Origin of the sequence: Rhodohalobacter sp. SW132 (assembly GCF_003390325.1) — a bacterium.
Classification (GTDB): Bacteria; Bacteroidota; Rhodothermia; order Balneolales; family Balneolaceae; genus SW132.
In genome coordinates this window covers 57672-115342 of sequence record NZ_QUOK01000013.1, presented here as the reverse complement: position 1 = coordinate 115342, position 57671 = coordinate 57672, and the positions used below count along the sequence as shown (strand labels likewise).

Below are 57671 nucleotides of genomic sequence, written 5' to 3'. Positions count from 1 at the left end.
CCTGATCCTTGAGCCGGAGGCGTTCTATATTTTCGCCTCCCGTGAACGCTGCCGGATACCAAAACACCTGGCTGCCGAAATGATCGCTTATGATACTGGTTCCGGAGAACTCCGGACGCACTATGCCGGATTTTTTGACAGCGGATTTGGCGGAGCGGTTTCTGATAAGGGAGCCCGGGCGGTACTGGAAGTTCGCTCACACGACGTTCCGTTCCTGATTGAGGATGGTCAGACCTTTTGCAGTATGCGGTTCGAGCCGAACATGGAAAATCCCGATTTTGTATATGGATCGTCGATCAAAAGCAATTACCAGGGGCAGGGCTTGAAACTTGGAAAACATTTCAAGCAACCCTCATAAAATGGGAAAGGTCAACCGGTGTATTTGCAGTAATATTCGGTTTGAAGAGGTTCTGGCAGATGCGCGGCGTCTGTCAATCAAAACCGTAGAAGAACTCCGTGACCGGGAAATTTGCGCTGTTAATTGCCGTTTGTGTGAACCTTATCTTGAGCGAATGCTAAAGACAGGTGAAACGGAATTTGATCCCGGCTCCCTGTTTTCATCCGCAGAATAAAAACACATTCAATGAATCAGTTCTACGCATCTCCTGATCAGATTAACGGCAACCGAATTGAGTTAACGGGCCAGGAGGCATCTCACGTATCAAAAGTACTGCATAAAGGAACGGGAGAAAAGATTGTGGTGACTGACGGTATCGGGTCTCGTTACACCGGCATAATCAAAAAGAGTGACAAACGGAGTGTTACCATTGAGACAGAGGATAAAGAGACGTTTGATCGACCGAATCCGGAGATTGCGCTGGCGCTTGGACTGATCAAAAAAAGAGATCGGCTTGAGTTTGCAGTTGAGAAAGCGGTGGAGCTGGGTGTATCTGAGATTTTGTTGTTCAGGGGAGATCACTCTGAGAAATTTAACGTGCGGTCGGACAGGGTAGAGGCAACAGTTCAAAGCGCTATGAAACAGTCGCTTCGGGTTTTTCTTCCTGCGATAATGATTGTGAATTCACTTCCTGACTTGTTATCAGGTGAAGATCATTCGACTCAAATCATTCACGCAGACCAATATGGATCTGATGATTCCCCGGTGATTTCAAAAGAGATGCAGCGTTTATTACTGGTTGTAGGACCGGAAGGAGGGTTGTCGGAAAATGAAAAAGCTAAACTGGCAGATAGAGACGCATACAGGCTTAAACTGGGAGAATACAGGCTGAGAGCCGAAACTGCTGCCATGGTTATGGCTTCAAGATTTGGACATCAATCAGAGTTCCGGAATGAGATCTGATACCGCATTCCGGAACGGATTGTGAAGCCTGTCAGGGCGTGGAACTTGCGTAGTCTGAAGTAATTTTATCCACTTCATCCCATAGTTTCATTGCCTGGGTGAGAGTTTCGTTAAAATAGTCGTTGGTAATGGGATAGAACTTTTCATTACCCCATACCTGACGAGCCATTTCAGCTTTCATTCTTCCGAGATTTATCCAGAGAAGCTCCTCATATTTAGCCTCGGAGATATAGAGTTTTTCATCTTCAATATTTGGACTATCGAGAGAGTTATCGAATTCCATTCCATGTTCTTTCATCATGGAAAGCAACAGGTCTTTATCATCCTGGCTCCATTCGAAATCCGTTCTGTATCGTTCAAAATCATCTTCCCATTCTGCGCGGAACTCATCGCCGCGTTCATCCAGGTAGTCGCGTACAAAGTTAAATTCGATACGGTTGGCAAGCAGGAAATTGAAAACTTCGCCGGAGATGGTGGTATCTTCCTGAACTATATAATCGGGTACAATGCCGCCGCCACCGAAGACCGTACGCCCAGATCGCGTAGAAAACCGTAGTGAATCGGGCACGTCATCCTTAAACGTAGTCGCATCTACCGAAGCATCGGTTGTGCGGTGGTAAATTTCGTATGCATAATCTTCGTTACCGTTATCGAACGGTTTTTGAATCAATCGTCCGGAAGGGGTGAGATATCTTGAGATGGTTACACGGATATTGCTGTTATCCACCAGCTCATACTGCTGCTGTACCAGACCTTTTCCAAAAGTTCGTCGTCCCACGACAAGTCCTCTGTCGTGATCCTGCAGTGCCCCGCTAACGATTTCACTCGCCGATGCGGACCCCTGATTTACAAGAGCAATCACAGGCATATCTTTCAGCAGACCGTCCCGTCTTGAATCAACTTCAGAGTTGAATCGCGAATGCCGGCTTTCCGTGGATACCAGCCTCGTACCACTTGGGAAAAACTCCTCCGAAATTGCAATCGCCTGGCTGAGATAGCCTCCCGGGTTATTGCGCATATCGAGCACAAGTTTTTCCATTCCTTTGCTGTTCAGGTCGTTTACGGCAGACAGAAACTCTTCGTGTGTGGTCGCGGCAAACCGGTTAATTTTAATGTACCCGGTGTTATCATCGAGCATGTAGTACGTATCGAGGGTCGTTATGGGGATATCATCACGTACGATGCGATAGGTGATTGGCGTGCTGCTGCGAGGCCGGAGAACTTCAATTTTAACTTCGGTTCCTTTTTCACCGCGAAGGCTTCTCATCACGTCTTCGTTGTTAAAACCGATTGCGCTGCTATCAGCAATTTTAATAATTCTGTCACCCGACATAATTCCAAGCTGATCGCTGGGGCCGCCCGAAATGGGTGAAATAACCGTAATCGTATCCTGGATGATGTTAAACTGGATACCGATCCCCTGAAATTTACCCGCAAAACTCTCCTGAATGCGATCACTGTCTTCCGGTTCGATGTATACGGAGTGCGGATCAAGCTCTTTTAGCATTTCACGGATTGCCCGTTCGGTGAGCTTATCCATGTTTTTATCAGGATAATTATTCGCGATATATAAATATGCGTCTTCAAAACGATTGTATGAGTCGCGAAGATTGCGGATTTCCAAATCCATAAACGTTGTATCGATCGGTGTATTTTCGAGGGCAAGCGAAGAATCTTCCATGGCATATACCAGCCCGAGAATACTTCGCTCAAAGAGCCGGTCGAGATGCGTTTCGCCAAAATAGTTATCCATTACCCGTCTCTGAACCTGCATGTATTTGTGCAGATTTTTTTGATCCGTATCATTTGATATAACTATGTTATCCGCTCCTGCAAGCCATATACCGGATAACAGAAGTAGAATGATGAGCTGTGGAGCAATAAATTTTTTCAGAGACATAAATGATATTTTGAATTCATGGAACTAACGGTGCCGAGGGATCGATCATTGTGTATATTAACCAACGTGAGATAAAAACGTTTCCATGTTAATTTATTTTACAAAATAAAATGGCTCAAATCTTTGTCTTTCACAAGTCCCGAAAGCTGTTTGTTGACATACGATTTATCGATGTCGATCGTACCGCTGCCAATATCGTCCGGTACGGCAAACAGAAGTTCTTCGAGCAGTGAAGAAAGGATGGTGTGAAGCCGGCGTGCACCGATATTTTCCACTTGCTGATTTACTTCAGCAGCAATATGGGCGATTTCACGAATCGATTCTTCGTCAAAATTAACCGTAACTCCTTCCGTTTTAAGCATCGCCTGGTACTGCTTGGTTAATGCATTCTTAGGGACCGTTAGAATCTTGTAGAAATCCTCTTCGGTGAGAGAACTGAGTTCCACACGAATCGGGAAACGCCCCTGGAGTTCTGGGATCAGATCTGATGGTTTCGATACATGAAAAGCTCCTGAACCGATGAACAGAATGTGGTCGGTTTTGACGATTCCGTGTTTGGTAGAGACGGTGCTGCCCTCCACAATGGGAAGAAGATCTCGCTGAACTCCCTGTCGGCTTACATCCGGGCCGCCGCTTTTCCCGCTGCTGCTGGAGCTTTCGGCTACTTTATCAATTTCATCAATAAAAACGATTCCCTGGTTTTGAACACGTTCCAGCGCTTCCTGCACGGCAGCTTCGTGATCAACCAGTTTTTCAGCTTCCTGGTCGAGCATAATTTCCCGTGCTTCACTGATTGGCATGGTGCGTTTCGATTTTTTATTGCCTTTGGCCATATTGCCAAGCATATCCTGCAGGTTGAATCCCATCTCTTCCATGCCTTGCGGGCCAAATACCTGCATCATGGGTGTTTTTTTGGAAGCTACTTCAATTTCGATATTCCTGTCTTCCAGTTCGCCATTTTTCAGCTTCTCCCGGAACCGTTCGCGGGTTCGTTCATTCAGTTCTTCATCTGAGGCTTTATCGGGATTAAATCCAACTTCACCAGCCGTTGAGTTGCTGGGTGATTTCCTGTTTTTTACAGGCGGGATCAGGATATCAAGAATTTTGTCTTCTACGATTTTTTTGGCTTTCTCTTTAACGCGCTCCTGCATCTCCAGTTTTACCATGTTTACGGCAATATCTGTAAGATCGCGGATCATAGATTCCACATCGCGGCCTACGTAACCCACTTCGGTAAATTTTGATGCTTCCACTTTCACAAATGGCGCGCCAGAAAGCTTAGCCAGCCTTCTCGCAATCTCCGTTTTACCGACACCGGTTGGGCCGATCATCAGAATATTATTTGGAATGATCTCCTCCCGGATTTCGGGTTCGGAATTTAAACGACGCCAGCGGTTTCGAAGTGCAATAGAAACCGAACGTTTAGCCTCTTTCTGCCCGATAATATATTTATCGAGTTCGGCTACAATTTGTCGTGGTGTTAAACCTTGTTGTGTTATCAGTTCCATAGGTACTACTCGAGTTCTAAAATGGTCAGATTATGATTCGTATAGATGCAAATGTCGGCAGCTATATTCAGTGATTTCTCAACAATTTCTTTGGCGCTGAGGTTTGGTGCATTTTTTTTCAAAGCACGAGCAGCGGCAAGTGCAAAAGATCCGCCGCTTCCAATAGCAAGTATCTGGTCATCCGGTTCTATGACATCGCCCTGGCCGGATATCAGCAGATAGGTATCTTTATCCATAACAACCAGGAGCGCCTCCAGTTTTTGCAGATATTTATCCTTTCTCCACTCCTTGGCGAGTTCAACAGCTGCTCGCTGCAGCTGTCCATTGTAACTGCCGAGTTTCTCTTCAAACCGTTCAAAGAGTGTAAAGGCATCGGCTGTTGAACCGGCAAAACCTGCAAGTATTTTACCATCCTGCAGTTTTCTAACTTTTCGGACAGTTGATTTCATTACTGTTTTGTCGAGAGTTGCCTGGCCGTCTCCGCCAATGGCAACTTCTCCATTATGTGCTACACCCAACACAGTAGTTGCGTGTAGTTTCGATAGGTCAGTCATTATAAAAAATGCTTAAATCTGGTTATAAATATTCAATTAATTCTGCCGGCTGGGTCGCGGTCGTTTTTGCCGTGATGATCGGTTTCCACCGCCCTTACCATTCCCGTTTTTATCGTCTTTGGAATAGTAATCCAGGCTCTCTTTTCGCTTCTCTTCCTGGCTAATATCATCGAGTTTTACCTCATGAGCTTCCAGAATTTTATCAATCGGTTCATCTCTTAGTACTGCATCGGTGATGTCGAGTTCCGAACCGGCAAGTGTAGCTTTAAATTCGTTGAGTGAGATGTTCTCATCGGGAACCAGAACAATTCTCATCTTATATTTCATCATCCATTTCACGCGCTGGTTCATCAGCCCTTTTGTGAGGAAGGAGTTGAGGAACGGGTTGATGTAAATCTCGACCGCACGATATTTTGTGCTGTATTTCAGCTTGCTGATCCAGCTCTCGATGTCTGTAACGATCGTATCCTGGCTGACAACAGAGCCGGTTCCGCCACACATAGGGCAAACTTTGGATACGGAATTCACCACACTTGGCCGGATGCGCTGGCGTGTAATTTGGACCAGGCCAAAATCACTCATCCCGAGGATATTGGTTTTTGCCTGATCTTTTTTGAACTCTTTTTTGAGCTCGTCATAAATTTTCTTTCGGTTTTTATCGCTTCTCAAATCAATAAAATCAACAACAATAATGCCGCCAATATCTCTCAGGCGTAGTTGTTTGGCGATTTCACGGGCAGCTTCAAGATTGGTTTTCAGGGAGTTATCCTCCTGGTTCTGCTTGGCTGCATAGGGCCCGGAGTTTACATCCACAACATACATTGCTTCGGTCTGCTCAAAAATCAGGTATCCGCCGGATGGCATCCGCACACGCGGACTAAAAATAGAGTTCACATCATTTCCGATTCCCACACTATCGAAAATATGATCGCGACCTTTGTAAAGTTCTACATTCGGCAGCATTTTCGGGGCAATCTGCGACACAAAGCTCTTAATCTCTTTGTAAAGCTGTGTGTCATCAATCAGAACACGGTCGTAATGTTTTGCAAAAAGATCGCGAATCAGACTTTCCGTGATATCCAGATCTTTATAGAGACGCGTAGGAGGGGAGGACTCCTCAAGTTTATTGAGCATCTTATCCCACTTCGTCAGAACAGCGCGCATATCTTCTTCGATGACTTCCTTGGTCTGACCCTGCGCTACTGTTCGAACAATCACTCCAAACCCTTCAGGGAGCATCGATCCCACGATGCCTTTCAGGCGGCGGCGTTCTTTATTGTTATTGATTTTTTTGGATAAAGCGATATACTCGCCCATTGGAATCAAAACCAGGAAACGTCCGGCTATGGTAATATCTGTAGAGACTCGCGGCCCTTTCGACCCGATCGGTTCTTTTACAATTTGAACGAGCAGATTCTGGCCGCTGCGAAGCATCTTACCGGCGAGCATCTGCTTATCATAGTTGGAAAGCTTATCAAATTTTTCGAGCTCTTTGCTGGCGTTTCGGGGGATGCTGTTCTCCCCGTTCATCATTTTTATGTAGGAACCGAGGTGGTCGCCGGCATCAGAAAAGTGAAGAAATGCATCTTTTTCCATGCCCACATCAATAAATGCGGCACGAATTCCACTCATTACTTTGTGAACGCGGGCGTGATAGATGTCACCTACGGTTCGCTGGTTATCTTCTGATTCTATAAATATTTGCGCTAATTCTCCGTTCTCTAAAAGCGCTACCCGGGTTTGTTTGCCCGATGAGTGGATAATAATTTGGTTTTTCATGTGCTAAAAAAGGTTTCGCCAGCAGCTTCTCGCAATCTTTCAAATCAGGCGAACAAAGGTGGCACACGCTCTCAGCTGTTGTAGTGTGGCGTGCGATCAAACTTTCTCCTGTCAACAGAGAAGCTGTAACGTAGTTATAATTTCTACTTGAAAAGGAAACTGATGATTCTGAAGAAATGCCTGGATTACAAACAGATGAGCCTGATGAGCGGCAGACCGCTGCATGCAGGTAAATCAAGGGTTGAAATAGTAAACTTAAAGTGCTGTAAAACAATGACTTATATTCTAAAGTGTAAAACTTATTGAAGAATCATGCAATTAAGGTAATATAACCTAATTGTAGTAATATTTAAACGTTGATCTTTTATTTCCTCTATTTGCTGATTTCAATGCAACATCAAACGGTTAAAAGATGCACGAGTGTGAAATGATTAGTCATCTGCACGGGTAACGGAAGCGCCGAGACCGCTAAGTTTCTGCTCAAGGTCTTCGTACCCTCTGTCGAGGTGATAAATGCGCAATACCTCAGACTGGCCATTTGCGACCATAGCAGCCAGCACCAGGCTGACACTCGCCCTCAGGTCTGTACTCATAACCGACGTGCCGGAGAGTTTCTTGCCACCATTGATCGTAGCCCGATTTTTTTCAAGTGAGATGCTCGCACCCAGCCGCTTCAACTCCGGAACATAACTGAAACGGTCGAAATAGATTGTTTCGGTAACTGTGCTTTCGCCATCAGCCTGTGTCATCAGGGTAGCCCACTGAGCCTGGAGGTCGGTGGGGAAACCCGGGTAGATTTTGGTTGTGACAGAAACCGGTTTGATGGTATCCGGAGCTTTCACTTTAATTTCCGACCCATTAATTTGTACAGAAGCGCCGGTTTTTGAGAGCGTTTTTGGGAACGAGCCGAGGTCTTCCGGTTTGCAGCCGGTTAAAGTAATCTCAGAATCCGGGTGCATGGCTGCTGCAATCATAAACGTGCCGGTTTCAATGCGGTCCGGGTCGTTTGAAAATTCAACGCCTTTCAAGGCATCGGCTTTTTTGATTGTGATGGTTCCGGTGCCGGCACCCTCAATATTAGCCCCCATTTTTGTAAGCATGGAACAGAGCAGAACCACATCCGGTTCTTTTGCTGCGTTGTGAATTACAAATTTATCGGCACGGCGTACGGCAGCAAGGATTAAATTTACAGTAGCACCAACACTGCTCGGCTCGAGAGTATATTCGCCACCGGGTACTGAATCTCCCGGAAATGAACCAAAGACATACCCTTTTTCGAGGGTGATTTCAGCACCCATCGCTTCCATTCCCTTTAGGTGAAGGTCAACAGGCCTCGGCCCCCACGCGCATCCGCCCGGCAGAGATACTTTTGCATCACCCGTACGGCCCATCAGCGCACCAAGCATGTAGAATGATGCCCGCATTTTCCGGACCAGGTCGTATGGGGCTTCCGGGAAGCCAAGATTGGATGGGTCGATTGTCAGTCTGTTTTCATCCTCATTGAAATCAACCGCTGTGCCGGTTACCCGAATCACATTATTGAATGTGTAAATGTCTTTGAGTTTGGGAACAAGGGAGATGCTGCTCGGGGAATCGCCTAAAATTGCCGCAGCCATCAGGGGAAGTGCCGCATTTTTTGATCCGCTGATTGGAATACTACCCTGCAACGGAGCAGGGCCTTCAATAATAAATTTATCCACGGGGTTTTATTTCAATCAAAAGTTGGTTTTTTTCTACGTTTGTACCAGTTGTAACAGAAATTTCTGCGATTGTTCCTGCACAGGGAGCCTTCAGCTCATTCTCCATTTTCATCGCTTCCAGTATTGCCACGGGGTCTCCAAGCTCAACCTCGGCACCCTCTTCAACCAGCAGTTCGAGAATCTTACCCGGCATCGGTGCCTCCAGCGAGCCGACCGACTTTTCAGCGTTGGTTTTAAATCCAAGCCGTTCCAATAGCAGCTGTTGCTCATTTTTGATTTGGGCTGTGATCCACTTTCCGTCGACGGTGCACTCAATTGTGCCGTTATCAACTGAAATATTGCTGATGGTATGTAACTGGTGACCGGTTCTGAAAATAATCTGCAGCTCATTCTGTTCCACAATTTCAAAATCGATCTGCTGATCATTGATTTCAGCTTCTGACTCTTTCAGGTTCAGAAGCACATCAAAAATGGATTCACCGATAGTTGTTTCAAACTGCATAGTTCTGGATCGTTTTAAGCCCCGATTTAGTGGCCTGAAATTGAAATTGCTGGATATTGTCAGAATCGTAAAACGGAGATACCGAATGCGAGCCATCCTCTGAATACACATCAATATATCCGCGATTTATCAAATTGATCAACTCATCACGAAGAGTTCCGTATGTGTAGCCGGTTTCTTCGAGCAGATGCGAGAATGATTCTATGAAAATTAATTCTCTGAGAATCGTTTTTTCGGTATTTGAAATCTTTTTTGGAGCCATGGGTCAGAAGATAGCGGGTGATACGTTGAATGACAACGTGGATTTTAACCTCAGAGTGTTATCAATAAGAATTCCGGAGGTCAGCGCTTTGAACGCTCCAAAAGCTGAATGGCGTTAAAGGCTGATTGGATAACCAGCGGAATTCCTCCGCCGGGATGGGTGCTGCCCCCCACAAGATAGAGATTGTCGATCTCTTTGAGGCTGTTTCGCGGACGAAGGAATGCTGCTAACCGGCTGTTTGAGGATGTTCCGTAAATACTTCCGCGATTTGAACGATATTTTTCATAGAAATCGTCAGGGCCTATTACTTCTGAATAGTCAATAGAACCGCTCAGATTTTCTAATCCCCGCTTTTCCAGTTCTTCAATGATGAACGTCCGGTACTCTTTTTTGATTTGACTCCAATCCTGCTTTCCATTCATAAATGGCGCATTTACCAGGATGAAAAGGTTTGAAGATCCGGGCGGGGCGTGATCTGTGTCTGTATATGAAGTATTGGCAACATAAATGGTTGGATCATCCGGCATCTTCTGATTTTCAAAAATATCCGTAAACTCCTGCCTGTAATTTCCGGAAAAAAAGATGTTGTGGTGCACCAATTGTTCCCAGATACGGTTGCAGCCCAGCGTCAGGACAAATCCGGAACAAGAGGGCTCAATTCGCGACTGCTTTTCCCGCTTGCGAACAGGCAGTGATGATTGCGGCAGCAGATTGCAGATAGTATCTGTCGCATCGGAGTTTGAAAAAAGAATATCACACGCTTCAAATTGGCCTTGCGATGTTTTTATCCCCTGAATGGACCTGTTTTTTACAGCAATAGAATCAACCTGTGTATTGAATCGGAATGTGACGCCAAGCTCTTCACATAGTTTCTGCAGTGCGCGTGCGATGGAATAAAGCCCGCCATCGACGTAATATCCGCCCTGGTTCAGTTCAACGTGTGGAATCACATTGAGAGTGGCCGGCGCCTGGAAGGGTGATGAACCGTTGTAAGTTGTAAATCGCTTAAAAAACTGACGCAGATAGGGCGATGAAAACGTTTGATCGATTCGCTCCGATACCGTGGAGAAGGCATCAATTTTTAAAAAATCAGTAAAATTCAACGATTTAAGATCAGACAGATCGTACAGGGGGTTGAAAAGAAATGCATCTGCTGTACGGGAGTAGAGATCCTCAGAGTAGTTAAGAAATGAGTTGTAGGCAACTGCATCTTCCGGGGCGAACTGCTCAATCTCCCGTGCTGTTTTGAGGCGATCAGAATAGTTGTTGAACACCACGCCATCTTTATAGAAATATTTACAAAGAGGGGAGAGCTCTTGCCATTGCAGATAATCCCGAACATTTTTCCCGCACTGTTCAAAGAGATTTTCAAGGATAAACGGCATTGTGAAGAGGCTTGGGCCAGTATCAAACCGATAGCCTTTTGACTCCACCTGCTGCATTTTACCACCAGCCGAAGCGTTCTTTTCAAAAACAATCGTTTGGAAACCTTTTGATGCCAGTAGTGCCGCACCGGCGAGTCCGCCAATTCCCGCCCCTATAACAATGGCTCTTCTCATGTAGTGAATGTGGAAATTGAGTATGTCAGTTGTATATGCAAATTATGATGAGGGTATGTCCTCAAAGCCGGTGCCCGGGGAATCATCCTTCGGTACGAGGTTATTTAAACCGATAAACCGTTCCGGGCGTTGCGTGATTTTCGATATGAACTAAATAATCTAAATCCGCAAAAATGAAGAATCTTCTATTTTTTTGTCAGTCTCGTTACAGCTTCAATGTGGTAGGTTTGTGGAAACATATCCACCGGCTGAACGCTTTCCACGTTGTAATACTCTTTCATCGTTTTTAAATCACGCGCCATCGTGGACGGGTTGCAGCTAACGTATACCATTCGGTCCACATCCAGTTTACAAAGTTGATCAACCACATCCGGGTGCATTCCGGAACGGGGGGGATCGGTGATGATGCAGTCCGGCCGGCCGTTCTTTTCAAGGAAGTCATCATTAAACGTATCTTTCATATCTCCCAGGACAAACTCGGCATTCTTAACGCCGTTTTCGCTGGCATTGAATCGTGCATTTTCTACAGCCACATCAACAATTTCAATTCCGGTTACTTTATCTGCTTTATCCGCCATATAAAGAGACAATGTGCCGACCCCGCAATAGAGATCAAAAAGATGACCTCCGTTGTTTAAACCCGCATAATCGCGCGCCACGGAGTAGAGTTTTTCGGCTTGAAGTGTGTTGGTCTGGAAAAAAGCATTCGCGTGGATTTTAAACGAATGGCTGCCAATATGATCAACAATATATCCGGGGCCGTGAATTACATGTTCAAATCGGCCCACGGCTGTTGGGTTGGGCTGATCATTTACGTTATTGACAATTGTTGTAATCTGTGGAAATTTTTTTAACAGCAAGTCTGCGAGCCGTTCCACAACGTCCGGTTCATCGCGATATGTTACCAGGTTCACCATCAGGTCATCCGTATGGCCGGAAGTTCTGACCACCAGATGGCGCATATATCCTTCATTTTTATGTGTGTTGAACGCTTCAATTCCATTTTCGATGCAGAAGCCTCTCACCGTATCCAGCAGCTGAAATGAAACTTTCTCCTGTAGGTGGCATTCGTTTAAATTCAGAATTTTGTCGTATCGCCCCGGTGCGTGCATACCTGCGGCAAAGGCGCTGTCATCTACATATTCATCTATGTTTATTTCTGCTTCGGTCAGCCAGCGGCGTGTGCCAAAACTATACTCCATTTTATTGCGGTAGTAAAAAGGCTGATCACACCCGATGATGGGCTGAACGATACTTTCGTCCAGACCGGCGATCCTGGTGATGTGATCCCGAACATGCTGCTCTTTGAATTCGATCTGTTTCTCATAGGGGATATGCTGCCAGGTACACCCGCCACAGGTATTTGCGTGAGAACAAAGCGGATCAATTCTTAAAGGGGATGGTTCCAGGATTTCAAGAATTTTCGCTTCCCGGAAACTTTTCTTTTTCCGGGTGATCATCGCTTTGATTTTATCCCCCGGAGCCGTTCCCGGCACAAAAACGGCCAGCCCGTCGACTTTGGCAATTCCTTTCCCTTTAAAAGCGGTTGATTCGATGTCGAGTTCTGTTACCGTTCCTTTTTTTAAAGCCATAGATTCTGTTATTCTTCAGTAGGATTAGATTCAGTTTCATTTCTGGAACGCGCATAATATGTTTCAAACTGAATGGAAAAAACATGTTGGGTGCTTGTAACCGATTCCAGTTCCCGAACAGTGCGTTCAAGCTGCTGCATGGCGATGGTGCTCAGTTTTTCGAGAAATTTTACCGCAATTCCTGGATTTCGTTTTTTTAAAGTTTCAAAATCGGGATTGAAAAAGCCGAGCAGGGTACAGTCAGTCAGACATTTCGCTGATGAAAGCCTGCGCAGATCGTACCCGATAGAGAGTGCGCCAAAACTATCTGGTGGTTCGAGTTTAAATGAGATAGAATCAGTATTTGTATCATCCTGGCTGTTCGATACGATTAAATCCACGGATCCATCCTCAATAAAATACATTCCCGTACCGGGGTCATTTTGATAGTAGATGAATTCTCCTTTATTATATTTTCTGCGATGGCAGAGCTGCAAGAACTCGTACCTTTCTGTGGATGAAAGATCTTTCAGAAATGTGGACTGAAAGATCATTTGTGTCTGATTTTTTAGTTTATTGAACTGGTTTTTATTAAACATAAACTGTTGATTTAAAATGAGTGACCAATACCGAAACTGAAATATCCTCTCCGGTTCTCAAACCATCCCCTGTCGAGATCGTGAACTCTGAATGTGAAGTCGAAACGGGCAACAATGAATTCCCAGTCTAACCGCAGGCCAAAACCTGAGCCTACAGCAATTTGATTATAAAAGCGGTCAATATAAAATCTGCCATCATTCAGGAGTTCATTGCCATCATCATCCAGCAGTGAGCTTCGCGGACCATACCACACATTTCCTGCATCGGTGTGCCATGCCACATGCCATTGTGCATTTAAGACATCACGCATAAAAATTTGGCGTAATTCTTTATAGGCTGCCAGTTTTACCTCGCCACCGGGTACCCGAACTTCATCCGGACTAATTGAGCCGGGCCCGAGTCTGAATGGGTTCCATCCGCGAATATCGTTGCTGCCACCGGCAAAAAAGCGTCGGTTCAGCGGTATGCTTTCACTGTCAAAAATTGGCTGTGCAAAACCAGCAAAACCACGCAGTGCAAATACGGTATTGTCGGTCAGATCAAAATAACGTCTGTAATCTGCTGAAAACTTCAGAAAACGACTGTACGATAGTGCATTTGAAGATATGCCAAAAGGGGATGGCAGCGTTTGCTTAATTTCACCCGGACTGAATACAAATCGGTCGAGCAGATAGGGCACATTTCCGCCAATTGCGGCTGAAAACTCGCTTGAATAACCAAAATTTCTTTTGATCAGATTTGTATTTCGGTTTCTGAGCGTGTAGCGGATGATGGATGAAAACTGTGGCCGAAAATCTTCATTAATTCGTGCCAGAACAATAGATTGCTCGCCAAACTGGTTTTCGAGGTTTTGCAAAAATTGTGAGGATGGATCTGTATCAATAATATCCATCTCAATTAAGTCAAAGAGACTGGTGAACCTGTCGGAATGTGTTATTTCGTACCGGGTGTTAAAACGAATATCGGAGTTTATATCAAAAAAGAGCTGGTTGCTCTGGCTGTAGGATAGTGCATAACGGGTACGTGCGCTGCGCACCCAGGAACGATCCCGAAAAACCTGGAATGGAAAATTCAGGCGCGGAACGGTATATTCTGCCCTCACCTCGTAGCTCTGAAAAATTGTAGATCCCGTCTGTGAACGTTCGCCGGTTTCTTCATCGATGGGAGAAATTTCACTGAGCGTATTGGATGTCACGTATTCGAGACTGGTATTTATCCCCAGGGTGAGATTATCCGCCCGGCCTCTCAGATTGTTGTTATTGTAATTCAACCCAACACCTGTACCAAAACCGTAACGGCGCATCCCAAAAAATTCTGCCCGAATGGAGTGTTTAGGAATGGTTTGCAGATCAAAGTAGGTGGGGATATCTGACCGGGAGTAATCGGGGGCACTTCCTTCCTCACTTAAAGCAAAGCGGTTGGTCAGGAGCATTCCAAGGTTTTGAAATGAATTGACGCTTCTAAGGTACGCTGACTGATCAAACATCTCTCCGGGTGTATACCGAATTTGTTCATTTAGCAAGCTGAACCGGGTCTGCGCGCTACTTTCTTTGCTTATATAAATCGTATGGCCTGAAGTTGTGTAGGGTTCACCGCTAAATTCTTCCGACTGATCGAAGTTCCCCTCGCCTTCGGGGCCGCTCAATGTAATATGTACATCTCCAAATGTATAAAAGGAACCAGGGCGAATCGAAAATAAAATATCATAGGCGTTGGGATCGTCGTCAACTGGTTTTGCCAGCGCCCTCACCGAGTCCCGCTGAACGGCAGCATATCCATGATTTTTTAAAAAATTGACGATACGTGTCTGTTCCCGTCGCAGTTTCTGCACTTCATAGGGTTCATTTACTGCAAAAGTGGAGTCGTTCAGAAAATCACCTGCAAACTCGCTGTCGCCAAGAAACCCCGGAATCCTGTCGGGGTTATCAAACTCCGGCAACCCGGTGTAGGATACGGTATTGATTTCGGAACGTGGCCCCTCATCAATAATAAATGATACTTCGACCCGGTTTTCTCTGTATTCGATTATAGAGGTATCGACAGAAGCTTCGAAATACCCCAGATTTTCATAATAGACTTCGATACGTTCAATATCATTGCCCACCATTTCCCGATCGAGATAAGCCGGAGATTCACCCACTCTGAAGACGCGCCACAGATAATACCAGGGAGTGAAACGGGGAATTCCCAGGAATTCCCGGTTATTATCGGTACGCACCAGTGTTCGCAGTGTGCCGTTCCGCACATCCCGGTTGCCCGAAAAACGGATCACGCGAACTACTTTTTCGCTCTCCGTATTATCCTGGTCCAAAGAACTGGTGTTCTGAGCGGATACATTATCGGGGGTAATCTGAAATGCAAAAAATAGAAGAACTGGAAGACCCAAGCTTATAAAAAAATGTCTCATATGTAACAATGTGGACAAAATTCAAGCCCGGGAATTTAAAAAGTAAGTTGTGATGAAGATGAAACAATGGGGTTAAACATCGTCGTAATCGAAGCCTTCATCCTCTTCTCCATGGAAAAAGTCTTCTTTACGGATATAGTCGGGCCAGATATCTTCTATGCCTTCGTAGATCGTATCCTCGCCTTCCGCGATTTCATCCAGTTCGTATAGATTGTCAATAGCCTGTTGCGGCAATCCGGTTCGTTCAGCCCATTCAATTAACTCTTCCCGAGTGGCTGGGAATGGGGCTTCATCTAATACGGCTGCCAATTCTACTGTCCAAATCATAATTTTCTAATCTCTTTAACGGTTTATGGTAAAACTTATTTCGACTGTTATAAACTGTTTGTTGATGACAAATGCAAATAAAAAAGGATCACAAAGGTACACTTTTTTTTGCCAGGTGTTCAAAAGGTCTATGAAATATTTTTTATCTTAACAGAACTAAATATTAAAAAATACATAAATGCAGATAATTATGGGTATGCCCGGTGGTTTTGAGATTGTAATTATTGTTATGATAATACTCCTTCTGTTCGGAGCTAAACGAATTCCGGAGCTGGCCCGAGGTATTGGTCAGGGTATCCAGGAGTTTCGAAAGGCTTCGGATGATATCAAAAAGGAGATAGATAAAGGTGCTGATGATATTAAAAATTCAGCCTCAGCGCGACCTTCTAAGGAAACTGAATCAGAATCTAACTCAGATAAATAAACCGACGGTTATTACATGAAGAATTTGCTCACGACTCAGGATGAGCTTTCAGCAGGAAAAACCACCCTGCAGGAAATAGTTGAACAATACATTGAATCGATTGATTCAAATAACAGTTCGGTAAATGCGATCGTATCTTTGGATAAAGAAGATGCTCTTGAACAGGCCGGCAGAATTCAGGAGAAAATAAAAGAGGGAAGTGCCGGCAAGCTGGCCGGTTCTGTTGTGGCCGTAAAGGACCTGATCTGTGAAAAAGGGAAGAAAACTACCTGCTCAAGCAATATCCTCAGAAATTTTGAGAGTGTATATAATGCTACTGTGATTGATAAACTCGCGGCAGAAGATGCACTTTTCCTGGGCAGAGCCAACATGGATGAATTCGCGATGGGATCATCTACTGAAAACTCTATTCACGGACCGGCAAGGAATCCACACAACACAGATCATGTAACCGGCGGATCCAGTGGCGGCAGTGCAGCGGCTGTAGCTGCAGGGATGAGCAGCATGTCACTCGGGTCGGATACGGGCGGATCCATTCGTCAGCCTGCGTCGTATTGCGGCGTTGTAGGGCTGAAGCCAACCTATGGACGGGTATCGCGATATGGACTCGTGGCTTATGCATCTTCCTTTGATTGCATCGGGCCGTTTACAAATAGTGTTATGGACGCAGCTCTGATGCTTGAACAACTTGCGGGAAGTGATCCGATGGATCAATCCACAGCCGATGAACCGGTAGAGGAGTATAGCAAGGCGCTCGAGAACACTGAGAAATTAACGATAGGTGTGCCGGATGAGTATTTTGGAGATGGACTTGATTCTGAAGTCCGGTCAGTCGTGGAAGATCATCTGAAAAGTCTGGAAGCTGAAGGACATTCACTGGTTCCAATCAATTTACCGCATACGGAATACGCTATCGCGACCTATTACATCCTGGCGACAGCGGAAGCATCCAGTAATCTTGCGCGCTATGACGGAATTCGATACGGCCACCGCGCAGATTTTGACCAGGTGGAAGAAGAGCTGAAAAAAGAGCAGATTGCGTTGGAAAAACGTCTTGAAGTAGCCACCGGCAAAGAGCACGAAGAGCTGCTTGAATCGATTGCAAAAGCAGATTCTCCGCTTATCCGACTCTATAAAAACTCCAGAACCGAGGGTTTCGGTACCGAAGTGAAACGCCGAATTCTGCTCGGAACCTATGTTCTGAGTGCGGGATATTACGACGCCTATTTTGGAAAGGCACAACGAGTGCGGCGCCTCATCAAGCAAGATTTTCAGGAAGCGTTTGAAAAAGTTGATGTGATCGTTTCTCCCACCGCACCAACCACCGCTTTTAAACTGGGTGAAAATCAGGATGATCCTGTTCAGATGTATCTGAACGACATTTATACGATTTCGGCGAATCTTTCCGGGATCTGCGGAATCAGCGTACCAGCCGGAACACATTCCAACGGGCTGCCGGTGGGAATCCAGTTTATGGCCGACAGTTTTAAAGAACAAAATATTTTGCGGGCCGGCCGGGCTGTTGAATTGCTGCACGGATAACCAGAATATGAATGAATCCAACCGGTTAAAAGGCAAATGGGCAGTGATTACCGGGGCAACTTCCGGAATTGGAAAATCTGCAGCCAAACTTTTTGCCGAAGCGGGGTGTAACCTGATATTAACCGGACGGAGGGAAGAGAGACTTTCTGATTTTGCCAAAGAACTGAAAAGCAACTTTCAGGTTCAGTGTGATACTTCCGTTTTTGATGTGCGGGATCGCACGGCTTGCAGCGATTTCGTCGATTCCATTTCTCATCCTGTGGATATTCTCATCAACAACGCGGGACTGGCCGTCGGGACTGATCCCGTTGATGCCGGCGATTTCGATGACTGGGACCGAATGATTGATACCAATGTCAAAGGCCTGCTCAATATTACGCGCTTGATGACTCCATCCATGAAAAAACACGGAAGCGGTCATATCATCAACATCGGGTCGATTGCCGGACACGAAGCCTACCCTGGCGGGGTGGTTTACTGTGCCACTAAGCATGCGGTTCATGCCATAACTCAATCTATGAAAAAAGATCTTCATGGAACTAATAACCGGGTGAGTGAGGTTTCCCCCGGCCTTGTAGAAACAGAGTTCAGCAATGTGCGATTTAAGGGTGATGATAACCGCGCTGATGATGTTTACAAAGGCATGAAACCATTAACCGCGCTGGATATTGCTGAAATTGTTCAATTTATAGCGAACCGGCCGGATCACGTAAATATTATGGATGTTGTGGTTTTCCCCGTTCAGCAATCCTCTGCAACTATGATCGATCGAAACTCCTGAATGATGAAAATTTCCCCCCCGGTATTAGTTCTGAGTTCTGTACTGATTGTTCTGCTTTTTGTGTCGTGCGGAGAGGAGGGAGCCGGACTCGAATTTGAACAGCAGGATCGGGCAGTTCCTGAATTTAACGCAGATAATGCCTATCAATTTATTGAAGACCAGGTGAATTTCGGGCCGCGGGTTCCCAATTCAAGTGCCCATGTTCAGACAAAAGATTATATCAGAGATCAGCTTGCAGCAGTAGCCGGTGACCGCAATGTGTTTGTTCAGGAGTTTCAGCAGGAGGTCTACGGTGAGGAGCTGACGATGTTTAACATCCTGGCGTCTTTTGGAGTGCATCACGAAGACAGAATTGTGCTGGCCGCGCATTGGGATACGAGACCACGGGCCGAAGAAGATCCCGTTGATCCGGAAAGCCCGATACTGGGAGCGGATGATGGCGGCAGCGGAGTTGGGGTGCTGCTTGAAATGGCCCGGATTTTTTCAGAAAACGAACCGCCGATCGGCGTGGATATTGTCTTTTTTGATGGTGAGGATTACGGGGAAGTTTCTGATCTCGATAACTATTTTTTAGGGGCAAGACAGTGGGGAAATCACCCGCCGGTTCCGGGGTATAGTCCGCGGTTTGGGATTTTGCTCGATATGGTTGGAGGTGAAAACGCCATCTTTTCCAAAGAAGGATATTCCATGAGGTTTGCCCCGAACCTGGTAAATGAAATCTGGAGAATTGGGGATGAACTTGGTTACGGGCACTTTTTTGTGGATCAGCGGGGTGGAAATGTTGCCGATGATCATATCATTGTTCAGCAGCTCACAGGCATTCCTATGATTAACATCATCCATCATACACCGGCAGATGGCGGCGGTGTTCAATTTCCTCCCTACTGGCATACCCACAACGATACGATGGAAATCATCGACCGGGAAACGTTGCAGGCTGTTGGTGATGTAGTACTGGAACTGATTTATAACCGGATACCGACATGAATTATTTAAAGCTGATTATAGAATTATCAGAACATTACCAGGAGCATGTCATCGCTGAGCTGATGGATATGGATTTCTACGGATTTGAACAACAGAAGAACCGGCTGATTGCTTATGTAGAAAAACCGCGGTTTAATGACAGTCACCGGGAAGAAATTGAGCAGTTAATTGCCGCATTGCCGGACGCTTCATTTGTTGAGTTGAGTGATCTGGAAGAGGAGAACTGGAACGCCACTTGGGAAGAGAGCATTCAGCCGCAGGTTATCGGGTCGTTTTATGTGCGGCCAACCTGGTCAACAGCTGAACCACCGGAGGATAAAGTCGTGCTGGAAATAGATCCCAAAATGTCGTTTGGGACAGGCTATCACGCAACCACACGGTTGATGCTTCGACAGATTGACCGGCTTGATTGCAGCAATAAAAGAGTTCTTGATGCGGGAACAGGAACCGGTATTCTTGCCATTGCATCCTGCAAAAAAGGTGCAAAACATGCCATCGGATTCGATTTTGATCCGTGGTGCAAACGGAATGCTGATGAAAACGTGCTGATCAACCAGGTACAATCCCGCGTTGAAATACGGCTTGGAGGTTTTGAGCAGGTGGAAGATGAAAAACCGTTCGATCTTATCTTTGCCAATATCAATCGAAACGTGATACTTGAGTTTTTGAACCAGATGATTGATCTGCTTGCTGATGACGGTATACTTTCACTCTCGGGATTACTGGACTCGGATGAAAGCCGAATCCGCGAGGAGCTTGAGAAATATCCTGTATCTGTTACACACCTTGAGAGAGAAGAGGAGTGGATCATGCTTCAGGTGGAGAAAGAGAATTAGCAATGATCAGGGCTTCCATAGACATTGGTACAAATTCGGTACTTTTACTGGTCGCAGAGTTGAAAAACGGTGAAGTAACGGTTATTCGGGAAGAGCAGCGAATTCCACGGCTCGGCAAGGGAGTAGATTTAAATGGAAATCTATCATTATCCGCTCAGGAACGCGTACTTGCCAACCTGGAAGAGTATCGCCAAATACTGGAACATCACTATCCCGAAACTTCAGAACAGGTAATTGTAACGGCAACTAGTGCTGTACGGGATGCATCAAACCGAAAAGAATTTATGGATGCGATTCGGAAGCAGACGGGATGGGAAACCGTACTTCTTTCAGGGGACGATGAAGCTCGTACAACCTACAGCGGCGCGCTGGCAGTATTGCCCGGTGATGAATCAGGTATTCCGTGTACCGTTCTCGATATTGGCGGAGGCAGCACGGAGTTTGCATCAGGTATAGGAACGGCACTTTATGATTGGAAATCACTGGATATGGGGAGTGTTCGTTTCACAGAGCGGTTCTTGAAAAGTAACCCACCCTCAAAAGCTGAGGTTGAACGCGCAAGTGAAGCAGCAGGAAAAATGCTTGAAACCTGGCAGCCAAATCCTCAAAAAATTACAAAACTGATAGGTGTAGCGGGAACGGTAACCTCAATGGCTGGCATTCATCTGAATCTGCAGGAGTATGATATTGATAGAATAAATGGCCACACACTCCCTCTGGAATATGTAAAAGAGATGATCGGGGTGTTTTGCACGATGGAAACAGAAAAGATAGAGAAAAAATACCCGGTTTTTTTAACAGGCAGGGCAGATGTGATTACCGGTGGGCTGATAATTCTGGCAAAGGTAATGGACTATTTTTCAGTTGGAGAGATAACGGTATCAACCGGTGGAATTCGCCATGGGATTTTGCTGGATCCAAAATTTATGGAATAAAAAAAGGCGCTCAGTAATTCTGGAGCGCCTTTATCTGTCTTGATATGTTTTTACTGGTTTAGAACGAGAACCGGAGTCCGGCGCCAAGTACAAACTGGTTTGCGTTTCCGCCAAGTCCGCCGAGTTTTGCTTCAGCAAAGAGATCGGCAAAATCGAGAGCATATTCAACGCCGCCACCGAGGTTGAGGCCAAACTCAGAATCACTGTCAGATACTGTTGTAGTAGAGCCCATAAAGGTATCTGAATATTCAAATGAGAATCCGGTAATGTTCAGTCCACCAAGAGCATAAACGATCAATCCATCTTCATCTAAGAAGAGGTAATGTGCGTTTAAGTTCAGTTCCCAAACGGTCACATCAGTATTGCCTTCACTTTTCGGGAAATAGAAAGTGAAATCACCACCACCTCTTATTTCCGGAGTAAATGCATAATAACCGTCAGCACGGATACCTAAATCATTATCGAGACTCCCAAAGCCGAAACCAACTCCGGAACCAAATACGAGTCCTACTCCAGCTTTAAAGTCGCCTTCCTGAACTTGTGCCTCTGCAGTATTGATAATTGGTGATGTGCTATAGATTAAAGCTGTGACAAATAGGATAGCAAGTAGTTTTTTCATAGTTGTATTCTTATGTTATGGTGTTTATTAATAAATTTAGTTTTTGCTGTCTACTCTTATTGCGTATAGCAGCGGTAATAAGTATCACGAAATTTTTTTTTAATGTCTATAGATTCTGAAAAAGATCAACATTCACAACGAGATGATGCATCGAAGAGTAGTCTTCAGGATGAAACCTACGTCAGAAATGCTCTTTCCGGGGATCAGAAGGCGTATCAGAAGCTGACTGAAAAGTACCGGCGCCCGTTGCAATATCATGTATCAAGGATGGTAAAAGAGAGTGAACAGGTAGAAGATCTTGTACAGGAAGCGTTTGTAAAAGCGTTTGATAATCTTGAATCTTACAATAGCAGTTACGCTTTTTCTACATGGCTTTATCGTATTACCACCAATCATACGATCGATTATCTGAGAAAGAAAAAACTGCAGACCACATCTATTGACAAACCGATCAAAACCCGAGACGGTGAGCTTTCGTTTGAACTGCCTGATGAGGATGCTGAAACGGACCGTTCGATCATCAAGCGTGAAAGAAAAAAAATCATAACTACAGCGATCGAAAATCTACCTGACAAATACCGTCAGGTTATAGAAATGAGACACATCGAAGAGCTGAGCTACCAGGAAATTTCTGATAAGCTTGATCTGCCGCTGGGAACCGTAAAGGCTCATATTTTCAGGGCAAGAGAGATGCTCTACAAAGCTCTGAAAGATAAACGGCACAAGTTTTAATTTTTTTTGATAGCTATAAGGTTTGCTTTACGCTATCAATATGGGGGGGCAGTACTTTGTTCTATCCTAAGAATTAAACCAGAAATCTAACCCTATCATCACAAATGTTTAGTACTCGAATCAATTTATTCACTCTTTTTGCAATATGTACTGCATTATTTCTAATAACGGGCTGTAGCGATGATTCTCCTACAGGCGCCGATCCGGAAGATGCACCTGATTTTCCGCAAGCACAGCCGGTTGAAATTGATAACTCGCTGTTTGAAGGCGAAAATGTTACCGGATCGGAATACGAGGCTTTCAACCTGGCATCCAGTTATGCACAGTCTGCGCAAATGAATGTACAGACGTCCATGATGTTCGGAATGAGCTACTTCACTTTTCTGCAGCAAAATCAGGCAGAATATGAGGATGGGGTATTTAACTGGACGTTCTCCTTCACTGAAGGCGGTGAATCCCTAACCATTCGGGCTACCGCTGAAGAGTCCGCTGGTCAGGTGTTATGGACACTCTACATGTCGGGCTACTGGGATGATATGGAAGAATCCCTGGATGAATTTAAGCTGCTCACCGGTACAGTTTCGGAAGATGGACAGAGTGGCCAGTGGAGATACTATACTCCGGAATATCCCGATGATCCGTTTCTGCAATACGACTGGGCGGTATCCGGCGATGACCAGGTCTCTTTCACTTCAACGATAATGGAACCCGAAGAAGAGTATCAGCTCATTGTAGATTATCAGCGAGATGGTACAGATAACTGGCTGACCTATAGCGGGGTAGATACGATGGATGATGTTTTAATCTTTTGGGATGGAAGTTCAGGTGCCGGCTATATTGAGCAGGCGGGCGGAGAACGAGAGTGCTGGGATGAAACCTTCGCAGAGGCTTCCTGCAGTTAAACTGATATCAGACACTGTCTTGTTATCGATGAAATGATGATATGTCGGGTTAAGGAAAGAGCCTCATCCGCTGACTTCACGTCAGCGGATGAGTGGATAGGGCTACATGTTACCCTTTCAGCTTTTGCGATGGATAATGTAAAAGTCGGACAATTCACCGGATGAAGCGAATTCATCCGGTGAAGATTTGCACCAAATATACCCGTTCCTACATCAATGACACGATACTAAGTAATGGTAAATAATCAGTTTCAAGTCATCGGATGAGTCATGAATGAATCATACATTGATTAAGCATGCCTCGATTTTTTGGTAAACTCATCCGATGACTAAACGAGTTCCTGCAGATGTTTAGTGAATTCAAAACATAAAAAAACCTCAGTTTCATGGTGAAACTGAGGTTTTTATATTTTAAAGTGATATTGATGGCAAAAAATCAGGCATGTTTGGCAAGCTGACTGTCAAGCCAAATTCTGATTTCCCTGCGGGTCATCTGCTCATTTTGCAGCTTCTCATATAGCATTCGCTCGATTCTTAAAGCTTCCTCTTTATCTTTAATATCGTGTGCGTCGGCATATTCATTAATGAATGAGAGTACATTCTCACCTTTCTCACGCTGGAATATTTCACTTGGCGTGCCACGCTTACCGGTCACTTCCGTTCTCGGTTTTGATGCCGGTTGAGTTGACCAGCTGTAGTCATACTTCAGATCTTTCCGATTGATTATTGACATAACGCTCCGTGATTATTTCTGAACATTTCAGTTTCACTTCTCAATAGTCTAACCAGAAACACGGTAATTTTGTTTCGTATACATTCTTTTTCGGAGTTTACAGGTGTTTTATTATTCATAACTGGTTTAGTATCCCGACCCTTTGGGTCGGAAAAGCATAGATGTCCCCCTTCGAAGGGGGAAAGCGAACGGAGAGAGCAGGGGGGATGACTTTCTGAATTTAGAAATACCCCTGTATTGGTTATTAAGCACAAAATTTCATCCCCCATTGCCCCCCTTCGAGAGGCTGTGAGGGAATTGTTTTCCAAAGAAAATGCACTTAAAAATAGTAAGATTTCTGCCATTTTCTCAGCTCCCAGACTTTCTGACCCACCCCCGTCCCCTTCCGCCGAGAGTCGGACAGGCTCCTATCGCGCCCTAACGGGACTTGATAGGGAGGGGAGCTTCAATACAAGCTTTCATACCTTAACAAATAATAAATGTCTACAAATGAGAGGGTAAATTCTCACAGCCTCTAAACGGGGGACACTCCTGAATAAACTCCATATCGAACATAAAAGTTATGGGTTTACAGTTGATATCTCGTCTGCTTGCAGCGAGGTAGTTCATTTCGAATTAGAATCTTTCCGATTGAGTTCATACAGGTCGGTGCGGCGGTCCCGTAAAATGCGAACGCTTCCCTGTTCGTGGAGCTCTTTCAGAAGGCCGAGATCCACATCTGCAATAAGCATCATTTCAGTATTCGGGGTTGCTTCCGTTTTGATGCCCGTTGTTGGAAACGCAAAATCGCAGGGCGTAAACACTACGGACTGGCCGTACTGAATGTCCATGTTGTGAACTTTAGGCAGGTTTCCTACGCTGCCGGCAACTGCCACATAGCACTCATTTTCAATTGCGCGGGCCATAGCACAGTTTCTCACCCGGGAATAACCGTTTTGTGTGTCGGTCATGAAAGGCACGAACAGAATATCTATTCCATCCAGGGCGAGCAGCCGCGAAAGCTCAGGGAACTCAACGTCGTAGCAGATCAGAATTCCCACCCGGCCGGCATCGGTTTCATACGTTTTTAAAGTATTTCCGCCGCTCATTCCCCACGCTTTTACCTCATCCGGGGTGACGTGAAGTTTTTCATATTTTTCAATCTCGCCGTTGCGTTTGCATAGATGTCCGACGTTATAGAGGCCATCTTCCCGAACTTCGGGCATACTTCCGGTGATGATATTAATGTTATAGCTGACTGCAAATTCCGCAAATGTATCGCGCAGCCGGTCTGTGTAAGCTGCAAGTTTCCGGATGGCGGCCGCTTCTGTCAGGTTGTTGTACTCCGCCATCAGAGGTGCGTTAACATATTCGGGGAAGAGGAGAAAATCAGCATTGTATCCCGATACGCAGTCTACAAAATATTCAATCTGTTCCACAAGGTCGTCGAATCCTTTATAAGAGCGCATCTGCCACTGTACAAGCCCCATTCGTACCACAGATTTTTCGGGAGTGAATGTGGATGAATCAGAAGGTTTTTCATAGTAAACATTTGTCCATTCCAGCAGCGCCGCATGCTCATGTGAGGCCTCATCTTCGGGAAGATAGTTCTTGGCAAGCCGTTTGACGTGAAAATCGTTGGAGAGCTGAAAACTCAATACCGGGTCGTAGATCTCTTTCGATCTCACTTTTTGGATATATTCCTTTGCCGTCATATCCTCATGATGCTTATGGAAATTCGGCAGGCGTCCCCCCAGTACAATTCCGCGCAGGTTCAGTTCTTCGCACAGCTCTTTTCTGTAATCATACATTCTGCGTCCCAGGCGCATACCGCGATAATCGGGATGAACCATCACATCGAGGCCGTAAAGTGTATCTCCATTGGGCGTATGCGTTTCGAATGTATCATTGGCGGTCATTTCAATGTAGGTATGCTTCTCATCAAACCGTTTGTAATCAATCAGAATGGAGAGGGCTGCAGCGGCCATCACTCCATCAACCATCACAACGATCTGACCTTTTGGGAAACGATTGATCAGCGTGTCTACATGCTTTTTCTCCCATGCCGGATCTTCAACCCGGGGATAGCAGGTGAGCATCAGATCCCGAAGCTGAGGGTACTGATCACGCGTCAAATATTTGATCTCAACTTTATCGTAGGTTGTCATATCTGCGTATTAAATTAGGAGTTTTCACTCTCAACAAGATAAATTCCGTCATCTTCAATTCGGATTAAATCTTTTCTGTAGAGCAGACCAATCGCTTTTTTATAGGTTTTCTTGCTCATTTCGAGTCGTGCCCGAATATGGTCGGGGTTGCTTTTATCGTGCAAATCCAAATATCCGTCGCCCTGCAGAAGGATGTCGTAAATTTTATCGGCATTCGGGCCTACCTTTTCATAGCCAAACGGGCGCAGGGTCACATCAATTTTGTTATCCGGACGGATTTGTTTGATGAATCCCTTGTGTTTCTCGCCGTACCGGAGGTTCTGGAAAATATCATCTTCATAAATGAGCCCTTCATGTTTTTGATTGATGATCACATTTCGGCCAAGATCACTTTTGTTCCAGATAATTAAATCAACTTTTTCTTTCTCCTTTACCGTGAGTGTTTTTTCGGTGAGATATCGCTCAATTTTTGTTGTTCCCGTTAACCGCTCTGATTTTCGGTCGATGTACAGGTAAACCAGGTTTTTGCGCCCTTCCATCATTCGGTTGCTCTGCTCACTAAATGGAATGAACAGATCTTTACTGATTCCCCAATCCATAAATGCTCCGTGCTGGGTTACCTCCTTCACTTCAAGGAGTTCAATTTGATTCAGTGTGATGGTGGGCTGAAATGTAGTGGCGGTATCGAGACCGGTATTGTCCTGGTAGATAAATACTTCAATGGAATCACCGGGATCAAATTCCTTGTCTGTGTCATTAAATGGCATAAATATAGTTTTACCTCCATCGAACTCAAGCAGGTAGCCATCTTTCTGTTTCAGTTTTACCGTGGTTTTTTGGAATGTACCGGGAGTTGACATGATTCAATCTAAGATTCAATATATTTTATACTGATGAAAATACAGGGATACTCGGTAATCACCAATCTGTATTGTATCATAAAACGAATTTCGGGAGTATGCTGTTATTCCCATCAGGCAACCAAAAATCTTGTACTTACATATGAAGATACGATTACTGTATTCAATCCTTGTCCTATTGATCATCTCAGCTTGCAGTATGCCGGAAGGGCCGGTGCCGTTATCTGGTGAAGCGCCCGAAGCGGAAGGATGGGATGCCGAAGTTTTGATTAGCGAACTTGAACACCCCTGGTCTGTTGCCTGGCTTCCGGAGGGAGATAACAATATGCTGATCACAGAAAGACCCGGAAGATTACGGATTGTGGAAAGAGGCCAGCTTCAGCCGAGAACCATATCCGGACTGCCCGACATGTATGTGAGCGGTCAGGGCGGGCTGCTGGATGTATCCCTGCATCCCAACTTCGAAGTGAATCGGCGGGTGTATCTTACCTATGCTACCGGCGATGAGGATGCTAATCGCACAACTGTGGGAATGGGGGAACTTCACGAATACGAACTTCAAAATTTCAGGGAGATATTCCGGGTAAGTGATGATAAATCAGACGATCAGCATTTTGGATCGAGAATTTTGTGGGTCAGTGAAAATAAATTTCTGTTGTCACTGGCTGATGGAGGGAATTATGTGCGGTTTGATGGCGGATGGATTCGGGAACAGGCGCAGAACCCTGAAACGCACCTCGGGAAAGTTTTGAAACTGACGGATGAAGGCGAACCGGCGGAGGATGGCCCATTTCTGGAGGATGAAAACGCTCTGCCTGAAATCTGGACAACCGGGCACCGAAACATCCAGGGCCTCGCGCTCGACCCTGAAAGCGGAAGAGTTTGGGCGAATGAACACGGTTCCCGCGGGGGCGATGAACTGAATCTGCTTAAGCCGGGCGCTAATTACGGATGGCCGGAAGTGACGTATAGCCGGGAATACCACTACACACGCATTTCTGATGAAACCTCAAAGCCGGGCATGGAAGACCCGAAAGTGGTTTGGACTCCCGCACAGGCTCCGAGCGGACTCGCATTTTACACCGACAGCCGTTTTCCCGACTGGCAGGGAGATCTGTTCAGCGGCGGCTTGGTGGGTGAACAGGTACGGAGAATTATCCTGGATGGCGAAACCGTAACGGGCGAAGAATCCATCACACTGGGGCGCAGGGTGAGGGATGTACGCCAGGGGCCGTCTGGATATTTATATGTGCTCACAGATCATGAGAATGGGGAGCTGATCCGCATTATACCGTCATATTGAAACTGATGTGCCACAAAAACAGTTATTCACACAAACCCATTAATAGGATATTGTTTTATGCCTGAAGGCCCGGAGATTCATCGTGAAGCCGATATGATCAGAAATGCTATCGGCGGAGAAGAATGCAGATACATCTTTTTTTATCATGAACACCTGAAGCCGTATGAAAAGAAGCTTTCAGGCTCGATGATTCGATCCGTAGAAGCATTTGGAAAGGGACTTGTGATTGGTTTTTCAATCGATTTGAATATGTTCAGCCATAATCAGCTTTATGGTAAATGGTTCATTAAATCTGCAGGAGAATACCCAAATACCAATCGTAAGCTAAGGGTTGAGCTCCAGACGCCTCAGAAGTCAGCACTTCTTTACAGCGCGAGCGAAATCGAAGTGTTGGATAATGAATCCATAAAAATGCACACTTACCTGGGCGGTCTTGGTCCGGATATCCTTAAACCGATTTCAGCAGATGAAATCGTTGAAAGGTGCAGGATGGATGCGTTCAAAAGGCGATCATTTGCGGCCCTGCTACTGGATCAATCATTTTTGAGCGGGATAGGCAATTATCTAAGAACAGAAATACTGTTCGACTCGGGAATCGATCCATCTGATTCCCCCGGGAAACTATCTGATGAACAACTTGAACAGTTTGCAAAATCTGCGATTACAATTTCTCACCGGGCCTATGAATCGGGCGGAATAACGGCAAGTGATAATTGGGTTCAAGCTGCGAAAAAGAACGGAGAGAAGCGGCGGAGTTACCGGCACTATCTATTTAACAGAGATGAAGAATCGTGCAGAATCTGTGGTGCGGAGATCGTAAAATTGAACAAATCAGGCCGAAGAATTTATGTTTGCCCTGAGTGCCAGGGGATGAATTGAGAGTTATGGTAAAACGATCCATTACTGCAATCTATCAAAACAAATCCCTATTTTCAGCGCATGAACATTGAGTCGTGTGTACTGTGCGGTAATGCAGAGACCGAAAGAATTTATAAAGATGAGACCCGGATGGAAGTTGTACGGGATTACTACCTTTGCAGTGAATGCAGGCTGATTTTTGTACCGCCTTCCCAAAGGCTGAGTGTCGAGGAGGAATTTTCACGGTACGAAATGCATGAAAATAATCCCGGTGATCCCGGTTATCGTAAATTTCTAAGCCGCATGTTTAATCCGCTGGTGGGTAAACTTCCTGAAAAGAGTTCCGGACTCGACTTTGGCTCCGGTCCGGGCCCAACACTCCACCTGATGTTTGAATCAGCGGGTCACTCCATGAAAATTTACGATCCGTTTTATGCGAAAGATCTGGCGGTATTTGATGAAACCTATGATTTCATTACAACTACAGAAACGGCTGAACATCTGTATGATCCATGGATGGAACTCAACCGGCTCTGGAACTGCCTTAAACCGGGAGGATATCTGGGCGTGATGACCCGGCGCTGGACAAGTGTGGAAAAATTTAAAAAGTGGCACTACAAAAATGACGATACCCACGTGATATTTTTTCACGAAGACACCTTTCACTGGCTAAAAAAACGGTGGGGTGCAGAACTGGATATTTACAAAAGAGACGTTGTGATTTTTAGAAAAGGACGAACAGGTTGACAATTATTGAATATCGAATATTCAACATTTGTCAACTTCTTTTTTACTAACACCGGCAGCTCATTTAATTCTGCCCGGAGAATTCCTTATCTCTGATAATTGGGAAGACCAGTGTAAACGTCGTGCCTTTTCCTATTCCGCCACTGTTAACCTCAATTTTACCGCCCATTTCTTTCATGTACGTGGCGCTGCTGTGCAGGCCAAAACCGTGCACCTTTTTCTTCGTTGTGTATGTATGGGAAAATATTTTATCCAGATTTTCTGCTTTAATTCCCGATCCGTTATCTGATACTGACAAATAGACTTTGTAGGGATCCTCCCAGCTTTTAATCGTCAGATGTCTATTTTCAGGGTGATTATCTTCCATGGATTCACCGGCATTTTTAATAAAGTTTACCAAAACGTGAATCAGTTTGGAGCGTTGTGCAATAACCGGGGTTTCAGCATTTAATTCATTGGTGACGGATAGTTTATACTGATCAACCAAATCATCCTGCAATGACAGCGTAGCTTCTACAACTTCGGTAAGAGAAGTTTCGGTAGTTTCCTGAGGTGAAGAAGCATGATTTTGCTGGGCTGTAATCACATCATTGATAATGTTAATTTTCTTTTCGAGCCGTTCCGATTGTGTAACAATACTCTCCCGTTCTTTTTTCAACGGTTCTTCCAGTTTCAGGTAATATTGCAACAGTTTTTTCCCTTTGGGGTTTTGAAAAATAAACTGATCAATATGATCAATATGTTCCCTCAACAGTTGATTGGCTTTAATCAGCCCTTCAACCTTAGAGTTTTTAGCGGTATCCATAATGTAGCAATTGGAGCTGTTTACACTGCTCAGAACATTAGCCACGTTGTGGAGCACCCCGGCAGCAATTTCAGCCATTCCGGCTTTCTCTGATTTTTTAACAAGCTCATCTTCAGCAATCTTCAGCTGATCGATAACCGAATCAATTTCCTTCATTCGTTTGCCCAGCTCCTTATTGAGTCTCTCATTCTCTTCTTTTATTTCATCAATCTCATGGCGTACAGAAACAACATTTTTTCCATATTCGATATATCCATAGATTAAAAAACATCCTACCACTATAGTAAGCACAACGTAATACCAGATCGACCACCAGGGGGCGGCTGCCAATTCGGTTTCCCCGGAACTCTTTTCTATCCAATCCGAAGTATTTCCGGAGGCGTTTATGGGGAGGGTATACACGTCGGATGTGAGATGTGGATTGATATCCGTGTGTTGTGAAAAGCTGACATCATCAGCAAGCGGATGACCCTGAAACGTACCGGCAGGAACCAGGGATGGTAATGAAATCATCAGGACTGCACATAAACACGAAATAAGCGATAGTACAATGTAAAAAATGGATCTGTTTTTCATTTTTTCAACAATAATTTTCAATGCTTCTGTTAGAAATATCTGAATACTTTAAAAGTGTTCTCATTAATCGGGTTTTATCAACCGGTTTTGAAATAAAGTCATCGGCTCCGGTTCGAATACATTCCTCACGATCTTCAGCCATAGCGGAAGCCGTTAAAATGATAATAGGAACATGTTTGCCTGTATTTTTTTCCCTCTTCCGAATTTCTTTCGTAGCCTCATGACCACCCATGTCGGGCATCTGAATATCCATAAGAATTGCACCATACTCAGTTACTTCAAATGCATCAAGAGCTTCAGCTCCGGTCTCGACAAAATCTACAGTTACTCCCTCCGTTTCGAGAAACTTTTGAACAACAAGCTGACTCATTTTGTCGTCCTCTGCAGTCAAAATTTTCATCCCCTTTAAAGGATATGCTGCAGTTTTTGAAGTAAAAACGGTATCGTGGTTTCCATTCAGAGTTTTTTCATTCGTGAACTTCTTTAGCGGAATCGTAAACCAAAACGTAGATCCTTGTTCCGGTACACTTTCTACCCCAACCGCACCCTGCATCAATTCAGCAAGCTCCTTGCATATTGCCAACCCGAGCCCTGTACCTCCGAATTTTCTTGTAGTGGAGGTGTCGGCCTGTTTAAAAGGGTAAAAAATACCTTCCAGTTTATCATCCGGGATACCAAGGCCGGTATCTTTCACGTGAAATTTTACAATACATTCATTTTCATTCTGTTCAATCAGATCTGCATCAATCGAAACACTGCCTTCTTCGGTGAATTTTACCGCATTACTGCCAAAATTCAGGAGCAGCTGCTTGACCCTGGTTGGATCACCCACCAGTGTTTCCGGTACATTTTCATCAATTGTGTAATCAATTTTCACTCCTTTCGCTTTTGAATTAAAGGAGATGACTTGAACCACTTCAGAAATGATATCCCGGGGTTCAAAAGGCACAAATTCGAGATCCAGTTTTCCAGCTTCAATTTTTGAGAAATCAAGGATGTCGTTTACGATCCGGAGAAGCGAATCCGCACTTTTTTTCACCATTTCAGTCAGTTTTCGCTGTTTGGGGTCGAGCTCCGTTTCTAAGAGCATAGAGTTCATCCCCATTACACCATTCATTGGAGTGCGAATTTCGTGACTCATTGTAGCCAGGAAGGCACTCTTGGTTTCGGTGGCTTTTTCAGCTGTCTCTTTCATTTTTCTGAGCTCTTTCACTAATGTTTTTAGTTCCCTTGTTCGGGCATGCACCTCAAATTCAAGTTTATCGGTGTAGGAAAGTGATTCTTGCCTGAGATTCCATTTGGTCGTTAGTGAAAGAGCGGCTTGTTTGAGGGCAGTCGTATCAAACGGTTTCTTCATGAAGAGCAGCTTATCCGTGTTTCCCAGAACATTAATGATCTGATCCCAGGAATAATCAGAGTAAGCTGAACAAATAACGATTTCAGTGTATGGATGATCTGCCCATATTTTTTTGGTGGTTTCGATTCCATCCATGCCGGGCGGCATTCTAACGTCCATGAACACAACCGAGTAGGGATCACCTTCTGACTTTGCAGCATCGATCATATGCAATGCTTCCTGGCCCTGGTAGGCATGATCAATATCAAATGTGGTTTCCGCAAGTACATCCGGCACGGTCAGCACTGCAGTGCCAAAAAGGGAATCCTCCATCATCCGCAAATCCATATCAGAATTGTTTTTATTGATCGACAGGATTGCCTCGATATCTTCATGAATCGACTCATTGTCATCGACCAATAAAATTCTTTGCCTGTTATTCATTCCTGCTCTTTTCCACGTGCAGTCAAGCACGGATGATATCGTTCAATATGGTTTGCCTTATGATGTAGCTTTTTATCGGCAGATAAAACGATGAAACTAAGTCATAATTAAATAAAGTATTTATCTTTTTGAATGAAGAAGAATCACAAATGTCCAAAACGATAAATGAATTTGAAAGAAGATTAAAACCTTGAATACGATCTGTCCTTCTTTTTCGCAGATTATCGCTGAGTTTATCGCAGAAATACGCAGATATGCACAGAAAATCTTCGGGAATTAAAAATACCTTTATTGAAGATTCGAGCAAAGCCAAACAATGTGAAGCATTCTTGCGGCGAACGGTACTAACGGAGCAAGAAACTTTTAAAAATGTAATGCATGATCTGAAAGTTTATTTCAGTAAAGGCTTAGACCTACCGATTCACGAATCAAATAACTGAGATTTTTTTACTACTACGTAGAGCTGGCAAGTGTCAACAGATTAAATTGAAGTCTAAAACGAGCCTCAAAAGATATGATATGAGTAATTAGGCATATTTAATTGTCAGGGTTTCACTCTCAGACTACAAACAAATTTTTAGGGGAGAAAAGAGAAGGATGTTTCACAATAGAAAATAAAAAAGCCGTAAAGAATTGTTAAATAATACTTTACGGCTTGTTGAGAGTACCCGAGAGAGGACTTGAACCTCCACGTCCGTGAGGACATACGCACCTGAAGCGCACGCGTCTACCAATTCCGCCACTCGGGCATTTGTTTCAAGACTCCAAAAATAGCAACATTTTTAATTATATAGCAATCTTTTTTTTGAATTTTTCAGGGTGCAGGGTGCAGGGTGCAGGGTTTGTCAATCCCTGACAACCAATAACTAATACCAATCTGCTAATCCCTTTATACCAGAGGCTGAGAGGAGTCACATCTCTTAGTAAGAGTCGGGTCTGGAAAAGCACCGGAAGCTGTGGGCCTCGCTGTCAGGTTTTTTACTTTTCACCTTTTACTTTTTCCAAAATCAAATTCTTTGAAAAATTCCCACTCTTTACCGCTGTGTTTAAGCAGGTGGAGGCGATCTGCGCTGAATGAACTCTCAAAATCCCGCTCCCGAAATTCCGGCCATGCTTTGTGAAACATTTTTTTTGTGAGATCTCGTGTAGCGATGGTCAGATGCGGATGTATCTCCAGGTTGAGTTCGCGCTCAGTAAATTCAAGTTTGTCTTCAAGCAGCCGGTTCAGGTTGGAGTGGAGTATCACGATCGGCTCGTGGTTCACAATTTTCAAAAAGATCACACGTGGCGGAAATGCATCAAATCCATTTATCTTCACTTCAAAGGGTTCGATTATTGAACTGAATTTCTGCAGGGTTTCAATCAGGTGAAGTTCGACGTCTTCTTCACGCCGAAAAGGCATTTGAAGCGTGATGTGCGCGGGGGCTTTTAAGGCGTGAGATGCGTTGTATTGTTCCTTCATCTCCAGCTTTAACTGACGTACGGATTCCCTGAGATTCTCTGGCGGTATCAGCGCAATCAGGTAGAGATTTTTTGGCATTAGTTAGGTTTTCCATCAATTGAAAAGAATGGTGAGTTGCTGCATCACCATGAATGCTTCAACTCAAGAAAAGCATCAGAGGGCTTTTTTGAAAATGAACTGTTCTTCGCACCGCTCTTTTAATTTTTGGTTCATCAGCTCAAAACCTTCTTTTGTTTTTGTGTTCAGCTGTTTCCACAACATGGGCAGCAAAATTCCACTGAAATTTTCTCTCTGAATAAACCGGGTGGTTTCATTTTTAATTTCAGTCATCTCAAAAATATGCTCACCATCAAAAAGTCCTGGAAAAATGAGGTTTCCGCGCCAGCTAAATCGTCTGTTTTCGGAAAGGTGTGTACAGACCGGGCGGAACGTCATAGCCCGGGAACCGGGTGGCTGAAGAGTAACCCTGAACCGTTCGCCGGGTGCTATTTCACCCGTTAGTGATGTTATAAAAGGGTTCCACTCCGGGTATTGATCAAATTCAGTTAATACCTGCCAGACGACCGATACCGGTGCGTGAATGTCGATTTCTGTTCTTAATTCTTTCATTGCTGATAAGGTTTGGGTTGATACCGGATGTACGAAATTGGGAAGGGATTGTTAGCAGATCAAAAAAATATTTCTGTTGATACTTATCAAAGCAACTCTATATTAGGTAGTGAAACATCACGGAGCCCAAAACCTAAATTTATCAACCCAATCTGTATGCCGTATTCCGAAACCGAAATGCGATATCTCACGCTTCTGTCCAAACAATATCCTACCATACAGAGCGCATCTACCGAAATAATTAATCTTAGCGCAATTATGGAGCTCCCAAAAGGCACGGAGCATTTCATCTCGGATATCCACGGGGAGTATGAGGCATTCTCACATGTGCTTCGAAACGGTTCGGGTTCGGTTAAACGACGGATTGAGGAGGTGTTCGAGTATACGCTTGGAGAACAAGAGCGGAGAAATCTTGCCACACTTATTTACTATCCTGAAGAAAAACTCCCTGTGATTTTAAAATCAGTGGATAATCCCGGGGAATGGTATCGGAAAACACTGTTTCAGCTGATAAAACTGTGCAGAATTTACTCTTCCAAATACACCCGGAGCAAGGTCCGGAAAGCTCTTCCTAAAGATTTTAATTATGTGATTGAGGAGCTTTTGCACGAGCAGGAGAGCACGCGGAATCGCCAGGAATATTACAGCAGTATCATCAACACCATTATTGAAACCGATCGGGCCGATGCGTTCATCACCGCTCTCGCGCACCTGATCCAGCGGCTGATGATTTCCAGGCTGCACGTGATCGGGGATGTATACGATCGCGGTCCGGGTGCGCATGTGATTATGGATGAACTGATGGATTATCATGCGGTCGATTTTCAGTGGGGAAATCACGACATCATCTGGATGGGCGCCGCTGCCGGAAGTTCTGCCTGTATTGCCAACGTGATCCGCGTTTCACTGCGATATGCCAATATGGAGACGATTGAGAATGGATATGCAATCAGCATGCTGCCGCTGATCAGCATGGCCTCGGATGTGTATGGTGATGACCCGTGTGATCTGTTTCTGCCGCGCGAGGTGGCTGAACGGTTCACCGAGCAGGAACAGCTGTTGATGGCGCGCATGCAAAAGGCGATATCTATCATACAGTTCAAGCTTGAAGGGCAGATCATCAAACGGCGTCCCCAGTTTCAAATGGAGGATCGTTTGCTGCTGGATGCGATCGATTTTGAGAAGGGTACGGTAACGGTTGACGGAAAGGAATACCCGATGAAGGATATGAATTTTCCCACGATCGATCCGCAGAATCCATACAAACTCTCGGATGCTGAAGAGGCGGTCATGGAGCGGTTAAAACTTTCCTTTCAAAACAGTGAGCGTCTGCAGCGGCATGTGCGGTTTCTTTTTTCAAACGGAACAATGTACCTGGTGAAAAATGGCAATTTGTTGTATCACGGCTGTATCCCGATGACAGAGGATGGTGAACTGCGGCACTTTGTGCTGGGTAACGAAGATCACGGCCCCAAAGCGTTTATGGATCGCCTGGAGCGGCTTGCCCGGCAAGGTTATTTTGCGAAGGATGATCCCAAAAAGAAACAGTACGGAATGGATACGATGTGGTATTTGTGGACCGGCGCCCAGTCACCGCTTTTTGGAAAGGATAAGATGGCAACTTTTGAACGCTATTTTATCGATGCTGAAGAGACTCACAACGAACATATGAATCCCTATTACCAGTTCAGAACAGATTCAAAAGTGGCATCGCAAATTCTAAAAGAGTTTGGCTGCGATCCGGAGAAAGGGCATATATTAAATGGCCATGTGCCGGTGAAGGTGAAAAAAGGGGAGAGTCCCGTGAAAGCGGACGGTAAGCTGATTGTGATTGACGGCGGCTTTGCTAAAGCATACCAGGATAAAACCGGTATTGCGGGATACACGCTGATCTACAACTCCTGGGGACTGCTTCTGGCGGCCCATGAACCGTTTGAATCCAAAGAAAAAGCAGTTGAAGAAGAGATCGACATTCATTCTCAAACCAATATACTTGAAAAAAATACCAAACGGATCCGCGTTGCCGATACCGATACGGGCCACAAACTAAAGAGGGAAATTGAAGATCTGAAACGGCTTATGAAAGCGTATCGGTCCGGCGCAATTAAAGAAAGTTAAGGCTGTCGCATTTATGAATTGTTTGTATATAAAAAACATTCAAAACCTCGAATCGAATCACTATTTTCCATCGGCATTTCCAGTTGTTTAATTTCGATGTACAACTTTAAATAAAATCTAAGATGAAATATTATACGGTATGTTTTTCAGTACTGATTCTTCTGTTCACAGCGTGCAGTGATCCCGAAGAGTCAGAAGTGGATGTGGAAGATACGATTGAAGACGCTCTTTCTTCCCGGGTGGAGTTTTCTGATGAACAACTTGCTTTCTGGGATCGAATTCAGGAACACTGCGGCAATGCATATGAAGGAATACTTGCCGACGCCACACCGTACTATCAGACGTTTGACGCTGATCAAATCAGGATTCACGTGCGAAATTGCACGGATGACCTGACCCATATTTCACTCCACATTGATGATGACCACTCACGAAACTTGTTAATTACCAAAACGGATGGAAACCTTTTATTAAAACACGATCATCGAAATGAAGATGGTACCGAAGAAGAAATTACTCAGTATGGCGGATTTGCCGAACAGCCGGGTCTTGCAACACGTCAGATTTTCTGGGCGGATACTCATACGGCTGAAATTCTTCCTGAGAGGTTTGATAATTTTTGGTTTGTGGACCTGATGGATGATCAGACGCTCGCATATGGCGTTCACTGGCCTATTCAGGGGAATTCTATACGGATGGAATTTGACATTTCTGAGCCAGTAGAACCCCCGCCGGCACCGTGGGGGTATTGATCTTGTCACGCATCCGTTCTCTGTTGTTAAATTCTATTCACCACTGTTTAATTTGCAGTGAATAGATCCTGAGTTCGACATTGGGACATCTAAAATCTTAAATAGTGATATTAAGTAAAATGTCATTTTGCCCCTTAGATTATGTAAATGATAAAACATAATCCTGTCATAAAAATTCAAAAACTGAATCTATTTTAGATTTATTGAACACAGGCTCAATATAAATATCAAGAAGAGGTATTGAATATGAATTTCTCGATTTTCCATTCACCGTTTTCGTTTTTAACCCAGTGAGTAAGCGAACGAGCATGGAAGGTCCAGTTGTCACCCTCAATAGGCTCCCATTCTACAGTGAACTCACCATATTCGACCGCTTGATCTCCAAATACATTAAGATCAAGTATTGAGTGGTGGTATGTGGACGTATGATTTGCATCGAATAGTGAACGGTAAAACGACTCAATTTCATTTCTTCCGTGACTTATTTCAAATCCCGGGGGAATATTCATCCCGTTTTCTGTATAAAAAGCGGCGCAGGCTGCCGCATCGTTTGCTTCCCACTTTTCAATAAATTGATCCCATGTCTGGTGAATTTCAGCTGGTGCTTCATTATTTTGAGATGATTTATAGGAAAATGATGTAGTAAATACCAGTAATGAAATAAATAAAAGGGTGCTTTTAACCATCCGTTTATCTCCGGTAAAGTTGATCTTTCGAAAGAAGAGAGATCAGCAGAAAATAGCTGATATAAAAGTGCTGGGACATTTATCCAGAGGTTTTTACTTCTGAACAAGATTAAATACAGACCCTTGATTCCTCTGTAATACAACTAACTTTCTCTTCTTCATTTTCTTAAATGACGATAATTTTGAATTAATTTGAAACAGATAAAGCATTTTTTTATGGACTTATCAGGAATCAGCCAAACGTGAAATGATGCTATTCAAGGGATTTAGGGGCAGGAGAATGAATTGACATCATATTCATTTTGATTGCTTATGTTTTAGCGATGAAAATTTTTAGTAAAGTGGGCCTATATCCATTAAACGAAATTATATGAAGATGCTAATTGTAGAATTCGCTGATAAGAAATTCAGAAATTTTTGTGCTATAGGCATACTCTTGCTGTCTGTTGTGGCGGTCGTATCCTGTAGTTCAAACACATCAGATCAAATAACATTTATGAATTATTATCAGGAGTTCTGTGGAGATACCTTTAAAGGGCAGACCACTATCATTGACCTTGGAGAAGATCACGAACTGGATGGTGCCGACCTGACGATGATTCTCGAAACCTGCAGCGAGGATGAGGTTCGCATTCCGTTTATCGTAAATGAGGACAGTTCACGGACCTGGATTGTAAAGATGACCCAGCACGGACTGCATCTTAGCCACGATCATCGCTATCCCGACGGAACTCAATACGATCAAAACTTTTATGGCGGTTATGCTGATGACGAAGGGTCAGCTTTTCTCCAGTACTTTCCGGCTGACCACCGCACGATTGAGGATCGTCCGCAGCGGGAGATCAACCGCTGGGCCAAGGAGTTTGATTTAGAGAACGACAAATATTACTACCGTCTCTATTTGCGCGGTGAACTGCGATTTGAAGCTGAGTTTGATCTTGCGAATCCTGTGGATGGGTAGGGGGATATTTTAAATAACCCTCCAAGGGTTTAGAACCCCTGGAGGGTTTCCCTGTCTGGAAAATCGTACTATTTATCTCTTTACTTGAATCGCGAGGAAAGTGTTCGTTACCCGAACAGTCCCGCAATCGCTCCGCCGTCGTGACTGATCGTCTGCCCCGTGACGTAGCCGCTGTGAGGGGAGAGGAGCCATGCGGCGAGGGAGGCGAACTCCTCGGCCGTTCCCATTCGGCGAACCGGGATATTTTGTTCCATCTGTTCACGTGCTTTTTCGCTGGAAATTCCCTTACTGCTGCTGTTATTTTTGATCACCCGTTCAATGGCTGGTGTATCGTGTGCCCCGGGAGCCATGATGTTGACCGTCACGCCTTTCGGTGCCACTTCAGTGGATAGAGTTTTGGCAAAGCCAACTACACCCGCCCGAAATGCATTGCTGAGCGTAAGTGCCGGCAGCGGCTGCTTCACCGATTTACTTTCGACGAAAAGCATTCGGCCATACTCTTTTTCCACGAGTAGTGGCGCCAGCCGCAGGGACAGGTCGATCTTCCAGCGCATCACAAGCTGCCAGGCCGCATCCCAGTCTTTCATATCGGTTTGAAGCGGCGTGCCGGTGGGAGGGCCTCCCGCATTGAATACGATTCCGTGAAATGCGCCACTTTTAGCAGCCGTTTCGATCTTGTCGAGGGTTTCGCTGTATATCAGGCTGCCTTCGATGATCTCGGTTTGATCCTCAAAATGCCCAAACGTATCCCGTAGTTTATCCCCACGGCGGGCAACAACGGCAACATGGGCGCCTTCAATTAAAAGTTGTTTGGCAATCGCTTGTCCAAAGCCGCTGCTGGCTCCGCAGACGATAAATCGCTGATCGGTTAGTTTCAGATCCATAAGAGTTATGAACTTTTATCAATTATTGTTATAGTAAAAAATCAAAAAAATCCAGGGAAGTATCCGGTTTGCGTGACGCTGCATCATCGTGCCGGGTTTGTAAACCTAACATAATCAATGAAAAGATGGCAAATAAATATATTCTGATTCTCATCATGAGCTTTACACTTCTGGGCTTCGGGTGCAGTTCGGCCGAAGAAGATCAAACCAGTAGTTTTACTGAACTTCCTCTCTATGAACTTGAGCGTGTTGAAGTGCTTTCAGACCAGGGAAGTTTGATTCTGGGGCGTCCGGTTTTTACTGATATCGATTCAGATGGGAACCGGCTGGTGATGGATCTCTCCTCATTTGAAATTCATGTATACGATGTGGATGGCACACATCGAAACAGTTTTGGACGGGAAGGAAACGGGCCAGGTGAATTTCAGCAGCCAGCCAATATAACTTTTGGCGAGAATGACAGTTTGTATGTGAGTGATTTCACCAGAAGAGCGCTCATCGTCTACTCAAAAGAAGCAGACTATACCTGGCGGCACGCATACGATCTCTCGTTTCCCCAGGCTGAAGAAGCGTACCCTTTCAGGGCACTGATGCCGTCTGAAGCCGGATACCCAATCATATATAGTGTGTACGACCAGGATGATGAGTTTCCAAACGGATATCTTACGGTAAAAGTCGTGGACAAAAACGGAAACTTTATCGAATCAAAAGAAAAAAAATTTCAACAGGGAAATTATATTGAAATTAATACTGGGGGAAATCAGATGAGGCTGGGAATTGGCGAAGTAGCAAGTACAGAAATTGCTTCGCTTACCGATGGGTCCTATCTTCAGGCATGGACAGCAACAGCCGCTTTGCATCATTACAGTACCGGTGGCGAGATTCTTAAGTCGATTGAATTAGACGGATATCCGGTTCAGAGGGTGACAAATGAAGATCTCAATGCTCTCAATGAGAGCTTTAGTCAATTTGGTGATTTACGATCGGAACTTCGTACAAAAATTGGAGAGACATTCCCCGCGTTTTCAGGTTTAAGAGTTACGAATGATGGCTCGATCTGGCTGGCGAGAATCGTGCCGGGTTCAAACAGTCAAAGCTGGTACCATATCACATCTGAAGGAGAACCGCTGGGACAACTTCAATTGGAAGACGGTTTCAGGCTCCAGAACTATGACGGTGATTCACTCTACCTGAGCGGTGAACTGGAAGATGGTTCTCCGGCTATTTTACGGTATAGTATTGCAGAAGGGTAACACGCTTTCTTAAAAATTGATCTATGGAATTCTGCTGAAATTTGGTTTACCCATCCCGTTGGGGGTTTTGGATAGCGAAAATCTCATATTTTCAGTCTCAATTATGGAACCTGTAGGAAAAGGGCAGAATTGAGGTTATCAAACCCTCAAGAGATCCGGCTACGAAGTCACGAAAACAGGAAGGTTCAAATCTGATATTTATACACTTCGTGATACTTCGAGCCTTGGAGCCCTCGTGGTAAAATTAATCCCACTTTTTTATTCTTTCGGGATTAATCAAACCCATCAGCCTATCGCCTTTGGTTCATCCAGATCCCTGAACTGAAGAGCGTAGAGATGGCTGTACAAACCTTCCATGCCGATCAATTCGGGGTGTGTTCCGGATTCGGCAATTCGTCCATTTTCAATAACCAGGATCTTATCCGCTTTTTGAACAGTCGATAACCGGTGTGCAATCACAAAGGTTGTCCGGTGTTTCATCAATCTGTAGAGAGCTTCCTGTACCTGGGCTTCCGATTCCGAATCGAGGGAAGAGGTGGCTTCATCGAGCAGAAGGATAGCGGGATTTTTTAAAATAGCACGGGCAATGGCAAGACGCTGGCGCTGACCCCCGCTCAGTTTTACTCCTTTTTCACCAATCAGGGAGTTGTAGCCCTCCGGCATTTCTGTAATAAAGTCGTGGGCGTTGGCTGCAACGGCTGCTTCGATTATTTCATCATCCGTTGCAGTAAGATTTCCGTAACGGATATTCTCTTTTACGGATGTTCCAAAAAGATGCACATCCTGTGGAACCTGTGAGATTTTTTCTCTGAGCGATTTAAGCTGAAATTCTTTGATATTGGTGCCATCCAGAGTTATAGACCCTTGTTGAGGATCGTAAAACCTGGGTATAAGATTTAGCAGTGTTGTTTTACCGGCCCCGCTTGGACCCACAAGGGCAATTGTCTGTCCGGGTTCGGCTTCGAATGAAATCTCTTTCAGAACAGGTTGTTTTTCATCATAGCTGAACCAGAGATTTTCAGCCCGTATTGCGCCTTCAATCTGTCCGACAGCTTTTGCACCGGGACTATCCTCAATTTCAGGGATCTCATCCAGCAGTTCAAAGATCCGCTCGGTTGCGCCGGCGGCTGTATTGATGGCAGCATATAACCTGGATGTCTGGGTAACCGATCTTGAAATGTTCAGAGCATAGATGATGAAAGCAACCAGGTCGCCGGCAGTTAGTCGTCCTTCAAGAACTTCTATGCCGCCATACCAGAAAATAATCACCAGCGTACTCATAAAAAGGATTCCGACACCTGCCCAAAAAAGCTGGGTCAGTACAACCTTCTTGCGAGCCGTTCCAAAGAGTTGTTCAATGGCACTTGAATAACGGGCTACTTCATAATCTTCCCGTACAAAAGCTTTAACAAGCCGGATCGCGCCGAGTGCATCTTCTGCTACTGCAGTTGATTCAGCCAGATCATCCTGAATACTCCTGGAAAGGCTCCGGATTTTCTGCCCAAAATACCGGGTGGCAATCGTGATCAGCGGTACTGTTAAAAAGATGACGATACTCAGCCTCCAGTTGAGAACAACCATCAACGCCACGGAACCGATCAATGAGAACGTGATCGTGAACATTTGCGGCAGGGAGTCTGTCAGGGCAGTGCGAATGGATCCCACGTCGTTGGTCAGCCTTGACGTGATTTCACCCAGCCTGCGCTCTGTATAAAATTTGAACCCCAGCCTGTGAAGGTGCTGATATAACTTTTTTCGAAGATCTGTAATCACCCGCTCGCCCACCCATTCCAGGTGATAGTTACCTATGAAGGAAAAGAGGGCCTGAAGTATAAACAGTCCAAATAACCCAACGGCAAGCAGATTCAGCAGATCTCGGTTGCCGGCTTCGAAAACAGCATCCAGAAGTTCCCTGAGGCCCAGCGGAACGGTAAGCCAGATCGCCGATGCAATGAGAACGGAAACAGTAGCGCTATAAAAACGAAACCGGTAGGGCTTTGTAAAAGCAAAAATGTCACTCAGGGTTGTCTTGAGCGACTTAATATTTTTTTGTTCCTCTTCTTTCTGCACGGGGCTCTTTAATTATTTAATCTTACAAAATAGACAAAACGTTCCAAAGAAATGTGATAAACAGATCGGTTAAAAAACCAGGTTTCAGTAGTTTTTTGGTATGGGGATGAAATCTTTCCATTTGATGCATTTACCCTATATTTAGGTCTATCTGCTTGATGAAACTTTAAAATTTAAATATCAATTAAGGATTAAACCGGACTGCCGATATAAACTGTATATGAATATCTCTCAAGCATTGCTTTTTATCACTTTCTGCATTTTTTCATCAGGCTGCTCTTCTGATATTATGCAGGATCTTGCAGATGCCCGCCTGGTTGACCTGGAGCCGATTGCGATACATTCCTTAGAGATTAGTGATCCATCGGGGCTGACACTGGACGTTAGCGGCGATTTTCTGTGGACGGTCAGCGACGATTCCGGTGATTTTATTTACCGCATAAATTTTGAAGGAGAGATGCTGGAGATCATTACCGGCTATCGCGGGGATGATATGGAAGGCATCACAATGAATCCAAATGACGGCACCCTGTGGATTGTTGAAGAGCGTTTGCGGCAGATTGTTCAGCTCACTACAGATGGGGAAGTTCTGCAATCAGTGGATGTGCCGGTGGACAGCACCAATCTGAACGATGGACTGGAAGGTATTGCCTGGAACCCGCAAAATGACCACGTGTATATTCTGAATGAAAAAAATCCCCGGCGGTTTATAGAATTAAATGCAGAATTTGAGCTTGTCCGCTCGGTAACAATCGATTTCGATCCTCCCCACGATATGAGTGACCTGTCCGGCCTGTTTTATCTGCATGATGACGAGGAATTTTGGTTTGTGAGTGATGAATCGAAAAAAATTGTGGTTACGAATATCCATCTGAACCCGATACGCGGCTATCGGCTGGATCGTGAAAAATTTGAGGGAATTGCGGTTGACCGATCAAATCACAGGCTATATCTCGTGAATGATGAGGAGGATAAACTCTATACTTTCGAATTGCCTGGTTGACTTGAGTAGTTTGGTTTATTTTCTGAAAGATTGCATTTACTTCTCTCCTCGCTATAATTCCATGCGGATTCCTTTTGTATCAAGATTGTAGTGCTATGTCATCGGATGAGTTTTTCGAAAAATCGAATTCCACCGGATGACCTTATGATTCATGTATGACTCATCCGATGACTGTGAATAACTCACCATTGGCACGGTATTAGCCCCATCAATCTAAAACAACAGTAAATTTAGATAAAGACTGAGTTAACTTTTTGGCATTTATGACGATAGTAATAAAAATCATACGCTATATAGGGTGAGACATAAAAAAAAGGAACAAGGTTTAAAAAGTGCAGCCAAAACTACACTAGTCCTTGATGCTGGTATTCCATTGCATTCTATGAGAATAGGTTATTCTCCAAACTCTTGCTGGCGGTCACCTTTTCTAAGTCTCTGCAAGTTATTTTCAAAGTAAATCATCTGCTATGCTAAAAACTACGATACAAAAGAATCTACAACGTATATTCATCTACAAAGCTCTTTTTTTATGCACATTTCTGTTTTTCTCACAGTCGATTCAGGCATCACCGGCTGACAGCATTTCAGCCCTGAATGTTTATGAATTTGCTCCCGGTGATATGTTTGATGACGATCCGGGTTACATCGCTGTGAACGGGCAAATCGGCTATTTTTCATCGGATACGTGGGATAATACTCTTTGGATCACCGACGGAACAGCGCAGGGCACAAAACGGATTTATGGAATTGATGATAAATACCGGGTGAGTGTAGACTCTGGGTATGATTACTCGAGCTATCTTTTTCATCAAGGTGAATTCTACTTCATGGCCTGGAATACGGATGCCGACGGATTGAGTAACTATAGTGTTCTCGCTACGGATGGGACCGATGAGGGTACCCGTGAAGTTGTTGATGGTCAAACGGCCGGTTACCAGAGCCTGCTCGGGCTTACATCATTCGGCGACCGGGTCGTATTGATTGTTGATCTGCCAGATGGTGAAGGCGGAGGGATTTTTCTGCTCAATGAGTCGGGCGAGGGAGCAACCGTTGTTGACGGAGCTGAACTATCAACAAATGTGAATATCAGGCGAACAGGGGCTTTGGGAGATCATCTGTATATCTCAGCTTTCGATCCGAATACCACGAGCTGTAAACTGAACCGCATTGATCAGTCAGGCAGTGTGAGCACGGTGTGGAATTCAGGAGCGGGTTGTGAGGATAATCACAGCCCAAATCAACTAACCCCACATGGGAATAAGCTCTATTTCCAGGCGAATTATGGCGAAGGACCGGCGCTTCATGTGTATCAAAACGGAAACGTAAGTGCAGTTTTTAATCCTGAAAATGATGAGATGCACTCCGCACTCGGACTAACGGTAGTGGGTGAGAGGCTCTATTTTAAATCCCGCCCGTGGAATGAGGAAAGCAACGATTATTCAACCCGATATAGCCTCTATATGATTCCGGAAGGGAGCACAAATGCCCAGCTTCTGTGGGATGACAACCGGTTTGATTATGGATGGACAGGTCATGAAGCGGCAAACTTTGTACCGGTGGCTGCAGGAGACAGCCGATTGCTGTTTATTCACCCTGTGAAATATACGTGGTGGTCTGTGGAAACCGGTGCAGCATCATTTGAAGAAATTATGGTAGATGGAGTTACGATTGATTACAGGCATATGAATATAGATCCGAAATCAACCGACGAAGGCGCGTGGTTTGCTTCGAGTGCCCGACTGAGTTACACCGATGGAACCTCTGCCAACACTGTGCGTGTGGGGCCGCCGGAGCTTACAGGTTTTGAGTACATGGCGATCGTTGAGAACTTACCCTGGTTTCCATCCCGTATCGGCCACTGGGGTGATCAGGGAATTTGGCGGATTGGGGAAGAACCGGACCCGGCTGAAATGGAATCGGTTATTCTTCTATCGCCGGAGGATGGTTTAAATGGGGCAGATATTGACCCGGAATTCGGCTGGGAAGCAGACCCTGTAGCTGAATCCTATCAAATCCAGATTGCAACGGATGATTCGTTCGAATCTATTCTGACAGATTCATCAGGTATTGAATCGCAGCAGTATCAGCCGGAAGAATCACTGCAATACTCAACAACCTATTATTGGCGAGTTCGGGGGCAAACCGCAGATGAGGAAGGCCCCTGGAGCAGCACTTGGAATTTTACTACAATACGCGGGGGGACGGGGCAGGTAGCTCTTACTACTCCCGGAAACGGTGCGGAAGAAGTTGAACTGAGCCCGGTATTTACGTGGGAAGAAGTATCCATTGCTGAGGTGTATCATATTCAAATTTCAGCCAATGAGGATTTTAGTGATTCTGATTCTTTCGTCACAGATGTGGATGACATCGAAGAGACAGAGTTTACGCTGGCATCTGAATTAGATAACGGCGAACATTATTACTGGCGCGTGCGGGCGTCCGATGGAAATGAGTTCGGAGAGTGGAGTGATACGTGGAGTTTTTCGACTACAGAAGTATCTGTATCTGCGGAATTTGAAGAAACTCCGGTTGAGTTTTCCCTCGAACAGAACTATCCAAATCCATTCAACCCAACCACCCAAATCCGGTTTGACCTGCCACAAGCAGCAAATGTGCAGCTTGAAGTCTACTCGGTTACCGGTCAGCTTGTGGCGGTGCTTGAAAATGGAAGGAGATCTGCCGGCCGGCATTCTGTAACGTTTGACGGTTCGTCGCTATCCAGCGGAATTTATCTCTATCGCATTCAGGCCGGGGAGTTCATCCAAACACGCAGATTGACACTGATAAAATGATACATCAAAGTGTTGGAATGGGTGGGGGATTTCAATCAGCAAAATTAGTTGTATTAGGTCGATGGATATTTCAAATTTATCTTTCCGTACTTGATTAGATTATTGTCTGGATGCATTTCAAAGAAGACAAAATTCTAAACAGTATGCGGATCAAAAATCTGAAGTCTCTTTACTAATTTAAAATCAGATAGGTTACGTGTGACAAGAATCTGATTATGGACAATCGCTGTGGAAGCGATAATTGCATCAGGAATCTTGATGGATTGTTCTTTTCTAAGCTGAATGCATGTATTTACAACTGAATCCGATAACGGATAAATCGTTGAAGCATTTACAAATTCATTGAGCAGTGACATTTCGCCGGATGGAGCGTTGAACCCAAGTAGTTCAATCTGTGTAATTACTGATATATTCGGTACTTGATCTACCACAGAAGCCATTAAAACAGTTCCGTTATGCGGCAACCGATCCGAAAGAAAATCTATAACTGCGTTTGTATCTAATAGGTAAGTCGTTTGTCCCATTGGTCTCTCTCTTTCTCGACTTTACTCAGCATTTTATTTGCAGTCTCTTTAGACAATTTACCAGAAAATTGTTTTGAAAGAGACTGAGAGCCAGGTGGTTGATTTTCTACAACCCGTATCAGGTCCAACGCTTCAAGTTGCTTGATAAGATGGTAGGCTTTCTGATGTTTGAGTTCTATGAGTAAAGATTTCATAATCAATTGATTGATTAATAACACTTATTAATGAAAGAATACAAGTTTCCGGGTGCAGTTCCAAGGATTTTGGAGGATAATAAAAAACCGGAGACCTGGAAATCTCCATTTATACGGCGGATTGGCTTTGGAAATTGAGGGGTTTAATTGAACTACATAATTTAACCAGCCATCCCTAAAAAGATCCATCCGTAAGAATCTCATCAAACCATGCAGGTTTCACCAATGTTAGTACCCTGATATTAATACACTTCATGAAACTCCCGTTTACCTAACCGGCGTCTTTGCGCTTTCGCGGTAAATACAATTCCCGGAATTATTAAACTCTCTGCCTCAAATGTAAAAACTCCACTACATTACATTTTCATCCTTAAAAACGATATAATAAACGAGAGTTCCTCCGCCGATTGCCGCTGCAAGGAAAAAAAGCATCGCAAAACCGGGATAACCGAACAGCGTGAAATCGGTTTCAATATTCATTAGCATGGCCGCACCGATAATGGTGGCAGCGATGATCAGCCCGAGGGTAATCCGGTTGGCAACTTTTTGAAACCCGTCAGTCAGCCGTTTTTCATCTACCCCGTCAATATTTATCTTGAACTCATTATTGGCAAGATTCTCGGTGATTGTATTGAGCCGTTCCGGCAGGTTTTCAGCCAGTTTTTTGGTTTCAACCAGGACAGAAAAAAAGTTTTCGGGTTTGATTTCATCCCGCATTTTTTTCTCCATCTGTTTCCAGACATGGGTGCGGATGGCCCGTCGGGTATCAAATTCGGGATCCAGTTTGCTGACGATCTGATCCATATTCAGCAATATCTTCCCAAGGATGTTGATCTCTGTGGGAATCCGGATACCATTATGTGCCGCAGATTGATTCATCTGTATTAAAATCCTGCCTGTTTTCATCTCTTTGGCAGCCGCCTGCTGACTCTCCATCACAAGCTGAGTTACTTTTTTCCTGAATGCCTGCAGATTAGCATCATCCTGAAGCGTGCTCATTTTGATCAAAATATCAGCTACTTTATCGCCATTATCGTCACCCAGGGCAGTCATAAAGCGAAGTAAATGTTCCCTGTTCGGGGCGGAGATGTGAAATACCATCCCAAGATCGAGAAGAACCAATTTATAATCTTTTGTAAGGTGCACATTTCCGGGATGGGGATCGGCATGTACAAATCCATCGGCCAGAACCTGCTGCATATAGGCCTCCACAAACTCATCGGCAAGATTTTCAGCATTCATCTCGATCTGTTTCACGGGTGAGAGGTCTACAACTTTTTGCCCCTCGATAAATTCCATCGTCAGGATTTTTGAAGTTGAATAATCTGATACGGGCAGCGGAACCGTCAGATTCTTAAACGATTTCAGATTCTCATGCATCCTCGAAAGATTATTCGCTTCTTTGGTATAGTCGAGCTCATTGAGCAGAATTCTTTGCAGCTCCTCAATCAGGTCGTCAAGGGCAAATTTCTGAGCGGTTTCGGAGTGTTCAACGGCCCAGTTAGCGATTTCATCGAGCGTTTCAAGATCTTTAATGAACTGGGCTCGTATTCCGGGCCTCTGAACTTTTACCACCACGTCACGCTCTCCGGATCGCAGCGTTGCTCTGTGTACCTGACCGATGGATGCACTTGCCAGAGGTTTCTTATCGAACGAATGAAATGCTTTTGAAATGGATGTACCAAGTTCTCTCTCAACAATTTCCTGCACTTTCTCATAGTCGATTGAGTCCGTTTCATCCTGGAGGTCTGAAAGCGAATTGAGGTAACGTTGCGGTAGCAGGTCAGGTCGGGTAGAAAGCAGTTGCCCCAGCTTGACGTACGTCGGCCCCATACTTTTGAGATCTTCAACCAGTTCATCCGGAGTCTGATCATACTCATCTTTTTCAACATTGTCTGCGGCAACACCCATAGCATTTGATGATGTCTCTTCAAGCAGATCGCTGTTTCTGTATTTTAACACAAAACTCAGCAGCTTCCGGTATTGGTTGATCTTTTCGGTGGTTGAAGGCATATGAAATGGTTTGTGATACGATTAGATGTTAGCTGACCGAATAAAGCAAGATCAGAAAGAAATGCAACTAACAGGATATTTAATTAATTGTCAGCGAAAATATTCGAAGTTCGAAAGCACTATCATCAGAAAACGTTAGCAGAAATATTAGGAATGGTATTGAATATGTAACCTATTGTATATAACCGATTTCCATCAAATTGTTTCATGTTCATGTTCATGTTCATGTAAATGGAGAATCATAAATTGGCATGGTATATACAAATCTTAACGTGCAGTATTAGAGAAGTTGCATTTGGCATTAGGTGAGGAAGAAGCTTGGAGGCCATACCAAACATAAAATCTCCGTCTCAGCCACGTTGCATCTGCTGAGAATAAGGTCTCTGGTTTTTTCGGAAAACTATGTTCTTAATTACTTTTGTAAAGAAGAAGTTGAACGGTTGCCGATTCTATCTTTCTACAATAATTCTTGGCGGTGATTCACCGCGGGCAAATACAAGGTCGCTGTGGATAAATACAGCATAAATATATTCGCCATGAGCTGCACCCGGTGCAACCGGTCTCATCAGAGAATTGCCATCACCAATTGTATAGCTGTTGCCCCCAAAAAGTTGTCCGTCGAATTGTAATGAAATATCAGAACCTTCGGCTGACCAGCTTATTCTGTCGTTTCTTTTCGCTGTAACCGTGCTTTTCGTTTCATCATTTATATAGACAACCCTCCATTCATCTCCTACTACTTTAACAACAAGTTCATGGAGGACCGGTCGTCTGTCATTATCCTGTGAATAAACGGATTCAGAGAAAATAAAAAATAGAAGAAAAAGCAGAAGTGCTGAGATTTGACTAAGCGTTGATAATGTTTTCATTAGGGATCCTGGTTTTGTTGATTTACAGGCTTTATTATGAATTAAAAAGCCCTCTGTATTTAAAAATTTTCGAGGATATCCTGAAAATGCACGTCATCCACAAGCTCTTTGAGTTCCGGCTGATTTTGGATTTCCGAGATGGAGTATCCGCCTTCGATGGCTTTTTTGATCCAGGTAAGAGCTTCGTGTCTCATACCTAAAGATTCATAAGCCGATCCTCCGAGGTACATTACATATGTATTCTGTGGTGCCAGATCGAGTGCTTCGAGTATATATCTTCGGGATAAATCGCCATTACCAAGCCGTGCGTAGTAGCCTGCAATTGATATGACGACTTCAGCATCATTTGGGTTCACTTCCAATTGTTCATATGCGAGCTCAATCGCTCGTTCATAGGCCGGAATAGATTTCTCATACTGATCGGGTGTATAGTAGTATGAAATGGCCAGGTTGCCCCATAAAAAATAATTACCATCATTTAATTCAAGAGCGGTTTCATACATGTTTGCTGCTTCAGCGTACCGGCCTTCAATGTAATAGAGAGTGCCGAGATTTGAAGCTGCACTGTATGATTTTTCGAGTTCCAGAGATTTTTCATACATCTGTTTGGCCTGCTCATGCATGTCGGTAAAGTAGTACATACTGCCGAGATTCATGTAGCCGCGATAGTTTTCAGGAGTGATTTCTATCACTCTGCGATATTGTTCTTTCGCATTTTCATATTGGTTAATGCGGTAATAAAATGTACCCAATGCATTATATCCTGCCCAGTGATCAGGTTTAAGGCTTATAGCGCGTTTGTATGTCTGTTCAGCTTGTTCAGTTCTTCCGCTGTATTCGTACGCCTCCGCAAGTCCGCGGTACGCTTCTGCGTTTGCGGGATCAGATAAAAGGGCATCGTTAAAATTTTGAATGGCATCATCATATTCTCCCGTACCGATATGGATCAGGCCGAGAGTGATTCGTGCCTGAAGCAGGCTGCTGTTGAGTTTAAATGCTTGTACCGTATTGAATTTAGCCCGGTCAATCCAGGTTCGATCCCGGGTATCAAGATATTTGAACCAGTAGGCCTGACCGAGTCCCGCAGACGCGAGAGCGAATTGAGGATCGAGCCCAAGAGCCTCTTCAAAAGCATCGATGGCCATGTTGATACTTTCGGACCTTTGTTCGTATCTGTGCAGATATCCCAAGCCTTTTATGTAGTATTCAAATGCAACAGAGTTTGTAGTACTCCCTTCGCGTATCAGACCTTTGGCTTCGGAGTTCAGTTCAAGGTTCAGTATTGCCAGCAGCTGCTCAACAGACTCATTGTGGAGTTGAAGTGCCTGGGAAACATCAACGTCGATTATTTTGGAGTTAAGCTGACGCAGATTTTTCGAATCTATGAGGGAAATGGTTAGCCTGAGCCGATTGGCAATCGGCTGTATACTGCCAGCAATAGCGTAGTTTACACCAAACATTCGGTACGCTTCGCCTGCACTTAAAATATTGTTACTTCGAATTTCACCAGACGGGACAACCCATAAATCGCTTTGAAACTGTTCAAGATGGGAAAGCTGGCTTGTTATGGTTTCCACAAGTCCGTCTGCAAAAATTTGTCTGCCCGGGTCTCCGCCAATATTTGAAAATGGAAGTACAGCAACGTGTATGAATTCCGAATTGGGCGCAGATATCCAATCATCAACCCATATTTTTCCTTGAAATATCGTAAAGAGAAGCAGTATCAAGGCTAAAATAGCACCTATAGCCAACACTATTTTTCTCTTTCCCGTACCCAATTCCATTGATTTTGATTCAGCCTTGCCAGATCCGTTTTTGGAATAATCGATGCCGGTTTGTGAATAACCCGCATGCTGCAACAGATCATCCAAAAGTTCGTCGGCTGTGGCATATCTATCATCAGGTTCTTTCATCAAACAGCGATGAACAATATCTTCAAGTCCGCCTGGCAGATCACCATCCCGGCTTTTCAAGGGAGGTGGGTCGGTATTGATGATGGAATACATAACAGAGTGCTCATAATCACCCCCGAAAGGTAATCGACCGGTCACTAACTGGTAAAGGACGGCTCCATACGACCAAATGTCGGTTCTGTGGTCAAGTTCATCACCCCGGATTTGTTCAGGTGACATGTATGAAATTGTTCCGAGAGTAGATTGCTCACGGGTCAGGTCATTTCCACCCAGCGTTTTTGCGAGGCCGAAGTCCAGGATTTTTATCTCACCAGCTTGAGTAATCATAATGTTAGCCGGTTTTATATCCCGGTGTATAATCCCTTTCTGGTGAGCTGCGCACAGACCCCTGGCAATTTGAATTGCAGCATCCAGAACCTGGTCTGATTTGGTACTCTTGCTAAGAGAATGATTACTAATGGAGGAATCAACATTCAAAATTTCATCGCTTTTGTCATTCGAATGAATGAACAAGTCTGCGAGATTATTTCCATCGATATACTCCATCACGATGAACTGATTACCATCATAGTCATCCTCAATACCGTAAATTTGGCAGATGTTAGGATGATTAAGCTGTGCGATTGAACGCGCTTCCCTAAGAAATCTGTCGTGAGCTTCAGCGCCAATATCAGATTTTTCGGGAAGGAATTTTAGTGCAACAAACCGATTCAATTTTGTGTCGTGGGCTTTGTATACCACTCCCATACCGCCTTCGCCGGACTTTTCAAGTATCTTGTAATGATTTACTGTCATTCCAATCATAACATCCTGCTTTCAAGAAACTAACCGAAATTCTTTCCCGTGATCATCCGGAACTTACTTATGCCAATATCCTGGCTGGTTACGGTTTTTAATGAACTGGATTGACTTTCAAGGGCCATTTTCCACTGGTATAACTCACCTAAAGTTGGCCCGAGTTTTTTCATGAATCCATCAAACGTACCGCCCTGTTCATAGTGTTCAATTGAGGCGATATCATCCCAAACTGTGAGGGAGATCATTTCTTCATTATGTTCAAAATTGTCAAGTAAAAAAGCGTAACGGCAGCCGTTAACATTTTTTAGGGCGGGTAAAATTTCTGTGTTATAAATACGCGAAAACTCATTTTTATCACCCTTATTAACTTTCAGAGAGAGAATTCGAAGGTGGCTGCTTTTTTCAGCAATATGCGGCGGTAGAGAATCGAGCCGGTCTGCCACGGGATAGGACGTCACAGTAGGTGTGCTTTGCACAGGCGAGTATTCAACCGTGTTATTCCTGGTAAGCTGAATTTTCCATTCGTTGCCTTCCTCCAGGGTATGCTGCACTGTTACTACGTTTTTGTTGTAATCACCTGACTGCACGTAAGCCTCTGCGTCTGTTTTACTGCTCCACAGCGTTAGCGAAATATACTTTCTTGGCTTATCGCGATGTTGTAAAAGCCCGGCAAAGATGCATCCATCTGTTTTTCCGAGGACCTTAAGAATGATCTCAGTGTAAAGGTTTTCTAAACTCAAATTCTCTTCCTCCTTAACCGTAGCTTCTACCATTCTCAAGTACATGATCTATTCCTCTCCATTAATTGCGGTTCTTTTCAAAGCAATTGCAGTGATATCATCAAACAGCTTTGCATTTCCGCAGTGATTCTTACATGTATCCACTACTATTTTGATGAGGTGATCCGGCATTTCATTTTCTGAAATTGCCCGGTTTAACAAGTCCAGAATTAACTCCTCTCCAAGCATTTTTTCATTTTCGTTGGTTACATCGGTAACACCATCAGAAAAAACAAACAGCAGGTCGTCTTTTTGCATTAGAACCGATTCTTCATCATATTCTGAATCCTCCATCATACCCAGAGGCAGGCCACCCGTTTTTAGCCGTTGGTGTGATCCATCTGTTTTCAGTAAAAAGGGATAATCGTGACCGGCATTTGAGTAGTGAAATGTATGCGTTGAAGTATCAAGTATGGCCAGGAAAAGTGTTGCAAATTTTTCGGCACTTGTACTTTGATATAGTTGCCTGTTCGCATTTTTAAGAATGTCACCGGGTTTTTTCAGATGATACGTTTGCCCCCTGAGAATAGCCTGCAGATTGGTCATAAGCAATGAAGCGGGCAGGCCTTTTCCGCTGATATCGCCCAGGCAAAAAGCCCATAGGTGATTGTCCATCTGAATGTAATCGAAATAATCACCGCCGACTTCACTGGCCGTTACGTTTTTACCAGCAACAGCATATTCAGTAATTTTAGGAGAATTGGGCGGAAGCATCTTCTTCTGTATAGATGAGGCCAGTTCGAGCTCTCTGCGCATAAACTCATAAGCTTTTTCTTCTTCATAAAGACGTGCGTTTTCCACCACCTGTGCCGACTGGGCTGATATGATAGAGAGCAATCGCTGATCCGATTCCGAGAAACCACCATGTTTGTTCGAACGCTTATTGTATACGGTTACAATACCAATCAGTTTTGAGCGAGCCATAAGAGGAGCACTCAGCAGTGAGTAGATGGTGCTGTCCCACTTGACATTTCGAAATCGGGTATCATTTTCAGGTTCATTAATTAAGAGAGGTTTTTTGTTCAACTGCATCCAACCAAGAAGATTCTGATTGAGATGTAAAGGAGAATGTTCACTAGTAGTAATCATACTTCTGACAAGCGTATGAGTAGGATTTGACTTTTCCTCATCTATCAGTGTGATGTCTCCCTGCTCTGCGTTTAGTGCACGAATAGATTTACTGATTATTGAACGCATAATTTTTTCACTATCCAGGCTGCCGCTTATGGCCAGGGCAAGATCATTCAGTATTGCCAACTCATCAACTGCTCTCCGAAGGCGTTTGTTCTCCTCTAAAAGATATTTGCTGTCTTCAGTCATTTTAATAGGCAGTATAGTGTAAAACAGTAGTATAATTTAAAATTCATTAATAGTCTATTATATTAAATAATATTATATCAATGATAAGTCATATGCCATTTTTGACAACCTTGCCTCGCCGCCTCGTTAGCACATTGTTTCTGCTGGCAGGCGATTTAAATCCACCCAGTACCCGGCCCTGACAGGATACTTGAGGAACAAAACCTGATATCGTATTAATTCTAAATCTGTAAGGTTTTGACCGGTTTTGATGAGGAGATAGATGGAAAACCGGAATAGATTATTATTTGTTGAATAGTTAAGATGGGATTAGATCAAAAAAAACCGGTCAGCTCTTGAATTAATGATACAGAGCTGCCGGTTTTTATAATATTAGGTTGAATCGGTTAGGCAGGTTGCTTTACATTTGGCCCTGCGTTTATGATCTCTTCGCTGCTCTCTTTTTCAAACTTTTCAAAGTTTTTGGTAAAGAGATTACCCAGTTTTTCGGCCTGTTTGTTGTAGGCATCCACATCATCCCAGGTGTTTTTAGGAATCAGAATATCTGATTTAACATCGGGGCATTCTGTAGGAATTTCAAAGCCGAATACTTCATCTTTAACGGTTGGAGCATCATCCAGGTCTCCTGCATGAATGGCGTTGATAATTGCCCGTGTACTCTTCAGGTCGATCCGCTGGCCTGTTCCGTATCCGCCACCGGTGAGTCCTGTGTTGACCAGCCACGCTTTTGAACCGTGTGCTCTCATTTTTTCGGCAAGCATTTCGGCATATTTGCTTGGAGGCCATATCAGGAATGCGGCTCCGAAACAGGCAGAGAATGTTGCCTGAGGTTCGGTTACGCCCATCTCGGTTCCGGCTACTTTTGCGGTGTATCCGCTGATGAAGTGATACATCGCCTGCTCCGGAGTGAGTTTACTTACCGGGGGAAGTACACCGAATGCATCATATGCAAGGAAAATGATGTTTTTCGGATGCCCTGTGGTGCATGGAATTTTCGCATTGTTGATGTACTCAATCGGGTAGGACGCCCGCGTGTTTTGAGTGATGGATGTGTCGGTGTAATCAACTTTTCGCGTATCGGGATCGTATCCGACATTTTCCAGAACGGTGCCGAACTTAATCGCGTCATAAATTT

General features: G+C 44.4%; 51 protein-coding genes and 1 tRNA gene (2 of these 52 cut by a window edge). 20 read left to right on the top strand and 32 right to left on the bottom strand.

Annotated features, from left to right (window positions below):
• The 3 genes in view from DYD21_RS19130 to DYD21_RS19120 are tightly spaced (at most 11 nt apart) and all read left to right on the top strand, a layout consistent with a single transcriptional unit that may run on beyond the window.
• Positions 1-358: the final stretch of a 2'-deoxycytidine 5'-triphosphate deaminase gene (locus tag DYD21_RS19130; protein WP_116038620.1), read on the top strand. It extends 845 nt beyond the left edge of the window; the window shows 358 of its 1203 coding nt (coding positions 846-1203); its start codon lies beyond the left edge, outside the window; the stop codon is at positions 356-358.
• A 1-nt stretch (position 359) separates the two neighbouring features.
• A complete protein-coding gene (locus tag DYD21_RS19125) occupies positions 360-572 on the top strand; it encodes a hypothetical protein (RefSeq protein ID WP_116038619.1) in 213 nt (70 codons plus the stop codon).
• A gap of 11 nt (positions 573-583) precedes the next feature.
• Positions 584-1300 (top strand): 16S rRNA (uracil(1498)-N(3))-methyltransferase, encoded by a 717-nt coding sequence (locus tag DYD21_RS19120; RefSeq protein ID WP_116038618.1) that lies wholly within the window; start codon positions 584-586, stop codon positions 1298-1300.
• Positions 1301-1331: 31 nt separating this feature from the next.
• Here the strand turns inward: DYD21_RS19120 and DYD21_RS19115 are convergent, their stop codons facing one another.
• From DYD21_RS19115 to DYD21_RS19065, 12 genes are all read right to left on the bottom strand, one after another.
• Positions 1332-3200 (bottom strand): S41 family peptidase, encoded by a 1869-nt coding sequence (locus DYD21_RS19115; RefSeq protein WP_116038617.1) that lies wholly within the window; start codon positions 3198-3200, stop codon positions 1332-1334.
• A gap of 98 nt (positions 3201-3298) precedes the next feature.
• The gene (hslU, locus tag DYD21_RS19110; protein ID WP_116038616.1) at positions 3299-4708 is read right to left on the bottom strand and encodes an ATP-dependent protease ATPase subunit HslU; all 1410 of its coding nucleotides are present in this window, start codon (positions 4706-4708) and stop codon (positions 3299-3301) included.
• Positions 4709-4713: 5 nt separating this feature from the next.
• Complete coding sequence (gene hslV / locus DYD21_RS19105; protein WP_116038615.1) at positions 4714-5262, bottom strand: ATP-dependent protease subunit HslV; 549 nt, start codon at positions 5260-5262, stop codon at positions 4714-4716.
• Between the two features lie 36 nt (positions 5263-5298).
• Entirely contained in the window at positions 5299-7041 is a 1743-nt protein-coding gene (locus DYD21_RS19100) for an Rne/Rng family ribonuclease (RefSeq protein ID WP_116038614.1), read from the bottom strand.
• 431 nt (positions 7042-7472) lie between these two features.
• Positions 7473-8741 carry a UDP-N-acetylglucosamine 1-carboxyvinyltransferase gene (murA, locus tag DYD21_RS19095; protein WP_116038613.1) on the bottom strand — a complete coding sequence of 423 codons (1269 nt, stop codon included), beginning with the start codon at positions 8739-8741 and terminating at the stop codon, positions 7473-7475.
• Positions 8734-9243 (bottom strand): acetyl-CoA carboxylase biotin carboxyl carrier protein subunit, encoded by a 510-nt coding sequence (locus tag DYD21_RS19090; RefSeq protein WP_158607376.1) that lies wholly within the window; start codon positions 9241-9243, stop codon positions 8734-8736. The genes murA and DYD21_RS19090 overlap by 8 nt, the downstream gene beginning before the upstream one ends.
• Positions 9233-9505 carry a hypothetical protein gene (locus DYD21_RS21165; protein WP_158607375.1) on the bottom strand — a complete coding sequence of 91 codons (273 nt, stop codon included), beginning with the start codon at positions 9503-9505 and terminating at the stop codon, positions 9233-9235. Before DYD21_RS21165 ends, DYD21_RS19090 begins: the two co-directional genes overlap by 11 nt.
• Positions 9506-9585: 80 nt before the next feature.
• On the bottom strand, positions 9586-11064 hold the full coding sequence (locus tag DYD21_RS19085) for an NAD(P)/FAD-dependent oxidoreductase (RefSeq protein WP_116038611.1): 1479 nt from the start codon (positions 11062-11064) through the stop codon (positions 9586-9588).
• A gap of 185 nt (positions 11065-11249) precedes the next feature.
• Positions 11250-12656 (bottom strand): 23S rRNA (uracil(1939)-C(5))-methyltransferase RlmD, encoded by a 1407-nt coding sequence (gene rlmD / locus DYD21_RS19080; RefSeq protein ID WP_116038610.1) that lies wholly within the window; start codon positions 12654-12656, stop codon positions 11250-11252.
• 8 nt (positions 12657-12664) lie between these two features.
• Positions 12665-13234 carry a cyclic nucleotide-binding domain-containing protein gene (locus tag DYD21_RS19075; RefSeq protein WP_116038609.1) on the bottom strand — a complete coding sequence of 190 codons (570 nt, stop codon included), beginning with the start codon at positions 13232-13234 and terminating at the stop codon, positions 12665-12667.
• An 11-nt stretch (positions 13235-13245) separates the two neighbouring features.
• Positions 13246-15546, bottom strand: coding sequence for a BamA/TamA family outer membrane protein (locus tag DYD21_RS19070; protein WP_233505589.1), 2301 nt, complete (start codon positions 15544-15546; stop codon positions 13246-13248).
• Between the two features lie 168 nt (positions 15547-15714).
• Positions 15715-15969: a DUF2795 domain-containing protein gene (locus tag DYD21_RS19065; RefSeq protein WP_116038607.1), complete on the bottom strand. Its 255-nt coding sequence runs from the start codon at positions 15967-15969 to the stop codon at positions 15715-15717.
• A 178-nt stretch (positions 15970-16147) separates the two neighbouring features.
• Here DYD21_RS19065 and DYD21_RS19060 point away from each other — a divergent pair, with 178 nt between their 5' ends.
• The 6 genes from DYD21_RS19060 to DYD21_RS19035 are packed head-to-tail and all read left to right on the top strand — an operon-like array spanning position 16148 to position 21474.
• Entirely contained in the window at positions 16148-16393 is a 246-nt protein-coding gene (locus DYD21_RS19060; protein WP_116038606.1) for a twin-arginine translocase TatA/TatE family subunit, read from the top strand.
• A 15-nt stretch (positions 16394-16408) separates the two neighbouring features.
• Positions 16409-17935: an amidase family protein gene (locus DYD21_RS19055; protein ID WP_116038605.1), complete on the top strand. Its 1527-nt coding sequence runs from the start codon at positions 16409-16411 to the stop codon at positions 17933-17935.
• A gap of 7 nt (positions 17936-17942) precedes the next feature.
• Positions 17943-18716, top strand: a complete 774-nt coding sequence (locus DYD21_RS19050; protein ID WP_116038604.1) for an SDR family NAD(P)-dependent oxidoreductase — start codon at positions 17943-17945, stop codon at positions 18714-18716.
• Positions 18717-18719: 3 nt separating this feature from the next.
• Positions 18720-19703, top strand: coding sequence for a M28 family peptidase (locus DYD21_RS19045; protein WP_116038655.1), 984 nt, complete (start codon positions 18720-18722; stop codon positions 19701-19703).
• Positions 19700-20539, top strand: coding sequence for a 50S ribosomal protein L11 methyltransferase (prmA, locus tag DYD21_RS19040; protein WP_116038603.1), 840 nt, complete (start codon positions 19700-19702; stop codon positions 20537-20539). Before DYD21_RS19045 ends, prmA begins: the two co-directional genes overlap by 4 nt.
• Positions 20506-21474: a Ppx/GppA phosphatase family protein gene (locus DYD21_RS19035; RefSeq protein WP_233505588.1), complete on the top strand. Its 969-nt coding sequence runs from the start codon at positions 20506-20508 to the stop codon at positions 21472-21474. The genes prmA and DYD21_RS19035 overlap by 34 nt, the downstream gene beginning before the upstream one ends.
• A 58-nt stretch (positions 21475-21532) precedes the next feature.
• Here the strand turns inward: DYD21_RS19035 and DYD21_RS19030 are convergent, their stop codons facing one another.
• Entirely contained in the window at positions 21533-22093 is a 561-nt protein-coding gene (locus DYD21_RS19030; RefSeq protein WP_116038602.1) for an outer membrane beta-barrel protein, read from the bottom strand.
• A gap of 102 nt (positions 22094-22195) precedes the next feature.
• On the opposite strand from DYD21_RS19030, the gene DYD21_RS19025 reads away from it, so the two are divergent.
• Positions 22196-22825 carry an RNA polymerase sigma factor gene (locus DYD21_RS19025; RefSeq protein ID WP_116038601.1) on the top strand — a complete coding sequence of 210 codons (630 nt, stop codon included), beginning with the start codon at positions 22196-22198 and terminating at the stop codon, positions 22823-22825.
• 104 nt (positions 22826-22929) lie between these two features.
• Positions 22930-23727, top strand: a complete 798-nt coding sequence (locus DYD21_RS19020; protein ID WP_116038600.1) for a hypothetical protein — start codon at positions 22930-22932, stop codon at positions 23725-23727.
• Between the two features lie 436 nt (positions 23728-24163).
• Here DYD21_RS19020 and DYD21_RS19015 read toward each other — a convergent pair whose 3' ends face one another.
• The 3 genes from DYD21_RS19015 to DYD21_RS19005 all read right to left on the bottom strand — a co-directional run bounded on the left by DYD21_RS19015 (position 24164) and on the right by DYD21_RS19005 (position 27467).
• On the bottom strand, positions 24164-24460 hold the full coding sequence (locus tag DYD21_RS19015) for a hypothetical protein (protein WP_116038599.1): 297 nt from the start codon (positions 24458-24460) through the stop codon (positions 24164-24166).
• A 605-nt stretch (positions 24461-25065) separates the two neighbouring features.
• Complete coding sequence (locus DYD21_RS19010; RefSeq protein WP_116038598.1) at positions 25066-26607, bottom strand: bifunctional GNAT family N-acetyltransferase/carbon-nitrogen hydrolase family protein; 1542 nt, start codon at positions 26605-26607, stop codon at positions 25066-25068.
• A gap of 14 nt (positions 26608-26621) precedes the next feature.
• Complete coding sequence (locus DYD21_RS19005) at positions 26622-27467, bottom strand: S1 RNA-binding domain-containing protein (RefSeq protein ID WP_116038597.1); 846 nt, start codon at positions 27465-27467, stop codon at positions 26622-26624.
• A 142-nt stretch (positions 27468-27609) separates the two neighbouring features.
• Here DYD21_RS19005 and DYD21_RS19000 point away from each other — a divergent pair, with 142 nt between their 5' ends.
• The 3 genes from DYD21_RS19000 to DYD21_RS18990 are packed head-to-tail and all read left to right on the top strand — an operon-like array spanning position 27610 to position 30375.
• Positions 27610-28770 carry a PQQ-dependent sugar dehydrogenase gene (locus tag DYD21_RS19000; RefSeq protein ID WP_116038596.1) on the top strand — a complete coding sequence of 387 codons (1161 nt, stop codon included), beginning with the start codon at positions 27610-27612 and terminating at the stop codon, positions 28768-28770.
• 57 nt (positions 28771-28827) lie between these two features.
• Positions 28828-29649 carry an endonuclease VIII gene (nei, locus tag DYD21_RS18995; RefSeq protein WP_116038595.1) on the top strand — a complete coding sequence of 274 codons (822 nt, stop codon included), beginning with the start codon at positions 28828-28830 and terminating at the stop codon, positions 29647-29649.
• A gap of 60 nt (positions 29650-29709) precedes the next feature.
• Positions 29710-30375: a class I SAM-dependent methyltransferase gene (locus DYD21_RS18990; protein WP_199535610.1), complete on the top strand. Its 666-nt coding sequence runs from the start codon at positions 29710-29712 to the stop codon at positions 30373-30375.
• Between the two features lie 64 nt (positions 30376-30439).
• Here the strand turns inward: DYD21_RS18990 and DYD21_RS18985 are convergent, their stop codons facing one another.
• The 5 genes from DYD21_RS18985 to DYD21_RS18960 form a co-directional block, all read right to left on the bottom strand.
• Positions 30440-31693, bottom strand: a complete 1254-nt coding sequence (locus tag DYD21_RS18985; protein WP_158607374.1) for a sensor histidine kinase — start codon at positions 31691-31693, stop codon at positions 30440-30442.
• Between the two features lie 67 nt (positions 31694-31760).
• Positions 31761-33536 carry a response regulator gene (locus DYD21_RS18980; RefSeq protein WP_116038593.1) on the bottom strand — a complete coding sequence of 592 codons (1776 nt, stop codon included), beginning with the start codon at positions 33534-33536 and terminating at the stop codon, positions 31761-31763.
• 665 nt (positions 33537-34201) lie between these two features.
• A tRNA-Leu gene (locus DYD21_RS18970) sits at positions 34202-34285 on the bottom strand.
• 236 nt (positions 34286-34521) lie between these two features.
• Positions 34522-35076 (bottom strand): 2'-5' RNA ligase family protein, encoded by a 555-nt coding sequence (locus DYD21_RS18965; RefSeq protein WP_116038591.1) that lies wholly within the window; start codon positions 35074-35076, stop codon positions 34522-34524.
• Between the two features lie 75 nt (positions 35077-35151).
• A complete protein-coding gene (locus tag DYD21_RS18960) occupies positions 35152-35607 on the bottom strand; it encodes an SRPBCC domain-containing protein (protein WP_116038590.1) in 456 nt (151 codons plus the stop codon).
• A 156-nt stretch (positions 35608-35763) separates the two neighbouring features.
• Between DYD21_RS18960 and DYD21_RS18955 the strand changes: the two genes are divergently transcribed.
• On the top strand, positions 35764-37725 hold the full coding sequence (locus DYD21_RS18955; RefSeq protein ID WP_116038589.1) for a fructose-1,6-bisphosphatase: 1962 nt from the start codon (positions 35764-35766) through the stop codon (positions 37723-37725).
• A gap of 122 nt (positions 37726-37847) precedes the next feature.
• On the top strand, positions 37848-38477 hold the full coding sequence (locus DYD21_RS18950; RefSeq protein WP_116038588.1) for a hypothetical protein: 630 nt from the start codon (positions 37848-37850) through the stop codon (positions 38475-38477).
• Positions 38478-38704: 227 nt separating this feature from the next.
• Here DYD21_RS18950 and DYD21_RS18945 read toward each other — a convergent pair whose 3' ends face one another.
• Positions 38705-39163, bottom strand: coding sequence for a DUF4440 domain-containing protein (locus tag DYD21_RS18945; protein ID WP_116038587.1), 459 nt, complete (start codon positions 39161-39163; stop codon positions 38705-38707).
• Between the two features lie 496 nt (positions 39164-39659).
• Between DYD21_RS18945 and DYD21_RS18940 the strand changes: the two genes are divergently transcribed.
• Positions 39660-40124, top strand: a complete 465-nt coding sequence (locus DYD21_RS18940) for a hypothetical protein (protein ID WP_116038586.1) — start codon at positions 39660-39662, stop codon at positions 40122-40124.
• A gap of 107 nt (positions 40125-40231) precedes the next feature.
• Here the strand turns inward: DYD21_RS18940 and DYD21_RS18935 are convergent, their stop codons facing one another.
• On the bottom strand, positions 40232-41008 hold the full coding sequence (locus DYD21_RS18935) for an SDR family oxidoreductase (RefSeq protein WP_116038585.1): 777 nt from the start codon (positions 41006-41008) through the stop codon (positions 40232-40234).
• Positions 41009-41133: 125 nt separating this feature from the next.
• Between DYD21_RS18935 and DYD21_RS18930 the strand changes: the two genes are divergently transcribed.
• Complete coding sequence (locus tag DYD21_RS18930; protein WP_116038584.1) at positions 41134-42261, top strand: 6-bladed beta-propeller; 1128 nt, start codon at positions 41134-41136, stop codon at positions 42259-42261.
• 285 nt (positions 42262-42546) lie between these two features.
• On the opposite strand, the gene DYD21_RS18925 is transcribed toward DYD21_RS18930, so the two are convergent.
• Complete coding sequence (locus DYD21_RS18925; RefSeq protein ID WP_116038583.1) at positions 42547-44331, bottom strand: ABC transporter ATP-binding protein; 1785 nt, start codon at positions 44329-44331, stop codon at positions 42547-42549.
• 220 nt (positions 44332-44551) lie between these two features.
• Between DYD21_RS18925 and DYD21_RS18920 the strand changes: the two genes are divergently transcribed.
• Together DYD21_RS18920 and DYD21_RS18915 are read left to right on the top strand one after the other, a co-directional pair.
• Positions 44552-45334: an SdiA-regulated domain-containing protein gene (locus DYD21_RS18920; protein ID WP_116038582.1), complete on the top strand. Its 783-nt coding sequence runs from the start codon at positions 44552-44554 to the stop codon at positions 45332-45334.
• Between the two features lie 467 nt (positions 45335-45801).
• Positions 45802-48126: a T9SS type A sorting domain-containing protein gene (locus DYD21_RS18915; RefSeq protein WP_116038581.1), complete on the top strand. Its 2325-nt coding sequence runs from the start codon at positions 45802-45804 to the stop codon at positions 48124-48126.
• Positions 48127-48260: 134 nt separating this feature from the next.
• Here the strand turns inward: DYD21_RS18915 and DYD21_RS18910 are convergent, their stop codons facing one another.
• From DYD21_RS18910 to pckA, 8 genes are all read right to left on the bottom strand, one after another.
• Positions 48261-48650, bottom strand: coding sequence for a type II toxin-antitoxin system VapC family toxin (locus DYD21_RS18910; RefSeq protein ID WP_116038580.1), 390 nt, complete (start codon positions 48648-48650; stop codon positions 48261-48263).
• On the bottom strand, positions 48626-48844 hold the full coding sequence (locus tag DYD21_RS18905; protein WP_116038579.1) for a hypothetical protein: 219 nt from the start codon (positions 48842-48844) through the stop codon (positions 48626-48628). The genes DYD21_RS18910 and DYD21_RS18905 overlap by 25 nt, the downstream gene beginning before the upstream one ends.
• Positions 48845-49195: 351 nt before the next feature.
• On the bottom strand, positions 49196-50857 hold the full coding sequence (locus tag DYD21_RS18900; protein ID WP_116038578.1) for an AarF/ABC1/UbiB kinase family protein: 1662 nt from the start codon (positions 50855-50857) through the stop codon (positions 49196-49198).
• Positions 50858-51306: 449 nt separating this feature from the next.
• A complete protein-coding gene (locus DYD21_RS18895; protein WP_116038577.1) occupies positions 51307-51726 on the bottom strand; it encodes a hypothetical protein in 420 nt (139 codons plus the stop codon).
• A gap of 59 nt (positions 51727-51785) precedes the next feature.
• On the bottom strand, positions 51786-54443 hold the full coding sequence (locus DYD21_RS18890) for a serine/threonine-protein kinase (RefSeq protein ID WP_116038576.1): 2658 nt from the start codon (positions 54441-54443) through the stop codon (positions 51786-51788).
• A gap of 20 nt (positions 54444-54463) precedes the next feature.
• Positions 54464-55222, bottom strand: a complete 759-nt coding sequence (locus DYD21_RS18885) for an antibiotic biosynthesis monooxygenase (RefSeq protein WP_116038575.1) — start codon at positions 55220-55222, stop codon at positions 54464-54466.
• Positions 55223-55225: 3 nt separating this feature from the next.
• Entirely contained in the window at positions 55226-56536 is a 1311-nt protein-coding gene (locus DYD21_RS18880) for a GAF domain-containing SpoIIE family protein phosphatase (protein ID WP_116038574.1), read from the bottom strand.
• A gap of 386 nt (positions 56537-56922) precedes the next feature.
• On the bottom strand, positions 56923-57671 hold the end of the coding sequence (gene pckA / locus DYD21_RS18875) for a phosphoenolpyruvate carboxykinase (ATP) (RefSeq protein WP_116038573.1). It continues 856 nt past the right edge of the window; the window shows 749 of its 1605 coding nt (coding positions 857-1605); its start codon lies off the right edge, out of view; it ends in the stop codon at positions 56923-56925.

What these genes read in the sequence shown, in the direction of transcription:
- DYD21_RS19125 (WP_116038619.1), top strand. Translation starts at nt 360, where the DNA reads ATGGGAAAGGTCAACCGGTGTATTTGCAGTAATATTCGGTTTGAAGAG.
- DYD21_RS19120 (WP_116038618.1), top strand. Translation starts at nt 584, where the DNA reads ATGAATCAGTTCTACGCATCTCCTGATCAGATTAACGGCAACCGAATT.
- DYD21_RS19115 (WP_116038617.1), bottom strand. Translation starts at nt 3,200, where the DNA reads ATGTCTCTGAAAAAATTTATTGCTCCACAGCTCATCATTCTACTTCTG.
- hslU (WP_116038616.1), bottom strand. Translation starts at nt 4,708, where the DNA reads ATGGAACTGATAACACAACAAGGTTTAACACCACGACAAATTGTAGCC.
- hslV (WP_116038615.1), bottom strand. Translation starts at nt 5,262, where the DNA reads ATGACTGACCTATCGAAACTACACGCAACTACTGTGTTGGGTGTAGCA.
- DYD21_RS19100 (WP_116038614.1), bottom strand. Translation starts at nt 7,041, where the DNA reads ATGAAAAACCAAATTATTATCCACTCATCGGGCAAACAAACCCGGGTA.
- DYD21_RS19090 (WP_158607376.1), bottom strand. Translation starts at nt 9,243, where the DNA reads ATGCAGTTTGAAACAACTATCGGTGAATCCATTTTTGATGTGCTTCTG.
- DYD21_RS21165 (WP_158607375.1), bottom strand. Translation starts at nt 9,505, where the DNA reads ATGGCTCCAAAAAAGATTTCAAATACCGAAAAAACGATTCTCAGAGAA.
- DYD21_RS19085 (WP_116038611.1), bottom strand. Translation starts at nt 11,064, where the DNA reads ATGAGAAGAGCCATTGTTATAGGGGCGGGAATTGGCGGACTCGCCGGT.
- rlmD (WP_116038610.1), bottom strand. Translation starts at nt 12,656, where the DNA reads ATGGCTTTAAAAAAAGGAACGGTAACAGAACTCGACATCGAATCAACC.
- DYD21_RS19075 (WP_116038609.1), bottom strand. Translation starts at nt 13,234, where the DNA reads ATGTTTAATAAAAACCAGTTCAATAAACTAAAAAATCAGACACAAATG.
- DYD21_RS19065 (WP_116038607.1), bottom strand. Translation starts at nt 15,969, where the DNA reads ATGATTTGGACAGTAGAATTGGCAGCCGTATTAGATGAAGCCCCATTC.
- DYD21_RS19060 (WP_116038606.1), top strand. Translation starts at nt 16,148, where the DNA reads ATGCAGATAATTATGGGTATGCCCGGTGGTTTTGAGATTGTAATTATT.
- DYD21_RS19055 (WP_116038605.1), top strand. Translation starts at nt 16,409, where the DNA reads ATGAAGAATTTGCTCACGACTCAGGATGAGCTTTCAGCAGGAAAAACC.
- DYD21_RS19050 (WP_116038604.1), top strand. Translation starts at nt 17,943, where the DNA reads ATGAATGAATCCAACCGGTTAAAAGGCAAATGGGCAGTGATTACCGGG.
- DYD21_RS19045 (WP_116038655.1), top strand. Translation starts at nt 18,720, where the DNA reads ATGAAAATTTCCCCCCCGGTATTAGTTCTGAGTTCTGTACTGATTGTT.
- prmA (WP_116038603.1), top strand. Translation starts at nt 19,700, where the DNA reads ATGAATTATTTAAAGCTGATTATAGAATTATCAGAACATTACCAGGAG.
- DYD21_RS19030 (WP_116038602.1), bottom strand. Translation starts at nt 22,093, where the DNA reads ATGAAAAAACTACTTGCTATCCTATTTGTCACAGCTTTAATCTATAGC.
- DYD21_RS19025 (WP_116038601.1), top strand. Translation starts at nt 22,196, where the DNA reads ATGTCTATAGATTCTGAAAAAGATCAACATTCACAACGAGATGATGCA.
- DYD21_RS19020 (WP_116038600.1), top strand. Translation starts at nt 22,930, where the DNA reads ATGTTTAGTACTCGAATCAATTTATTCACTCTTTTTGCAATATGTACT.
- DYD21_RS19015 (WP_116038599.1), bottom strand. Translation starts at nt 24,460, where the DNA reads ATGTCAATAATCAATCGGAAAGATCTGAAGTATGACTACAGCTGGTCA.
- DYD21_RS19010 (WP_116038598.1), bottom strand. Translation starts at nt 26,607, where the DNA reads ATGACAACCTACGATAAAGTTGAGATCAAATATTTGACGCGTGATCAG.
- DYD21_RS19005 (WP_116038597.1), bottom strand. Translation starts at nt 27,467, where the DNA reads ATGTCAACTCCCGGTACATTCCAAAAAACCACGGTAAAACTGAAACAG.
- DYD21_RS19000 (WP_116038596.1), top strand. Translation starts at nt 27,610, where the DNA reads ATGAAGATACGATTACTGTATTCAATCCTTGTCCTATTGATCATCTCA.
- nei (WP_116038595.1), top strand. Translation starts at nt 28,828, where the DNA reads ATGCCTGAAGGCCCGGAGATTCATCGTGAAGCCGATATGATCAGAAAT.
- DYD21_RS18990 (WP_199535610.1), top strand. Translation starts at nt 29,710, where the DNA reads ATGAACATTGAGTCGTGTGTACTGTGCGGTAATGCAGAGACCGAAAGA.
- DYD21_RS18985 (WP_158607374.1), bottom strand. Translation starts at nt 31,693, where the DNA reads ATGATTTCATTACCATCCCTGGTTCCTGCCGGTACGTTTCAGGGTCAT.
- DYD21_RS18980 (WP_116038593.1), bottom strand. Translation starts at nt 33,536, where the DNA reads ATGAATAACAGGCAAAGAATTTTATTGGTCGATGACAATGAGTCGATT.
- DYD21_RS18965 (WP_116038591.1), bottom strand. Translation starts at nt 35,076, where the DNA reads ATGCCAAAAAATCTCTACCTGATTGCGCTGATACCGCCAGAGAATCTC.
- DYD21_RS18960 (WP_116038590.1), bottom strand. Translation starts at nt 35,607, where the DNA reads ATGAAAGAATTAAGAACAGAAATCGACATTCACGCACCGGTATCGGTC.
- DYD21_RS18955 (WP_116038589.1), top strand. Translation starts at nt 35,764, where the DNA reads ATGCCGTATTCCGAAACCGAAATGCGATATCTCACGCTTCTGTCCAAA.
- DYD21_RS18950 (WP_116038588.1), top strand. Translation starts at nt 37,848, where the DNA reads ATGAAATATTATACGGTATGTTTTTCAGTACTGATTCTTCTGTTCACA.
- DYD21_RS18945 (WP_116038587.1), bottom strand. Translation starts at nt 39,163, where the DNA reads ATGGTTAAAAGCACCCTTTTATTTATTTCATTACTGGTATTTACTACA.
- DYD21_RS18940 (WP_116038586.1), top strand. Translation starts at nt 39,660, where the DNA reads ATGAATTATTATCAGGAGTTCTGTGGAGATACCTTTAAAGGGCAGACC.
- DYD21_RS18935 (WP_116038585.1), bottom strand. Translation starts at nt 41,008, where the DNA reads ATGGATCTGAAACTAACCGATCAGCGATTTATCGTCTGCGGAGCCAGC.
- DYD21_RS18930 (WP_116038584.1), top strand. Translation starts at nt 41,134, where the DNA reads ATGGCAAATAAATATATTCTGATTCTCATCATGAGCTTTACACTTCTG.
- DYD21_RS18920 (WP_116038582.1), top strand. Translation starts at nt 44,552, where the DNA reads ATGAATATCTCTCAAGCATTGCTTTTTATCACTTTCTGCATTTTTTCA.
- DYD21_RS18915 (WP_116038581.1), top strand. Translation starts at nt 45,802, where the DNA reads ATGCTAAAAACTACGATACAAAAGAATCTACAACGTATATTCATCTAC.
- DYD21_RS18910 (WP_116038580.1), bottom strand. Translation starts at nt 48,650, where the DNA reads ATGGGACAAACGACTTACCTATTAGATACAAACGCAGTTATAGATTTT.
- DYD21_RS18905 (WP_116038579.1), bottom strand. Translation starts at nt 48,844, where the DNA reads ATGAAATCTTTACTCATAGAACTCAAACATCAGAAAGCCTACCATCTT.
- DYD21_RS18900 (WP_116038578.1), bottom strand. Translation starts at nt 50,857, where the DNA reads ATGCCTTCAACCACCGAAAAGATCAACCAATACCGGAAGCTGCTGAGT.
- DYD21_RS18895 (WP_116038577.1), bottom strand. Translation starts at nt 51,726, where the DNA reads ATGAAAACATTATCAACGCTTAGTCAAATCTCAGCACTTCTGCTTTTT.
- DYD21_RS18890 (WP_116038576.1), bottom strand. Translation starts at nt 54,443, where the DNA reads ATGATTGGAATGACAGTAAATCATTACAAGATACTTGAAAAGTCCGGC.
- DYD21_RS18885 (WP_116038575.1), bottom strand. Translation starts at nt 55,222, where the DNA reads ATGTACTTGAGAATGGTAGAAGCTACGGTTAAGGAGGAAGAGAATTTG.
- DYD21_RS18880 (WP_116038574.1), bottom strand. Translation starts at nt 56,536, where the DNA reads ATGACTGAAGACAGCAAATATCTTTTAGAGGAGAACAAACGCCTTCGG.